Origin of the sequence: Streptomyces sp. NPDC093801, assembly GCF_040701585.1 — a bacterium.
Classification (GTDB): Bacteria; Actinomycetota; Actinomycetes; order Streptomycetales; family Streptomycetaceae; genus Streptomyces.
The window spans coordinates 171,922-227,949 of record NZ_JBFBDP010000012.1 but is presented as its reverse complement, the minus strand read 5'-3'; the positions used below and the strand labels follow the sequence as shown (position 1 = coordinate 227,949).

Below are 56,028 nucleotides of genomic sequence, written 5' to 3'. Positions count from 1 at the left end.
CAGGTGCGGGGTCCCGTGGACGGCGGCGAGCGCGGCGACGTTCAGCAGGGCACCCCCCACGGCCACGACGGTCGAGGCGGCGAACACGAAGAGACGACGGGTCCAGAACGGCTGGGCCATGGGAATCCTCCTCCACTCGGAACGAACGATCGGGTAGGCCCTCCGGCCCCTCCCGTCCCCACCACCAGTAGGCCCCGGCACCGTCCCGGCGTCATGGCCCGCGACCCCGTGTCTTGACGCGGCCCGGAATCCCGGATACCCCGCGGGGCCGTCTTGTGCGCGGCCGTGCCGCCTGCTGCCATGTGCGGTGGGGACGGATGCGGCTGAGGGGGGTCCGTGGGGGATCTGACGGTCAAGGCGTGGAAGAAGCACGGGCGGGACCGGCTGTACGTCAACGACGCCGGCGGCAGTCCGGTGGCCTGGTTCGACCAGGTCACCGGCCACCTGGAGCTGCTCCGGCCGGAGTCGCGGGCGGAGGTCCTGAAGGCGCTGGCGCGCTACGTGCCGCGAGGGACGACCGCGGAGCCCCCTCGTCCGTCCCTGCCGCCCTTGACGGACGCGGACGACCTGGCCCGCAACCGGCCCGGTGCGTCACTCAAGGAGAAGCTGGACGCGGAGGGCCCCGGCCCGGCCCGCCGGCTGCTCGACGCGGTGCTCCGGCGTCCCTCCGAGTGGGACAGCTGGCGCAAGGGCCTGGAGGGCGAGCGGAAGGTCGGCAAGGAGCTGCGGCGCTTCCTCGGCCACGGATGGCAGGTGCTGCACTCGGTCCCGCTGCCTCCCCGGCACGACATCGACCACCTGCTGATCGGGCCGGGCGGGGTGTTCACCCTGAACACGAAGAACTTCCGCGGACGCCGGATCTGGGTCGGCGACGACGTCGTGAAGGTCGACCACGGCCAGGGGCACCCGATCCCGCGGAAGGCCCGGCGGGAGTCCGAACGCGCGGCCGGGACCCTGTCCGCCCACTGCGGCTTCCCGGTCACCGTGACCCCGCTGCTCGTCTTCGTACGACCGGCGGCGCTCGAACGCGCCTCCCTCCAGCAGGGGGTCCGGGTCTACGACGACCGCAGCCTCGCGGCCCTCGCCCACGACGACGGAGTCCTGGACGCCCAACAGGTGGCACGCATCTACGCGGTGGCCCGGCACCGCCACACCTGGCGAACCGCCTGACCCCGGCCCGGCCCCCACCACCGGGCCCCAACACCACGTCCCGGCCCGGCACATGACCGCAGAAACGCGAAGACCCCGTCTCAGCGTTGCCGCTGATGGCGGGGTCTTTGGGCACTTCCTGCGAAGTGCCCCCGGCAGGATTCGAACCTGCGCACACGGCTCCGGAGGGCACGCCAGTGTCGTGCCGAGACGGCACTTGACCTGCTAGGACGCCAAGTGAGGGCGCTTGTGAGCGATGACTCACGCGCTCCTCAAGCAGGAGCAGGCGGCATGCCAGAGAGTCTCATCCCTACAGGCCGATGCTTGCTGTCGGACCGGTGTCGCTGTAGTGCTGCTCGGCCTCTCCGGCAGGCCGGCCTTGATGCGCACTTTCCTTCCCCCAACCCTGCTGATGTGGCTAAAATTCGACCCCAGTGAGACCGGGCTTGTGGAGCGCCTAGTGGGTCGCTTGGATTCGGGTGCTGGCCCGCTACGGCTGTGGGGGTAGAGCATGGGGCTCGAACGCTGGGAAAATCAGTACAAGGAGCATCCGGCGTGGTCGGTTGCTGCCGACCTGATCACCCTCCTGAACTCTAGCGAGAGTAGGGTGACGCTCGACGAGCGTGATTATTTTGATCGGCTGAAGAGCGGACTTTCATACATATCCGAGATGGCAAATGAGCCTGCTCTTGTGGTCACGGGTACAGCTCTGGGGAACCTTCATCAAAGCCTGGTCAACATTCAGTCGAACGTTCTCGGGTGGAGTAGTGGTGGCGGTTCGAATCCGTTGACTAACGCGGCAGGCCCGTATTTGGATGGGGCGTTTGATGCGATTCGCGGATGGCCTCCCTCCAAAGATAGGTATGCCCGCGGGACTCGCGCGGCCGCGAACGAGTTTGTCTCTGGCGCGCAGACGGCGCTTGATGTTCTCAGGGAAGAGGTGGCGTCGCTTCGGCGCGAGATTGAGAGTCAATCCGCTGGATTGCAAGCCGACTTCTCTGGCTTGCTCGAAGCAGCCAAGGAGAAAGTTGAGGCGGCCGAAGTTGAGGTTTCCTCTCTTAGGTCAGAGGTGGATGCGATGAGCGCTACCGTCGCGACGCAGAGCCAGCGCCTCGACCAGGCAATCAACGCCTATCAAACCAGCTACTCCGAAGCTGAAGCGGCTCGCGCAGAGGGTCACCAAAGGGCCCTTGAAAAGCTCTCCGAAGAGACTGTCGCAGCGGCGGAGCGATCGAAAGCTCAAGCTGAATCGGTCCTCGGCGAACAGCGAGATTCGGGGCAAGGGCTGCTAGACGAAGTTGAGATGCTGCGTGATCAGACAGTGCAGCTCGTCAATGCTGTCGGATTGACTGGTACGGCGACAGAATATGGGAAGTATGCCAGTCAAGAGCAGAAGGCCGCGAATAACTGGCGCCGTGGTGCGGTCGGAGCATTTGCATGCAGCTTCCTCCTCTTTCTTGTCACGCTTCTGGTGAGTCACGTTGACGGCAAGACTCCGTGGCAGGTAATCGTGATACGTTTCGGCGGTTCTCTTGTGCTCCTGGCCGGGGGCCTCTACATGTCGCGCGAATCTGCGCAGCATAGACAAGAAGAACGGAGAGCTAAATCAATCCAATTGGACTTGGCTGCTCTGGATCCATTCATTGTTAATTTGCCCGCTGAGCAGCGGCAATCTATCAAGGCGGCTGCCGCAAATCGCCTATTTGTTGAACCCGCAGTCGACTCGATGCGTAATGATCAGCAAGTCGGACAGAATGCTAACTCTGATGGTGAGGGGCTGACACCGGACACATTGCGTGTGCTGCAGGGGCTGGCTGAGATTTTCAACAAAAAGTAGCTCTTGCGCGGCCCCTGCTGTGACTGAGTTAGGCGTGGAGCAAGGGCCGACATGTGAAATGTGGCTGGTTCTCGTCGGACAGTCCGGACAGTCTGTGCGCCAGCTGTCCGGACTGTTGTCGCTGTTCAGGGCTTCAACCGGACAGACGGACAGCTAAGACACTCCACCCACCAGGCTCGGCGTGCGAAGCTGGAGCGCGATCCGGTTCAAGGAGGAGTGCGTGCCGAGCCCCAGCCCGCGTGGGACGTATCAGGTGATCTCTCAGGTGCTGCGTGAGCGGATCGCTGCCGGTGACTACGCCGATGGGCTGCCGTCTGAGGCGGAGATCGGGCGGGAGTTCGGTGTGGCGCGTACGACCGTGCGTAGGGCGCTGCGGGCCCTTGAAGAGGCGGGGGCCATCAAGGCCGTGGCCGGCGTCGGGCGTGCGGTGGCCGGTGGTGCCGAAGCTCCGCCGTACGAGCGGATCATGAATGACCTGCTAGGGCAGATTCGGCGTGGGGAACTTCCTGCTGGCGCCCGGCTGCCGAGTGAGGCGGCGCTTGCCGAGACCTACTCGGTTGCCCGTGGGACCGTGCGCCGTGCAGTGCGCGAGCTGGAGACCGCCGGGCATGTCGAGGCTCGGCATGGCGTGGGACGGTTCGTCCGTTCCTCCTGAAGCCCGACCCCTGAACTCCTGGCTCTGACTTCATCGGAGGCGCTGGACATGCAGTTGGCCAAGTGGGCCCACGATCTCGCCGAGTGCCTGCTCGCCGAGCCCCTTCCACGGCGTTGGGCTCACTCTCAGCGGGTCTACGCACAGGCCCTGGCGTTGGCGCCTGCGCTTGGTCCCGACGCCGAGCTGTTGGCCGCCGCCGCCATCGCACATGACGTCGGGTATGCCGAGCAGGCGGTGGACACCGGCCAGCACATGATCGACGGCGCTCGGTATCTACGGGACGTGGTGGGCGCCGATCCGCGGTTGTGCAGCATCGTCGCCTTCCACACGTCCTCGCCATGGGAAGCATCCGAACTCGGGCTGACCGATGCGCTCGCGGAGTTCGGGCCGGCAGAACCTGAGTTGGTCGATGCCATCACCTACTGCGACCTGACCAGCAGTCCGATCGGGGACTTGGTGGACCCGGCCCATCGCCTCGCCGAAGTGCTGGAGCGGTACGGACCGGACCACGTCGTCTTCCGGGCTGTGTCCGCGGCGCGGCCCGAGCTGCTGGAGCGCGTGGCCCGGGTGCGGGAGCGACAGGCTGAGGCCGTCGCCGCGCGGCTCAGCTGATCACCGGGGTCGCCGCGTCGCGGAAGCCCTCCTCCAAACGCCGGCGCGTGGTGGGGGAGACGTCCAGGGACTCTAGCTCCGCCCGCGGGACCCATCGCACCGCGAACGATTCCGAGCTCACCCTGATCTCCCCGCCGACCGGCCGGGCGCGGAAGCAGAGTGAGAACTCCTGGCGTACCTCTCCGTCCGCGAAAGCGATGACGTGGCCTGGGTCGGTGAAGATGCCGACCAGGCCCACCACCTCCACGTGAATGCCAGTTTCCTCCAAGACCTCGCGGACGACCGTCCCCGCGATGTTCTCGCCGACCTCTTGGACGCCCCCTGGCATGCCCCAACGGCCATTGTCGGAGCGCTGTTCGAGGAGGACGTCACCAGCGTCGTTCACCACGAAGGCAGTAACTGCCGGCACGATGCTGTTGGCCTTCGGGGCTGCGGGATCGTCGAAGTAGTCGGCACGGCGGCTCATGAGGGCCTTTCGAAGGGGACGGCTTCCTCCCACACCTTCTCGAAGCTCTGCTGGTACGTCGACACCAGCTCGGCCCCGGCCACGCGGCGAAGGTGCAGGACGGGGGCCATCGGCGCGCTGACGCCGTAGACCTGGGTGTTGACCAGCCACTCGTCATCCGAGCGGTACAGGGAGTTGTGGAGCGTGGACCTGTGCATCCGGAACTCGACTCCCGGCACCGAGTAGAGCGGGCGGTAGAGCTTCATGACCTCGCGAACCTTGTAGGCCACGCCTTCCCCGATCTCCTCCTCCTGGCCGCGGCGCTGAATCTCTGGGCTCTCGGGGTCGCCCAGCAGGATGCGTGCGCGGACACCAGAGGCCGCTTTCAGTCGGAGTAGCTGGGGCCACCGCGGATTCTCGGCGAGGAACACGCCGGCGTGGACGAGTACACCGATCTCGCGCTCTGCCCGGCCGAAGAGCTGCAACCACAGTTCCGGCGGGACGTACGAGCGGTGCGGATAGACCTTGAGGACCTCGGCGTCAGCCGCGTCCTTGCGCTGGCCGTCAGGTAGGCCGTTCGGCCAGAGGTACGCCTCGTCCTCACGCAGGTGAGCGGCTATCGAGAGGCGGTGGCGCCGGTATGGGGCGCGCCCCTGGGAGATCCACCGCTCCACCGTCTTGGGGTCCACGCCGACATGTTCGGCCATGGCTTCGACCGTGACGCCGTGCGTGAGCATCGCCGACCGTAACCGCTCGTTCGCCATGCCAGCTCCTAGGGACGTCCAGGGACGTACTGAACTCCCCGAACGCTATCCAGGACGTCCCAAGTCGTCCAGGGACGTGGTCACTTCGTCCCGGGCCTCGGCGGCAATCTGATGTCACGCCGAAGGGCGGCTCGAAACAGCGAAGGCCTTGACAGCCGTAGCTGGACGCATCATCGTGAGATACATGTTCAAGCATGTATCTCACGCTTGAACGGGGCGCTTCATGTGCCCTGACCTGCACTGCCTGCGTCGCGCGGCGGGACTCCCCAGCAAGGTCGCCCGCCGTCGTGGCCCTCCCTGCCCCTCCGATTTGTGGAGTGCACCTATGCGTACGTTCATCGGCGGCCAAGAGGCCGTCAGCGCGAACGACTTCGTGGAACTCGCCCTTGGCACCCCGGTTGAGCTGTGGCTCGGGGTGGAGGGCGAGAGCGAGGAGGAGCGTGCGGCCCGGCTCGACGCGGCCCGCGACATCCTCGCCGAGAACCCCACCCTGCCGGACGACGTCAGCCGGGTCGCCGCCGAGGTGATCGAGGCTTACGCGCCGGAGCTGTTCAACGTCATCCCGATCGGCCGGCCGCCGGTCGGCGCGCGTCGCCGCGCCCGCTCCCGCAAGGGGGCAGCGGCATGAGCCATCTGACCCCCGAGCCGGAGGACCTCCTCGACCACACCGGCCAGCAGCGCCCGACCCAGGGCATGGACCTGGCCGAGGGCGAGATTCGGTCCGCCATGGCTTTCCACGAGGCCGGACACGCCGTCCTCGGCATCGCGTACGGGATGCACGCCGAGCGGGTCACCCTCTTCACCTGGCAGGACCCGCACCAGGGCAGGCTAGTGACCGGCTCGACGAGCTGGAACGCGAGCGGCATCCGCCCGTGGCGCTTCGCCGCCCAGTGCGCCGCCGGCGAGGCCGCACAGGTTCACTTCCTGCGCGAGCAGGGGCTGTGGACGCCGAAGCGCGCTGCCGCGTTAGAGGCAGTGCACGACCGCGAGCTCGCCATCGACGTTCTCGCTCAGTGGGGCTTCCTCCTCGGTCGTGACCACACCCCGGCCGGCGGGAAGTCCTGGGCCGCGGTGCAGGCCATCGCCGCCCGGTCCGTTGCCCTGCTCTGGCCGGGCATCACCGCGGTGGCTCACGCCCTGGAAGCGCACGACGAGCTGATCGGCGACGACGCCGCCCGCCTGGCGGGGCTGGCGAACCCTCCGGCCGCCGGGGGTGCGCGATGACCACCCTGACCATGGCGGAACGGTCGGCGGTACCGCCGCTGACCCGTCCGGAGCTGGGCCTTGCCGGTACCGGGGCTCTGGCCGCGGCCGGTGTCGGGGCACTGGGGCTGATCTCCTCGTTCGACGCGGTCTCGGCCGCAGCCGGGCGGTGGGGATTCGGTGAGCCGTGGATGCTCCCGGTCGGCATCGACACCGCCATCCCGGTGTTCACGGTGGCCAACTTGCTGTTGATCCGGATGGACATGGCGTTGGTGTGGGTCCGGTTCGTGCCGTGGGCGCTCACGCTGATCACGTGTGGGCTGAACATCGCGGCCGGACAAGGGCTGTGGGCCAAGGTCGCGCACGGCACGATGCCTCTGCTGTGGGTGGTCTTCTCCGAGATCGGCGCCCACATCTATGCCGTCCGCATCGGCGCTGTCACTGGCCGCCGGATGGACAAGATCCGCGCTTCCCGCTGGCTGCTCGCCTTCCCCTCCACTTTCTCCCTGTGGCGCCGGATGACTTTGTGGGAGATCACCTCATACACCGATGCGCTTGAGCGCGAGAAGGAGCGCCAGCTCGCCCGTGCCGACCTGCGCGAGGAGTACGGGTGGCGGTGGCGATCGAAGACCCCGCGCCGCGAACGCGTGCTGCTCCGCCTGGGGGAGCTCGCCCCCGAGAGCGACGAGGCGGCGCACGAGCCGCTCGCGTCACCGGTGCCGTCGCCCGAGCCGGAGGAGCAGAGGGCGCCCCAAGCGCCGCGGAAGCGGCCCGCCCGCTCTCGGGCCAAGGCCAGGAAACCGCTTCGGACCGCTGAGGAGCTGTTGGCCGAGGCGCGCGAGATCACGGTGGCGTGGCCTGACAGTGCGATCAATGCCGAGGCGATCCGGACGCATCTTCACTGCTCGGCCGCCAGCTCCCGGGCCCTGCGGGACCAGCTCCTCACCGACCGCGCCGCGGCCGGTGCCCTGACCCTGCCCGAGAACGAGACGACCGCCGAGGTGGCCGAGGAGGTCGCAGCATGAACACCCTGCTCACCACCCTGGCGGGAGCCGTACCCGTCGCCGCCGGCTGGTCCGGACACGTTCTCTGGCTGCGCCGACGCCTGCACACCGCCCGCCGCGACCCACTCACCGGGCTGCTGACCCGGGACGGCTTCACCCGCCGCGCTTCCACCCTGCTCCGCGACGAGCGGGCGGTCGTGCTCCTGGCGGACGTGGACGACTTCAAGCAGATCAACGACCGGCACGGCCACGCCGCCGGTGACGCGCTGCTGAAGGCGACCGCGGACCGGCTGGCCCACTACGTCGGTGCGGCCGGGGTCGCCGGCCGCCTGGGTGGTGATGAGTTCGCTGCCGTCGTCCTCGACCCGCACGGCACCGCCGAAGACCTCTTCGCCGCCCTCCACGCCGTCCTTGCCCGCCCCGCCGACCCTCACCGCGCAGACGTCCGTACGACGGTCTCGCTCGGGTGGGTACGGGTAGCGGACTTCCCTGCCGATGGGCTCGCCGAACTCCTCGGCCGGGCTGATGAGGCGATGTACGCGGCCAAGCAGGCCCGCGCCGGCATCAAGCGCGCTGGCCTGGGGCGGCTGTTCGCCACGGTCGCCGGGCGCCGCTCCGGCCGACGCGGCGCCCGCACCGACACGACCGCGGCGGCGGCCTGATGGGCGCGCTCACGCTCTCCGAGTGTTTCGACCCGACCGGGGCGACGTACGGGATACCGACCTACCCATGGCGCTACGCCCCGGAGGGTCTGGCAACCCGGCGGCAACTGCGCGCCGAGGGGCTACGGCCGGGCGGCCAACCGGTCGCCGCACAGCTCCTGCGCCCGCGGTTCCGACGAGAGCCGCTGGTGGCCTACCTCTACCGAGTCGACCGGGCCAAGCCCGTCCGGCCGATGACGTCCCGCAAGTGGGGCGCCCTCGCCCTGGCGATGCTGGCTCGCCGCACCTGCCCGACATGCCGCACCGACGCCGGATACGTCATCCCGCCCTCGCTCGGCGCGTGCGTGACGTGCGCCTACCCCGACGAACCGCGCGCCGCATAACTCGCCACAGCGGGACCGGTCTCAACCGACCAAAGAAGCGGCCGGGTCCCGCAATTCCTCCCGAGAGAAGGACCCTCAGTGAAACACCCCGACGACGAGAACGAACTCTTCTCCCAACTCGAAGCCGACATGGCGGCCGACTTCGGCGCCGACGTGGTCGACCTCGACAAGGCGCGCACCGCCCGCGCCGAGTCGCCCGACTCCGCCACCGGACCGGTCGCCGACTCGACCTCGGTGGGGTCGGGCGACCCGTCGGCCCGACGGTTGGTCGACGGCCCGGACGTCGCTGCGCCCGGCTACCTCGGCCGACTTGCCGCGGCCAAGCGGCGGGCGATCGTCCCCGCATGGCTGCGGTCGACGGCCGAGCTGAAGACGGCGGCCAGCTGGGTGGCCCGGCACTACGCCCACCTCGCCGGCTACCACGCCTTGCGCGCCCCGGTCTACGCCGGGCGCTTCACGCTCCAAGCGCCGCGCGGGGCCGCCCGGTTCGCCGGCGGAACGCTGCGGTGGGTGGCCGACCGCGAGGGTGAGCCGGTCCGACTGGCCGCCGTCCGGCGCGAGGACGTCGGCGAGTACCTCAAGCTCTCCCGCCAGCGCGACGGCCGCGTACGCCTCCGTACTCTGGTCGCCGCCCTCGCCAGCCTGGTCGGGTTAGGGGCCGCGCTCGCCCTGTACGTGCTGGCTCCCGGCTGGCTCCAGGCCGTCTCCCTGGGTGCGCTGTTGCTCGCCCTCGGCGCGGCCGGCGGACAGGCCGACGCACCGGTCGTCCACAGGGCTGTGGAGATGACCAAGGCGCCGAAGCTCACCTCCGACATCGTCCTGCGCGCCCTCGGCGCCCTGGGCATCGCGCCGATCAGTCAGGCGCAGGCGAAGGGCCGGGACGGCTTCACCTTCACCGCTCCCATCACGCGCGACGGTCCCGGCTGGCGGGCCGAGGGGGACCTTCCGTACGGCGTGACCGTGACGGACGTGATCGAGCGCCGCGACAAGCTCGCCTCCGGCCTGCGCCGGCCGCTCGGGTGCGTCTGGCCCGAGGCCGTCCCCGACGAGCACACCGGCCACCTCGTTCTCTGGGTGGGCGACCAGGACATGACCAAGGCCACCAAGCCCAAGTGGCCCTTGCTCACCTCGGGCGTGGTGGACCTCTTCAAGCCCGTGGCCTACGGCACCGACCAGCGCGGTCGCTGGGTGGAAGTCACCTTGATGTTCATCGCCGGTGTGATCGGCGCGATCCCCCGCATGGGCAAGACCTTCCTCCTCCGTCTGCTCCTGCTGATCGCCGCGCTGGACCCGCGGGCGGAGCTGCACACCTACGACATGAAGGGCACCGGCGACCTTGACCCGGTCGGCAACGCCGTCTCCCACCGCCACGCCGCGGGCGACGACGACGAGTCCATCGCCTACACGCTCACGGACTTCCGCGCGCTGCGGGAGGAGCTGCGGCGGCGGGTGAAGGTGATCCGCTCCCTGCCGCGGGACATCTGCCCGGAGAACAAGGTCACCAGCGGCCTCGCCGACAAGCGGTCGCTGGGGCTGCACCCGATCGTGGTCGGGGTGGACGAGTGCCAGGTGCTGTTCGAGCACGCCGAGCACGGCAAGGAGTTCGAGGAGATCGCCACCGACCTGGTCAAGCGCGGACCGGCCACGGGGATCGTGCTGCTGCTGGCCACGCAGCGGCCGGACGCGAAGTCCCTGCCCACCGGCATCTCGGCGAACGCCTCGGCCCGCTGGTGCCTGAAGGTCATGGGCCAGACCGAGAACGACATGGTCCTGGGCACCTCCTCCTACAAGCGCGGAGTGCGGGCCACGATGTTCGCCTGGGGCGACAAGGGCATCCACTACTTCATGGGCGAGGGTGCCGACGCCCGGATCGTGGCCTCCACCTACATCGACGCTCCCGGCGCCGAAGTGATCGCGGCCCGCGCCCGAACCGTCCGCGACAAGGCGGGACTCCTCACCGGCCACGCCCTCGGCGAGGCTCCCGAGGCAGTGACGGGCCCTTCGTACGACCTGCTCGCCGACATCCTCGCCGTAGTCCCGGCGGCGGAGAAGCGGGTCTGGAACGAGCGGATCGCCGCCCGCCTCGCCGACCTGCGGCCCGAGGTCTACGGCGGTTGGAAGGGCGAGAACGTCACCAGCGCCCTCAAGCCCCACGGCATCAAGACCGTCGACGTCGCCGGCACCACCGACGAAGGACAGCGCACCACCCGCCGCGGCATCGTCCGCGCCGACCTCGCGAAGGCGATTGCGGAGCGTAGCGAAAATCCCGGTGCGGCGTAGCTCCGAACCGCTGCTACCGGTAGCAGGCCAACCTGCTACCGGTAGCACCCCCGCTAGCACCTCAAACCGCACCTGATCTGGTCGCTAGCGCATAGCAGCCCACCTGCGAAAACCCCTGAAACCAGCCTGGGAGGGCCCTTCATGACCCCTGCCCTGCTCGCTATCGCCTGCCTACTCGCCATCACTCTCGGTTATGGAGGCTTGTGTGCGGTCTCGCCGCTCGGGACCTGCCGCAAGTGCCGCGGCTTCGGCTTCGCCATGACCACCGACCGCAAGGGCCGCCTCAAGCGGGGCAAGCACTGCCGCCGCTGCGACGGCCACGGCAAGCGCATCCGACTCGGCCGCTGGCTCTACAACCGCGCCGTCCGCATCCACCACGCCGGCACCCGCTGACCCACCCACGGAGGTACTCGAATGATCTTCACCATCTCCGCCGTCCTGCTGTTCGGCACCGGGTCCTACTTCGCCGTCCGCACCAAAGCCGCCGGCGCCGGTGCCGCAATCGTCCTGTTCCTCTTCGGCTTCTTCGCCGCCGGCACCGGCGCGTACGAGCCCATCACGAACGTCGTGAAGTCCACCGCCCAGGCCCTCACCGACCTCGCCAACTAAGAAGGGGAACCCCGATGTACGAGCCGATCACCTACCAGCACTGGGCCGTCAAACTCGCCCCCAAGGCTGTCCCGGCACTGGTCACCAGCACGGTCCTGATCCTGGGCAGGATCTGGAACGCCAACGGCGCCGAGCACAGCACCGGGAACGCCGCGCTCATGACCGTGCTCGCCCTCGGGGCGGCAGTGGCCGGAGGGCTCGCATCCGCGGGCCGTGCCGGTGACGCGGCGCTCGCGGGGACCGGGTTCGCACTCTCCGGTGGCCTCGCCCTCGCTGGGGTCGCTGGGTACGCGGACGGTCTGTCCCTGCCGCTGTTGCTGTGGGCCCTGGCCACCACCGTCGCCTACAGCCTCGCCAACCGGTACTGGCGCACCGACCGCCGCGAATCCCTCGCCCACGACCGGCACACCGCCGCACGTCGTGAGGAGCACGCCCACGTCGAACGCGTCGAGATCCTGCGTGCGCGCACGCAGATCGAGGTGGCTCGCGAGGCCTCCACGTACGCCACGGCCCTGGCCGAGGCCATGACCACTCGCGCGATGTTGCCCGGCTTCGACCCTGAGGCGCTCACCCGCGCCGGGCTCCCCTCCGGCCCCACCAAGTAGGTACGCCGCGGAGGCGGGACTCCCCAGCAAGGTCGCCCGCCGCCGCGGCCCTCCCCGCCTATCCGAAGACAGACAGGAGACCCCAAGCATGACCTACCTCAAGCCCGTTGCGCACCGGGGCAAGCACCAGCCCTCGCGCCACGGCTGGCCGTGGAGCTGGCGGGTGGCCGCATGAGCGCCTACGTCGGATGCCTGCATGTCGCTCTCGACCTCGCCGCGCGTGGGGTTCCCGTGCTGCCGCTCAGCCGCGACAAGCGGCCCGTGGCCAACTGCCGCGCTTGCCGCGAGAACGCGTGCGGCGGCCGACCCGTCATGAAGACGCCCGGCCCCTGCCTGTGCGTGCGGCCCTGCCACGGGTGGGCCGCCGCCACCACCGACCCCGAGACCCTCACCTCCGGGGCGTGGGCTTCGGCGTGGCGACAGGCGGGATCGGTCGGCTACCACCCGGGCGCCGCCGGCCTGACCGTGGTGGACCTGGACAGCTCTGAGGCGGTCGCCTGGGCCCACAGCGCGCTCCCCTCCACGCGCGCAGTGCCCAGCACTCGCGGACAGCACTGGATCTACCTCGGTGCCATGGCCTCACACAACGCCGTGCGCCCCGGGGTGGACCTGAAGTCCTCCATGGCCTACGCCCGCTGGCTCGGGCCCGGCACCGGCACCATGGTCCGTCTGCCCGATGCCGTCCGCGCCTTACTCGCGAGGGAAGAGACCACCCCCGCCCGGGGGCGGGTGGCCTCTTCTACCCCCGGCCCGACAACCTTCAGCCGGGACGTCGCCGGTGGCTGCCGGCACAACGAGACCTTCATCAGCGAGGGCTTGGCCCGAGGGCTCGCCCTGATCGCTGCCAAGCGCGAATCCGGGGCCGGAGGTCAGACGTTCGGGGTCGCTCGATTCCTGGCAGCCCAGCACGCCAACTGCCCGGGACCGTGCGCGCTCGGTCCGGTACGGGAGCAGCTCGTGGCGGCCGCCGTCGCCGTGGGCGTACCCGAGCGCTACGCCGAGCGTGCCGTCGCCCGTGGCTTCGCCAACGTGGGGGCTGCTGCATGACCGCCAATCCGATCCCGCCGCTGCACCTCTACTCCGTACCGAGCGAGTCGCCCAGGGCAGATCAGGCGAGCCCGCCGAAGCGCGAGAGGCCGCGGACCGCGTGGACCGCCGATCAGCTCATGGCGACGGAGTTCCCCGAACCGAAGTGGGCCGTGCCCGGCATCCTCGCCGAGGGTGTCAGCCTCCTCGCCGGACCGCCCAAGGTCGGAAAGTCCTGGCTCTCCCTCGGGCTCGGCCTCTCCGTCGCCGCCGGCGGCCATGCCTTCGACACTGTGCCCGTACAGGGCGGACCGGTCCTATACCTCGCCCTGGAGGACACACCCCGCCGCCTGCAGACCCGCATGGGCAAGCTCCTGGGCGGGCGTGCCGCGCCCGCCGGGCTCACGCTCGTAACCGAGTGCCCGCCCTTCCCCCAGGGCGGCAGCGAGGCCATCGCCCAGTGGCTGGAGCGCAATCCGGATGCCCGGATGGTCGTCGTCGACGTCTTCGCCAAGATGCGGGGGCAGGCCCTTCAGGGTGTGTCCGCGTACGACGCCGATTACGTGGCCGTCGGCTACGCGAAGCGGCTCGCCGACCATTACGGCATCGCCGTCGTCCTGGTCCACCACGTCCGCAAGGCTGCCTCGGAGGACTTCCTCACCGAGGTCTCCGGGACCAATGGGATCGCCGGCGCCGCGGACGCGACGCTCGTACTCAAGCGGGCCCGCGGCCAAGCCGATGGCATCCTCCACGTCACCGGCCGCGACGTGAATGAAGCCGAGTACGCGCTCCAGTTCCAGGAGGCATCCGGGGCCTGGAAGCTCCTCGACGGGCCCGCTTCCGACCACACCGTCGGAGACACGCGGGCGGCGATCCTCCGGTACGTCCGGGCTCAGCCCGGGGCCAGACCGCGAGAGATCGCCGACGGGCTCCCCGGCCTGGATGCCGACACCGTCCGCCGCACCTGCTCCCGCATGGCCGCGGACGGCCAGCTCACCAAGGACGCCGGCGGCCGCTACTTCCCGGACACCGAGGCACGGACACACCACACGCCGGAGGTGTCCCAGCTGTCCGACTGTCCGGCCGAGCGATCTGACCTGCGGAAAACACCCGGACAGTCAAAGCGTGAGCTGTCCGAGGTGTCCGGTCCGACCGATACCGAAGGGGCATCTCAGTGAGCGCGCGTGCCGTGCACGACAAGATGACCGTCAAAGAGGTCATCGCCGATCTGAGGGTCGCACCCTCGACCTTCTACCGATGGCTGCAACTAGGGAAGGCTCCCCGCCCGATCAAGCTCCCCAACGGGGACCTGCGATTCCGTCGCTCCGAGTACGAGCGCTGGCTTTCCGCGCGGGAGGATGCCGCGTGATCCACCGCAGTTCCGGTGACGACTCGGGGGCCCACGGGAGTGGGCGCCCGGGTGGTCTCTTCACCGAAGAGCTCTCCACCAATGTGCGGCTCTGGAAAATCATGCAGATCAGGAGCAAAAGGGCTCCTTATCAGCTCCGATGGACAGTTGACGGCCGCGTGAAAACGGCCAGCTTCGCCACGTTCACTCTCGCGGACAGTCGCCGTTCCCAATTGCGTCATGCGATGACCTGCGGCGAGGCATTCGGTGTGGACTCTGGACTTCCCGTCTCGGAACTCAGGGCCCAGGCCGAGAAGAAATCGGAGAAGGGGGACCTGAACTGGTGGGCGTTCTCCCGCGAGTACATGGCCGTTCGGTGGCGTACCGCGGCGGCCAAGACCAGGGAAGGACTGGCGGACAGCCTCGCCACCGTCGCTATCGCCATGGCGGGGGAGGGCGCCAAGGCTCCGCGACCTGAAGATGTACGGCTTGCCGTCCGGTGGGCCGTCGTCCCGAGCCATGCGGAGCAGGACCCGCCACCAGAGCTCCGCGCCGCGGCCCGATGGCTCGCGGAGAAGTCCCTCCCACTGTCCGCGCTCCAGGACACCCGCGTGGTTCGTGACGTCCACTACCGGCTCGCCTTCAAGCTGGACGACTCCCCAGCGGCCGCGGAGACCTACAAACGCCGTCGCCGCGGCTTCAACACGGCCATGGAGTACGCCATCCAGGAGGGCTACCTCCAGCGGAATCCCCTCGCGGGCGTGAAGCGGCCTGCGACCGCCGGCAGTGGAGTCGTGGATCCACGCGTTCTCGTGAACGAGCTACAGGGGCGCCAACTGCTCACTGCTGTCTCATACGTCGGCTCGGTCCACCGGAACCGGGGGCGCAGGCTCATCGCATTCTTCGCCTGCATGCTCTATTCGGCGACCAGGCCAGCGGAAGCGGTGGGGCTCACTCTCCCGCAATGCCATCTCCCCGAATCAGGGTGGGGAATGTTGACCTTGAAAGAGACCCGCCCGGTCTCGGGTCGGAAATGGACGGATTCAGGAGAACGCCACGACCGGCGCGGCCTGAAGTCCCGCGAGGCGGACAAGGATCGGCCGGTGCCGATCCCGCCGGTCCTCGTGGCCTTCCTGCGCGCACACGTGGCGGAGTTCGGCACGGCGCCGGACGGGCGGCTCTTCTCCAACGAGCGAGGGGGAGTCCTCGGCAGCTCCAGCTACTGGCGCGTCTGGCAGGAGGCGAGGGAACTGGCCCTGCCGCCGGACAAGGCGGCTTCGCCCCTCGCACGCCGCCCGTACGACCTCCGGTCGACGTGCATCACCAACTGGCTCCGCGCCGGCCTGCCCGTGGCCGAGGTGGCCCGCCGAGCGGGCAACTCCCCAGAGGTCATCCACCGCAACTACGCCGGCTGCCTCGACGACAGCGAGGAGGACAACAACAGGAAGATCGAAGAGGCGATGGGGTGGGGGAGCGGCGAGTCCTGAGGGCGCCCGCCCTGGGCTCCGGCTCGTGCGGCTCACGCACCACTCACGCGAGAACAGTGAGAGACAACGAGAAAGCCCCGGACTCAGTGGGACTGAGTTCGGGGCTTCATCTTTTGGCACTTCAGCAGGTCAGCGACACTTACACACTGCCTAGCTGGAGTGCCCCCGGCAGGATTCGAACCTGCGCACACGGCTCCGGAGGCCGTTGCTCTATCCCCTGAGCTACGGGGGCGTGTCGTTCGCTTTGCGGCGACGGGTTGAACACTACCAGCTTCCACGGGGTGATCAGGAACCGTTTTGGGCGGGAGGGGGGAGGTCGGTCGCCCGGAGGGGGTGGAAGTGGCAAAAACCCGGACGCGGGGGCTTAGGGCGACCTACTCTCGAGTTGTGCCAGGCGCCTCGGGCCGGGTGCTTGTTGTCGACGACAACAAGGTCATCCGGCAGCTGATCAAGGTCAATCTCGAGCTGGAGGGCTTCGAGGTCGTGACCGCGAACGATGGTGCCGAGTGCCTGGACGTCGTCCACCGCGTGTGTCCCGACGCGATCACCCTTGATGTGGTCATGCCCCGACTTGACGGGTTCGGGGCCGCCGCGCAGCTGCGGGCCGACCCGCGGACGCGGCACGTGCCCGTCGCCATCGTCAGTGCCTGTACGCAGCACGAGGTGGAGGCCGGGATCGCCGCCGGCGTGGACGCCTTCCTCGCCAAGCCCTTCGAACCCGCCGAGCTGGTGCGGGTCGTGCGGCGGCTCGTCGAGCGGAAGGACCGGCGGGAGCGGAAGGGCGCCCCGGCCGGTAGGGGGGCGTAGGGCGAGGGTGTGAGGGTGTAAGGAGAGGGGGCCGGGGGCCGCCTCGTCCGGGGCCTGTTCCACATGGCGAAACCCGATGCATGGGGGAGGGGCTTCTCCCCTAGGCTGGGCTCCGTGATCCCCGCCGACCTCTCTCGTGCCGTCGTACACGCCGTGCGCCGTGCCGTCGAGGCCGGGGAGATGGACGGGCCCGTGCCCGCGCGGGTGGTCGTCGAGCGGACCCGGCCCGGAGGGGTGGGGGAGTACGCCAGCCCCGTCGCGCTGAGGATGGGCAGGGGGGCCGAGGGGGCCCTCGTGCTCGCCGGGGCGCTCGCCCGGGAGCCCGGGATCGCGACCGTCGACGTCACCGGGCCCGGGTTCCTGAACTTCACCCTCGCCCCCCTGTCCGCCGCCGAGCTGGTGCGGGACGTGAGGGAGAGGCCCGAGCGTTACGGGTGTGCCCCGGCGCTGAGCGAGGCGGTCGGAGGGGATCGCGAGCACGTCGTGCGCGCCGCCGTCGCGCGGATCCGCGCGGGCCAGGGGTTCCCCCGGGAGGACGCGGGGACGGCCGTCGCTCCCGTCGCCCGCCGGGACGGGGACGTGCGGGCGCGCTACGGGGCCGGCGCCGCGGTCTGGGCCATGCTCGCCGTGCCGGCCAAGGAGACGCCCTCCTTCACCGACGCGCTGCTCGTCCAGGGCGAGGAGAACGAGTTCTTCCTCGTACGGTACGCCGCCTCGCGCGCCCGCGCCCTGACCCGCGAGGCCGGCCGCCTCGGCTTCCGCGCCGAGCCCGGCGACGCCGACGCGCCCGCCCTCCTGCGCGCCCTCGCCGACCACCCCCTCGCCCTCGAGGCCGCCGCGCACCACGGGGCGCCCGAACGGCTCGCCCGGCACCTCGTCGCCGTCGCCGACGCGCTGCTCGACTTCCAGCACCAGGTCCTGCCCCTCGGGGACGAGAAACCCTCGGCCGCCCACCGTGCCCGGCTGGCTCTTGCCGAAGCCGCCGGGGCGGTGCTGGCCGGCGGCCTCGCCCTCCTCGGCATGGACGCCCCAGCCTTCTTGTGACTTCCGAAGAGAGATTCCGATGAGCCGTTCCGCGCACCCCGCCGGGCCCCGCCACGCCGACGTCCTGCCCGAGGGCCACTACGCCCCGCCGCCCGCCGACCTGAACGCGCTCGACGAGAAGGTCTGGTCGCGGACCGTCACGCGGAACGAGGACGGGGTCGTCTGCGTCGGCGGCATCGAAGTGACCCGGCTCGCGGAGGAGTTCGGGACGCCCGGCTACTTCCTCGACGAGGAGGACTTCCGGGCCCGCTGCCGGGCCTGGGCGCACGCCTTCGGCAAGGACGCCGACGTCTTCTACGCCGGCAAGGCGTTCCTGTCCAAGGCCGTCGTGCGGTGGCTGAAGGAAGAGGGGCTGAACCTCGACGTGTGTTCGGGCGGGGAGCTGGCCACCGCCCTCGCCGCCGAGATGCCCGCCGAGCGGATCGCCTTCCACGGCAACAACAAGTCGGAGGCGGAGATCCGGCGCGCGGTCGGCGCCGGTGTGGGGCGGATCGTGCTCGACTCGTTCCAGGAGATCGCGCGGGTCGCGCACATCGCTGCCGAGCTGGGGGTGCGCCAGCCCGTGCAGATCCGCGTCACCGTCGGCGTGGAGGCGCACACCCACGAGTTCATCGCCACCGCGCACGAGGACCAGAAGTTCGGGATCGCCGTCGCCGACGGCTCCGCCGCCGAGGCGGTGCGGCGGGCGCTCGGGCACGACAGCCTGGAGCTGCTCGGCGTCCACTCCCACATCGGCTCCCAGATCTTCGACATGGCCGGCTTCGAGGTGTCCGCCAAGCGGGTCGTCCGGCTGCTGGCCGCCGTCCGCGACGAGCACGGCGTCGAGCTCCCCGAGATCGACCTCGGCGGCGGCCTGGGCATCGCCTACACCTCCGCCGACGACCCGCGCGAGCCCCACGAGATCGCCAAGGCGCTCACCGAGATCGTCGCGCGGGAGTGCGAGAGCGCGGGGCTCAAGGCCCCCCGGATCTCCGTCGAGCCCGGCCGCGCCATCGTCGGCCCCACCGCCTTCACCCTCTACGAGGTCGGCACGATCAAGCCGCTGGAAGGCCTGCGCACGTACGTCTCCGTCGACGGCGGCATGTCCGACAACATCCGGACGGCCCTCTACGACGCCGAATACGCCGTCACCCTCGTCTCCCGCGTCTCCGACGCCGAGCCCATGCTCGTCCGCGTCGTCGGCAAGCACTGCGAGAGCGGCGACATCGTCGTCCGCGACGCCTTCCTGCCGGCCGACCTGGCCCCCGGCGACCTGATCGCCGTGCCCGCCACCGGGGCGTACTGCCGCTCCATGGCCAGCAACTACAACCACGCGCTCCGCCCGCCCGTCGTCGCCGTGCGCGACGGGGCCGCACGGGTGATCGTCCGGCGCGAGACGGAGGAAGATCTCCTGTCCCTCGACCTCGGATGATTCCCATATTTTCGGGACGGGGCGTCCGGTCCCGAAAATAGACGTCTCACTCAATGGACCGAAGATGGAAACTGCTGTCCATTGAGTGAGACTGGTTCATACCTGGCGCGTAACCCGCGCGCCGGGAGCGAAGAAAGATCGAAAGGCGTAGGTCGAATGATGCGTACGCGTCCGCTGAAGGTGGCGCTGCTGGGCTGTGGAGTGGTCGGCTCAGAGGTGGCGCGCATCATGACGACGCACGCCGACGATCTGGCGGCCAGGATCGGCGCGCCCGTCGAGCTCGCCGGCGTCGCCGTGCGCCGCCCCTCCAAGGTGCGCGAGGGCATCGACCCCGCGCTGGTCACCACCGATGCCACCGCCCTGCTCAAACGGGGCGACATCGACGTGGCCATCGAGGTCATCGGCGGCATCGAGCCCGCCCGCACCCTGATCACCACCGCCTTCGAGAACGGCATCTCCGTCGTCTCCGCCAACAAGGCGCTGCTCGCCCAGGACGGCGCCGCGCTGCACGCCGCGGCCGAGGCGCACGGGCTGGACCTCTACTACGAGGCGGCCGTCGCCGGCGCCATCCCGCTGGTCCGCCCGATGCGGGAGTCCCTCGCCGGCGACAAGATCAACCGGGTGATGGGCATCGTCAACGGCACGACGAACTTCATCCTCGACAAGATGGACTCCACCGGCGCCGGCTACCAGGAGGCGCTCGACGAGGCCACCGCCCTCGGCTACGCCGAGGCCGACCCGACCGCCGACGTCGAGGGCTACGACGCCGCCGCCAAGGCCGCGATCCTGGCGGGCATCGCCTTCCACACCCGCGTCCGCCTCGACGACGTGTACCGCGAGGGCATGACCGAGGTCAGCGCCGCGGACTTCGCCTCCGCCAAGCGGATGGGCTGCACCATCAAGCTCCTCGCCATCCTGGAGCGCGCCGCCGACGGCGAGTCCGTCACCGCCCGCGTCCACCCGGCGATGATCCCGCTCAGCCACCCGCTCGCCTCCGTCCGCGAGGCCTACAACGCGGTCTTCGTCGAGGCGGAGGCCGCCGGCCGGCTCATGTTCTACGGGCCCGGCGCGGGCGGTTCGCCGACCGCGTCCGCGGTCCTCGGCGACCTCGTCGCCGTCTGCCGCAACAAGCTCGCCGAGGCAACGGGGCCCGGCGAGTCGGCGTACACCCAGCTGCCCGTCAGCCCCATGGGGGACGTCGTCACCCGCTACCACATCAGCCTCGATGTGGCGGACAAGCCGGGCGTCCTCGCCCAGGTGGCGACCACCTTCGCGGAGCACGGCGTGTCGATCGACACCGTCAGGCAGCAGGGCAAGGACGGTGAGGCCTCCCTCGTCGTCGTCACCCACCGCGCACCCGACGCCGCCCTCTCCGGGACCGTCGAGGCGCTGCGGAAGCTGGACACCGTGCGCGGTGTCGCCAGCATCATGCGTGTTGAAGGGGAGTAAGGACCCATGAGCAGCAATCGCACCCACCAGTGGCGCGGCATCATCGAGGAGTACCGGGACCGCCTGCCGGTCACCGAGACGACCCCCGTGGTCACGCTCCGGGAGGGTGGCACTCCCCTCGTTCCCGCCCAGGTGCTCTCCGAGCGCACCGGCTGCGAGGTGCACCTCAAGGTCGAGGGCGCGAACCCCACCGGGTCCTTCAAGGACCGCGGCATGACCATGGCCATCACCAAGGCCAAGGAGGACGGCGCCAAGGCCGTGATCTGCGCCTCCACGGGCAACACCTCCGCCTCCGCCGCCGCGTACGCGGTGCGCGCCGGCATGGTGTCGGCGGTCCTCGTGCCGCGCGGCAAGATCGCGCTCGGCAAGATGGGCCAGGCCCTCGTGCACGGCGCCAAGATCCTGCAGGTTGACGGCAACTTCGACGACTGCCTGGACCTGGCCCGCGCGCTGTCCGACAACTACCCGGTCGCGCTGGTCAATTCCGTCAACCCGGTGCGCATCGAGGGCCAGAAGACGGCCGCGTTCGAGATCGTCGACGCGCTCGGCGACGCCCCCGACATCCACGTGCTGCCCGTCGGCAACGCCGGCAACATCACCGCGTACTGGAAGGGCTTCAAGGAGTACAAGGCCGACGGCCTGGCCTCCCGTACGCCCCGCGTCTGGGGTTTCCAGGCCTCCGGCTCGGCGCCCATCGTGCGCGGCGAGGTCGTCAAGGAGCCGCACACCATCGCCACCGCGATCCGCATCGGCAACCCGGCCTCCTGGGACCACGCGCTCGCCGCGAAGGAGGAGTCGGGCGGTTTCATCGACGAGGTGACGGACCGCCAGATCCTGGCCGCCTACCGTCTGTTGGCCTCCCAGGAGGGCGTCTTCGTCGAGCCCGCCTCGGCCGCCTCCGTGGCCGGCCTGCTCAAGGCCGCCGAGCTGGGCCTGGTAGACCCCGGCCAGAAGATCGTGTGCACCGTCACCGGCAACGGCCTGAAGGACCCCGACTGGGCGGTCGCCGGTGCGCCGCAGCCCGTCACCGTCCCGGTGGACGCCGAGGCCGCCGCCGTCCGCCTCGGCCTGGTCTGACCCCGGGCCCGTCCGGGCCCCCGGCCGCACCCGCGGCCCCTGACCCGATTGCCGGATTCCGGAAACCTTCCGGAATCCGGCGACCCGGGCCGTACGACACCGGAAGTCCACGGCAATTCAGCGGAATCGACCGGAAGACGCCGACACGCATCGTGCGCCTCCTGTGCGCCCTATGTCGCGGGAGAACCTTCCTTCGATACGCTGTACTTACATCCGCCACCGCGCATATGACCGCGGTGCTGCCCCGAGGGCCTTCGGGTGTCGTACGTTCTCCAGTACATTTCGCAGCGAAGATCCCGCACAGCCCGCCGGATCCCGCACAGTCACAAGGAGTGTCATCGACCGATGGCAGGTCCAGCGTTCCGCGCCGCCGCCGTACGAGTGCGCGTGCCCGCCAGCAGTGCCAACCTCGGCCCCGGCTTCGACGCCCTCGGCCTGGCCCTGGGGCTCTACGACGACGTGGTCGTCCGCGTCGCCGACTCCGGCCTGAACATCGACATCGCGGGTGAGGGTGCCGACACCCTCCCGCGCGACGAGAGCCACCTCCTCGTACGCTCCATGCGCACCGCCTTCGACCTGCTGGGCGGACAGCCGCGGGGCCTGGAGGTCGTCTGCGCCAACCGCATCCCGCACGGGCGGGGCCTCGGCTCCTCCTCGGCCGCGATCTGCGCCGGCATCGTCGCCGCGCGCGCCGTGACCATAGGCGGAGAGGCCAGGCTCGACGACACGGCGCTGCTGGAGCTCGCCACCGAGATCGAGGGCCACCCGGACAACGTCGCGGCCTGCCTGCTCGGCGGTTTCACCCTCGCCTGGATGGAGGGGGGCAGTGCGAAGGCGATCCGTATGGACCCCGCCGATTCCATCGTTCCGGTGGTCTTCGTGCCGTCGAAGCCGGTCCTGACCGAGACCGCGCGCGGCCTGCTGCCGCGCTCCGTCCCGCACGTGGACGCCGCCGTGAACGCGGGGCGCGCGGGCCTGCTCGTGGAGGCCATGACCAGGCGTCCCGAGTTCCTGCTGCCCGCCACCGAGGACCGGCTGCACCAGGAGTACCGCTCCCCGGCGATGCCGGAGAGCGTGGGACTCGTCAACCGGCTGCGGGCGGACGGCATCCCCGCGGTCATCTCCGGCGCGGGCCCCACGGTCCTCGCGCTGGTCGACAACGACGCGGCCGACAAGGTCGCGCAGCTCGCGGGCGAGGGGTGGGCCGCGAACCGGCTGGCCCTCGACGCCGCGGGAGCGAGCGTCCTTCCGCTGGGCGCCCAGGGCGGTCAGCCCGTGTCCTAGCACCCCGGGTGCTGGGAAGTGGGGCCCGCCGAGGCGGGCGGCCGGGCAGGCCGCCCGCCCGCGGAGGGCGATTGCCGGTGATTGAGAGGGGGAATGTCTGTTGGATCCGGTAGTGTTAATCTCAAGTACGCAACCGAAGCCGCCATGGCTCGGTGCTCAGTGTCCCCATCCGGGACCACCTTTCTTCCGGGAGCCTCCCCGACTGCTTTGATCGCTGCCAGCAGTTTCGGGCACGCTCCGGAATCGGCGTGACATTCCCACGCTTCCAGCTCGGGGGCTTCTCGCCGGAACCACGCACGTTTCTCTCTCCGCCGTTCTACCGGCGGACCACCGCCCCGGCACGGTCCACACACCTAGGACTGTTGTCGGACAGCACAACCGGTCGCCGAGCCAGACAGGCCGACGTCCGCTCCAGGGAAGGACCCTTCGTGAGCGACACCACCGATCTGATGGGCGCTGCCGACACCAACGTCGACACCAGTGCCCCCGCCGCGGGCGCCGCAGCTGCCACCGCCACCCGGCGCCGCCGCTCCGGCACCGGCCTCGAGGGCATGGTCCTGGCCGAGCTGCAGCAGGTCGCGTCGGGCCTCGGTATCAGGGGCACCGCGCGCATGCGCAAGAGCCAGCTGATCGAGGTCATCAAGGAGGCGCAGGGCGGCAGCGCCCCCAAGGCCGCGGCCCCCGCCGCCGACGCCGCCGAGGCCAAGCCGAAGCGCCGCGCCACCAGCAAGGCCCGTACGGGTGAGGCGGCCGCCGCGGCGCCCGCCGAGAAGCCCGCCGCACAGGCCCAGATCGAGATCCCGGGCCAGCCGATCAGCGAGGACGCCCCGGCCGGCGAGCGCCGCCGCCGCCGCGCCACCGCCCCCTCGGGCAGCCCCGAGTCCTCGGCCCCCGCCGTCGTGCAGGTCGAGCAGAAGACCGAGGCCCCCGCGGCCGCCCCGCAGGCCGAGGCCAAGGCGGAGCAGGCCGTGGCCGTGTCCGCCCAGGGCCAGGGCCAGGCCCCCGCCCAGGAGGCCGGCGAGGGCCGCAGCCGCCGTGACCGCCGCGACCGCGGCGAGCGCGGTGAGCGCGGTGAGCGCCAGGGCCGCCGCGACCGCGGTGCCAAGGCCGACGAGCAGGGCGGCCAGCAGCAGGGCGGCCAGGCCCAGCAGCAGGGCGGCCGCCAGGACCGCGCCGACCGCCAGGACCGCGCCGACCGCCAGCAGCAGGGCGGCGGCCGCGGCCAGCAGGGCCGCCAGGACAACGGTCCGCAGGACGACTTCGACGGCGAGGACGGCCGGCGCGGCCGGCGCGGCCGCTACCGCGACCGCCGTGGCCGCCGTGGCCGTGACGAGTTCGCCCCGGGCGAGCCGCAGGTCGCCGACGACGACGTCCTGATCCCCGTCGCGGGCATCCTCGACATCCTCGACAACTACGCGTTCATCCGGACCTCCGGCTACCTGCCCGGCCCGAACGACGTGTACGTCTCCCTCGCCCAGGTCCGCAAGGCCGGCCTGCGCAAGGGCGACCACACCACCGGCGCCGTGCGCCAGCCCAAGGACGGCGAGCGCCGCGAGAAGTTCAACGCGCTGGTGCGCCTGGACTCCGTCAACGGCATGTCGCCCGAATCGGGCCGCGGCCGCCCGGAGTTCCAGAAGCTGACCCCGCTCTACCCGCAGGACCGGCTCCGCCTGGAGACCGACCCGGGGGTGCTGACCACCCGCATCATCGACCTCGTGTCGCCGATCGGAAAGGGCCAGCGCGGCCTGATCGTGGCCCCGCCGAAGACCGGCAAGACCATGATCATGCAGGCGATCGCCAACGCGATCACCACCAACAACCCCGAGTGCCACCTGATGGTCGTCCTGGTCGACGAGCGTCCGGAAGAGGTCACCGACATGCAGCGGTCGGTCAAGGGCGAGGTCATCTCCTCGACCTTCGACCGCCCGGCCGAGGACCACACCACGGTCGCCGAGCTGGCCATCGAGCGCGCCAAGCGCCTCGTCGAGCTGGGTCACGACGTGGTCGTCCTGCTGGACTCCATCACCCGTCTGGGCCGCGCGTACAACCTCGCGGCGCCCGCCTCCGGCCGCATCCTGTCCGGTGGTGTCGACTCGACCGCGCTCTACCCGCCGAAGCGCTTCTTCGGTGCCGCGCGCAACATCGAGGACGGCGGCTCGCTGACCATCCTGGCCACCGCGCTCGTCGACACGGGCTCGCGCATGGACGAGGTGATCTTCGAGGAGTTCAAGGGCACCGGCAACATGGAGCTCAAGCTCGACCGCAAGCTCGCCGACAAGCGCATCTTCCCGGCCGTCGACGTCGACCCGTCGGGTACGCGCAAGGAGGAGATCCTCCTCAACAGCGAGGAGCTCGCCATCGTCTGGAAGCTGCGCCGGGTGCTGCACGCGCTCGACTCGCAGCAGGCGATCGAGCTGCTGCTCGACAAGATGAAGCAGACGAAGTCGAACGCCGAGTTCCTGATGCAGATCGCCAAGACGACCCCGGCCGGCAAGAACGACGACTGACCGGGCCGCCCGCACGACGCGACCGCCCCCGCCGCACCCGCGGCGGGGGCGGTCGCGCGTGGTGCGACCTTCGCCACAGGCGTGCGGCTCGCAGGGAAAGCCGTGGAACCCTGGAATGCGTTCGTCCGTCTGAGTGAGGGAAGACGGGCAACGGAGCCAGGACTGAGGAGAGCATGAGCGAGGACAGCAGGGGCGGCGGCCGCCGGGCCGCGCGCGGGGGACGGCGCAGGGGGCAGCCCCGGCGCCGCAAGGGGCTCAGAGTGGCCGCCTGGACCGCCGCCGGCGTGGTCCTGCTGGGCGGCGGCAGCCTCGGCTGGTTCTACTTCAAGCTCAACGGCAACCTGCACAGCGTCGACATCGACCAGGCCCTGGGCAAGGACCGCCCGCCGAACGTCGACAACGGCTCGATGGACATCCTGGTCCTCGGCTCCGACTCCCGCGACGGGGCGAACAGCGAGTACGGCGCGGACGACGGCGGCTCGGCCCGCTCCGACACGGCGATGATCATCCACCTCTACCAGGGCCACAAGCAGGCCAGCGTGGTGTCGATCCCGCGGGACACGATGCTCCCGCGGCCCGCCTGCCCCATGGCCAAGGGGAAGACCAGCGCCCCCCGGCAGCGCGCGCAGTTCAACGAGGCCTTCACCATCGGCGGGGCCGCCTGCGCCGTGAAGACCGTCGAGGCGATGTCGGGGATCCGCATGGACCACTACATCGAGGTCGACTTCACCGGCTTCAAGAACATCATCGACAACCTCGGCGGGGTCGAGCTCACGACCACCAAGCCGATCAAGGACTACGGCAGCCACCTCGACCTGCCGGCCGGCTCCCACAAGCTCAACGGCGAGCAGTCCCTCGGCCTCGTCCGCACGCGCAAGACCGTCGGCGACGGCGGCGACCTGGGCCGAATACAGCTGCAGCAGGCCTTCATCAAGGCGCTGATCAAGCAGGTCAAGGGCGTCGGCGTCTTCGACAGCCCGAAGAAGCTCTACGGCCTCGCCGACTCCGCCACCAAGGCGATCACCACCGACAAGGCCCTCGGCGACGTGAAGTCCCTCGCGAGCTTCGCCCAGGGGCTCCAGGGGATCAGTGCCGAGAACATGCACATGATCACCGTCCCGGTGACCCAGGACCCGCTCGACAAGGACCGCGTCGCGCTCCTGGCCAAGGACTCGAAGATGGTCTGGGACGCCCTGCTGGCCGACCAGCCCATCCCCGCCGCGGCCACCGAGCACTCCAACGGCGACAAGAGCACCGCCGGCTCGATCGTGCAGTAGCCGGCTCCTCCGGCGGGGGCGGAATAGATGCCGGCCCCACCCCGTTGAGGGGAGCGTTCCGAGAATTTTGACAGGCGGCCCGGTCCTGGCAGACTGGTCTGTCGGCCCCGGTTCACGCAGTGCGCAATTCGGCTCCTGCGACCCGGCGCCCTCCCGAATCTAGGAGACACCTTGAAGCGCGATGTTCACCCCGAGTACGTCGAGACCCAGGTCAGCTGCACCTGTGGCGCGTCGTTCACCACCCGTAGCACCCTGACCGAGGGCACCATCCGTGCCGAGGTCTGCTCCGAGTGCCACCCGTTCTACACGGGCAAGCAGAAGATCCTCGACACCGGTGGCCGTGTGGCCCGCTTCGAGGCCCGCTTCGGCAAGGGTGCGGCCAAGAAGTAGCGCGACCCAGGCGCCGGTCACCGGCCGCCCCCTGACCACGCGGGGGCGGCCGGACCGGCGCCTTTGTCGTCGTATCGACAGCCCAGCCCACTTTTGACTTTTTCACCCCAGGAGCATCCGATGTTCGAAGCGGTCGAGGAACTGGTCGGCGAGCACGCCGACCTCGAGACGAAGCTCGCCGACCCTTCGGTCCACTCCGATCAGGCGAACGCCCGCAAGCTGAACAAGCGCTACGCGGAGCTGACCCCGATCGTGGCGACCTTCCGTGCGTGGAAGCAGTCGGCCGAGGACATCGAGACGGCCAAGGAGCTGGCGGCCGACGACCCCGACTTCGCCGCCGAGGTCAAGGAGCTGAGCGCGCAGCGCGAGGAGCTCACCGAGAAGCTCCGCCTGCTGCTCGTCCCGCGCGACCCCAGCGACGACAAGGACGTGCTCCTGGAGATCAAGGCCGGCGCCGGCGGCGACGAGTCCGCCCTGTTCGCGGGCGACCTGCTGCGCATGTACCTGCGCTACGCCGAGCGCGTCGGCTGGAAGACCGAGATCATCGACTCCACCGAGTCCGAGCTCGGCGGCTACAAGGACGTCCAGGTCTCCGTCCGCACCAAGGGCGGCAACGGCGCCACCGAGCCCGGCCAGGGCGTGTGGGCCCGGATGAAGTACGAGGGCGGCGTCCACCGCGTCCAGCGCGTCCCGGCCACCGAGTCCCAGGGCCGCATCCACACCTCCGCCGCCGGCGTGCTCGTCACCCCGGAGGCCGAGGAGGTCGAGGTCGAGATCAACCCGAACGACCTGCGCATCGACGTCTACCGCTCCTCCGGCCCCGGCGGCCAGTCCGTCAACACCACCGACTCGGCCGTGCGCATCACGCACCTCCCGACCGGTGTGGTCGCCTCCTGCCAGAACGAGAAGAGCCAGCTCCAGAACAAGGAGCAGGCCATGCGCATCCTGCGTTCGCGCCTGCTGGCCGCCGCCCAGGAAGCCGCCGAGCAGGAGGCCTCCGACGTGCGCCGCAGCCAGGTGCGCACCGTGGACCGCTCCGAGAAGATCCGTACGTACAACTTCCCGGAGAACCGCATCTCGGACCACCGCACCGGTTTCAAGGCGTACAACCTGGACCAGGTGCTCGACGGCGACCTCGACTCGGTCATCCAGGCCTGCGTCGACACCGACTCCGCGGCGAAGCTCGCGGCCGCGCACTGACCCTCGCACCACCCCCCCCGTACGACAGCAGCCCGGAGGACCAGCGTGAACTTGCTGCTTGCCGAGGTGGCCCAGGCCACCCAGCGGCTGGCCGCCGCCGGCGTGCCCTCACCGCGTTTCGACGCGGAGGAGCTCGCGGCCTTCGTGCACGGCGTCAAGCGGGGGGAACTGCACCACGTCAAGGACGCGGACTTCGACGCCCGCTACTGGGAGGCCGTCGCCCGCCGCGAGGCGCGCGAGCCGCTCCAGCACATCACCGGCCGGGCCTTCTTCCGCTACCTGGAGCTCCAGGTCGGCCCCGGGGTGTTCGTGCCCCGGCCCGAGACCGAGTCGGTCGTGGACTGGGCCATACAGGCCGTCCGGGCCATGGACGTGGTCGAGCCGCTGATCGTGGACCTGTGCACCGGCTCCGGCGCCATCGCGCTCGCCATGGCCCAGGAGGTGCCGCGCTCGCGCGTGCACGCCGTGGAGCTGTCCGAGGACGCCCTGCGCTGGACCCGCAAGAACGCCGAGGGCTCCCGGGTCACCGTGCACCAGGGCGACGCCCTGACCGCGCTGCCCGAGCTGGACGGCCAGGTCGACCTCGTCATCTCCAACCCGCCGTACATCCCGCTCACCGAGTGGGAGTACGTGGCCCCCGAGGCCCGCGACCACGACCCCGAGATGGCCCTGTTCTCCGGCGAGGACGGCCTCGACACCATCCGCGGGATCGAGCGCACCGCCCACCGGCTGCTGCGGCCCGGCGGCATCGTCGTGATCGAGCACGCGGACACCCAGGGCGGCCAGGTGCCGTGGATCTTCGCCGACGAGCGGGGCTGGGCCGACGCCGCCGACCACCCCGACCTCAACAACCGCCCGCGCTTCGCGACCGCCCGCAAGGCCATGCCGTGACGCCCACGACCCCGATCGCCCACGACACCACCCCGCTGCACGAGGAGGCCCGCTGATGGCCCGGCGATACGACTGCAACGACGCGACGGACCGCAAGACGGGCCTGCGCGAAGCGGCCTCCGCCGTACGCCGCGGGGAGCTCGTCGTGCTGCCCACCGACACCCTGTACGGGATCGGCGCGGACGCCTTCAGCAGCGAGGCCGTCGGCGACCTGCTCGCCGCCAAGGGCCGCGGCCGCAGCATGCCCACCCCGGTGCTCATCGGCTCCCCGAACACCCTGCACGGCCTCGTCACGGACTTCTCCGAGCAGGCGTGGGAGCTCGTCGACGCCTTCTGGCCGGGCGGGCTCACGCTCGTCGCCAAGCACCAGCCGTCGCTGGCCTGGGACCTGGGGGAGACCCGCGGGACCGTGGCCGTGCGCATGCCCCTGCACCCCGTCGCGATCGAGCTGCTGACCGAGGTCGGCCCGATGGCGGTGTCCTCGGCGAACCTGTCCGGGCACCCGGCACCGGAGGACTGCGACGCGGCGCGCGCCATGCTGGGCGACTCCGTCTCCGTCTACCTGGACGGCGGGCCGACCCCGAGCACCCTGCCGTCGTCGATCGTCGACGTCACGGGGAAGGTTCCCGTGCTGCTGCGCGAGGGCGCGCTGACCGCCGAGCAGCTGCGGGAGGTCGTACCCGACCTCGAGGTGGCTCCGTGAGCCCTCAGGGGCGTGGCATAGCCAAGGGAGACACCTTCCGCATACTCCACGTCAGCACCGGGAACGTGTGCCGCTCGCCCATCACCGAGCGGCTGACGCGGCACGCGCTGGCGCACCGGCTGGGCGCGCTGGGGCTGGCCACCGGTGACCTGATCGTGGAGAGCGCGGGCACCTGGGGCCACGAGGGCGCGCCGATGGAGGCCAACGCGGCGGCCGTGCTGGAGGACTTCGGCGCGGACGCGTCGGGGTTCACCGGGCGCGAGCTGCTCGACGAGCACGTCATACGGGCCGACCTGGTGCTGACCGCCACCCGCGACCACCGGGCCCAGGTCATCTCCATGGGGCACTCGGCGGGGCTGCGGACCTTCACGCTGAAGGAGTTCACGCGGCTGGTGCGGGCCATAGACCCGGCGACGCTGCCGCCGCTCGACGACGGGATGGCCGAGCGGGCCCGGGCGCTGGTGCGGGCCGCCGCCGCGCTGCGCGGGTGGCTGCTGGCGCCCTCCGCCGACGCCGACGAGGTGTACGACCCGTACGGGTCGCCGATCACGTTCTTCCGCTCCGTCGGCGATGAGATCAACCAGGCGCTGGACCCCGTCGTCACCGCGCTGACGGGCGTGGCCGGGCCGCGCTGACCCTCCGGGCGGCGCTCAGGACCGCCGGGCCGGCGGGCGCCCCGCGCGGCGGCTGCGGCGGGGCGGCTCGCAGGGCGTGAACGCGGTGCCCGGCCTACAGTGGCTGGTACCGGTACCCCCACTGCGCGGGAGTCGCGCCATGAGCGTCACCACTGAGCGGGCCACGGACGTGCTGCGGGCCCAGGACCCGCAGATGGCCGACATCCTCGAAGGGGAGCGGCAGCGGCAGGCCACCACGCTGCAGATGAGCGCCGCCGAGAACTTCACCTCCGCCGCCGTGCTCGCCGCGCTGGGTTCCCCGCTCGCCAACAAGTACGCCGAGGGATACCCGGGCGCCCGCCACCACGGCGGCTGCGAGTACGCGGACCTGGCCGAACGGGTGGCGCAGGAGCGGGCCAGGGCGCTGTTCGGGGTCGAGCACGCGAACGTGCAGCCGCATTCGGGTTCCTCCGCCGTCCTCGCCGCGTACGCCGCGCTGCTGCGGCCCGGGGACACCGTCCTGGCGATGGGCCTCGCGTACGGCGGGCACCTCACGCACGGCTCGCCCGCCAACTTCTCCGGGCGGTGGTTCCACTTCGTGGGGTACGGGCTCGACGCCGGGACCGGACTCGTCGACTACGAGCAGGTGCAGCGGCTGGCCCGGACGCACCGGCCCAAGGCCATCGTGTGCGGGTCCATCTCCTACCCCCGGCACCTGGAGTACTCGGCCTTCCGGGAGATCGCCGACGAGGTCGGGGCCTACCTGATCGCCGACGCCGCCCATCCCATCGGGCTGGTGGCCGGAGGGGCGGCGCCCAGCCCCGTGCCCTACGCGGACCTGGTCTGCGCGACCACCCACAAGGTGCTCCGCGGCCCGCGCGGCGGAATGGTGCTGTGCGGGGCCGAGTTCGCCGAGCGCGTCGACCGGGCGGTGTTCCCCTTCACCCAGGGCGGCGCCCAGATGCACACCATCGCCGCCAAGGCGGTGGCCTTCGGGGAGGCGGCCGGCCCGGGCTTCACCCGGTACGCCCACAAGGTCGTGGCCAACGCCCGGGCGCTCGCCGGGGCCCTGCGGGCGCACGGCCTGGCCGTCACCACCGGCGGCACCGACACCCATCTGATCAGCGCCGACCCCGCCCCCCTCGGCACCGACGGCCCGGCCGCGCGCGGCCGGCTGGCCGCCGCCGGGATCGTCCTGGAGACCTGCGCCCTGCCGTACGGGGACCAGCGCGGGATCCGCCTGGGGACCGCGGCGGTGACCACGCAGGGGATGGGGGAGCCGGAGATGGCCCGGATCGCCGAGCTGTTCACGGCCGCACTGAGCGGCGGGGACGTGGCCGGAACACGTGCCGAGGTCGCCGAACTGGTCGGACGATTTCCCCCCTACGGGGAGTAACCGGGACGAGCGTCCCGTAGTGCAACCGGAACGGGGACTCCGCGCGTCCTCGTCCCCGTGTACATCGCGGCTAATGTGTGGGGCTGAGATGGCCGGCGATACATCTGGGGCAGCCAGTGCGTGAATATCTGCTGACGCTTTGCGTCACGGTCGCGGTGACCTACCTGCTGACCGGGCCCGTCCGGAAGTTCGCCATCGCCGCGGGTGCGATGCCGGAGATCCGCGCCCGCGACGTGCACCGCGAACCGACCCCCCGGCTGGGCGGCATCGCCATGTTCGGCGGCCTGTGCGCGGGCCTGCTGATCGCCGACCACCTGCAGAACCTCAACGGGGTCTTCGAACGCTCCAACGAACCCAGAGCGCTGCTCTCGGGCGCCGCCCTGATCTGGCTGGTCGGGGTCCTCGACGACAAGTTCGAGCTCGACGCGCTGATCAAGCTGGGCGCCCAGATGATCGCCGCGGGGGTCATGGTCATCCAGGGCCTGACCATCCTGTGGATTCCGGTTCCGGGCATCGGCACCGTCGCGCTGACCCAGTGGCAGGGCACCCTGCTCACCGTGGCGCTGGTGGTGATCACCATCAACGCGGTGAACTTCGTCGACGGGCTCGACGGCCTGGCGGCGGGCATGGTCTGCATCGCCACCTGCGCGTTCTTCCTCTACGCCTACCGGATCTGGTTCGGCTACGGCATCGAGGCGGCCGCCCCCGCGACGCTCTTCGCCGCCATCCTGATGGGCATGTGCCTGGGCTTCCTGCCGCACAACATGCACCCCGCGCGGATCTTCATGGGCGACTCCGGCTCGATGCTGATCGGCCTGGTCCTGGCCGCCTCGGCGATCTCGATCACCGGGCAGGTCGACCCCGACACGATGGCCCTCTTCGTCGGCGGCGAGCGCAACGCCACGCACGCGATGCTGCCGGTCTTCATCCCCCTGCTGCTGCCGCTGACCATCATCGCGATCCCGATGGCGGACCTGCTCCTGGCCATCGTGCGGCGCACCTGGAAGGGCCAGTCGCCCTTCGCCGCGGACCGCGGGCACCTGCACCACCGGCTCCTGGAACTCGGGCACTCGCACAGCCGCGCTGTACTCATCATGTATTTCTGGTCGGGGCTGATCGCCTTCGGGACGGTGGCCTATTCGGTGCACTCCGCCTCGATGTGGATCGTCCTCTCCATCGCCGCGCTGAGCGCCCTGGGGCTCGTCCTGCTGCTGCTGCCGCGGTTCACCCCGCGCGCCCCGCGCTGGGCCGAGGGACTGGTGCCGCCGCGCTACCGGCACGCCCGTCGGGCGGAGGCCGCGGCGGAGGCGGCGGTCCGGGAGGACGCCGGGACCGAGCCGGAGCCGGCGCGGCCGATCGCGGCCGGGGTGTCCGGCGTCAACGGCGCGACCGCGGTAGGCCCCCGTTCGCGCTTCCCCGACCGGCGTAAGGCGGGTTCGGCGCGCTGACGCGCCCGGCGCATGTCCGACATGGACGCCCTTTACCAGGCAAGCCGTCACCCTGTCCTGCACACACGGGCGGATTAGCCCTCATGTGTGACAGTCAGCACACCGCACAGGTAAAGCTCTCATCAAATAGTTTGTGATACCGTTCACTAAACCCGGCGACAGAGCCGAAGGACCGTAGTGCGACGGTCCATCGGCCCGAGGCGATCACTCGGACCGGGCTTACGCTCGTCCCCGTACGAGTTCCCGTACGAGTCCGTGCCCCCACCACCACGCGGAGCAAACCGCCATGCGGTCTAACGACGTCCGATCCCTCCTGCAAACCGCCGTACCCACCGCTGTCGCCGGCGTCATCGCCGCGGTCATCAGCGGTCTGGTCGTCGGCGGCAAGGGTGCGGTCGGGTCGCTCGTGGCCACCGCCGTGGTGATCGTCTTCATGGGTCTCGGATTCATCGTTCTCCAGCGCACGGCGAAATCCCTGCCGCACCTGTTCCAGGCGATGGGGCTCATGCTCTACGCCGCTCAGATCCTGCTGCTCTTCGTCTTTCTCGCCGTGTTCAAGAACACGACGCTGTTCCACCCCCGGGCCTTCGCGATCACGCTCGTCGTCACCACCCTCGTGTGGATCGGCGCGCAGACGCGTGCTCACATGAAAGCCAAGATCCTTTACGTCGAGCCGGACTCGACCAAGGGGGAAAAGCCCGAAAATCCGGGGTCCAAGCCGTGAGGGGTAGGGCCGGGATAAGTGTGCGTTCGAGATGCTGCTATCGTCCGGTTCCAACTGCGGCACTGCGGGCGCGGGCATCTGAGCTGACGCCTGTTCCATCGCGAGGCTCGATGCCTGACTGCCGCCCCCACACCCGTTACACCAGTCCAGTGCCGAACCGCGGCCGTGCGCCGCGCCGACACGATGAGGTTGCCGTACCTATGCGCCACGCTGAAGGAGCCCGCGGTGAGTGCTGACCCGACGCAGGTCCTCGCTTTCGAGACCGACTGTCACATCTTCTCCGGATGTGGCTTCCCCGGTCCGGGCCTGCACTCGTTCCTCTTCGAGCCGCTGTGGGGCGAACCCGGCCTGACGAGCACGTACTTCAACAAGCCGATGCTGCTGGCCCTCCTGGGCTCGGTCATCATCGTGGCCTTCTTCTGGGCCGCCTTCGCCAAGCCGAAGGTCGTCCCCGGCAAGCTCCAGATGGTCGCCGAGACCGGCTACGACTTCGTGCGCCGCGGCATCGTCTACGAGACGCTCGGCAAGAAGGAGGGCGAGAAGTACGTCCCCTTCATGGTCTCGCTGTTCTTCTTCGTGTGGATCCTCAACGTCTGGTCGATCGTCCCGGTCGCCCAGTTCCCGGTGACCGCGATCATCGCGTACCCGGCGATCCTCGCCGCGATCGTGTACTTCATCTGGATGTCGGTGACGTTCAAGCGCCACGGCTTCGTCGGCGGTCTGAAGAACCTGACCGGCTACGACAAGTCGCTCGGCGGGGTGCTGCCGCTGGTCATGGTCATCGAGTTCTTCTCGAACGTCCTGGTGCGCCCGTTCACCCACGCGGTCCGACTCTTCGCGAACATGTTCGCCGGTCACACCCTGCTGCTGCTCTTCACGATCGCCAGCTGGTACCTGCTGAACGGCATCGGCATCGCCTACGCGGGCGTCTCGTTCGTGATGGTGATCGTGATGACCGCCTTCGAGCTCTTCATCCAGGCCGTCCAGGCGTACGTCTTCGTCCTCCTGGCGTGCAGCTTCATCCAGGGCGCGCTCGCCGAGCACCACTGAGTCCGGCCCTCCCCAAACCCCCTTGTCGTCCGGTGGCCAACCCCCACCGGATCCGTGAAAGAGAAGGAAGAACTGGCATGTCCCAGATCCTCGCCGCCGCCGAAGGCGTCACCGGTTCCCTCAGCTCCGTCGGTTACGGTCTCGCGGCCATCGGCCCCGGCGTCGGCGTCGGCATCATCTTCGGTAACGGCACCCAGGCCCTCGCCCGCCAGCCCGAGGCCGCCGGTCTGATCCGCGCCAACCAGATCCTCGGCTTCGCCTTCTGTGAGGCGCTCGCCCTCATCGGTCTGGTCATGCCGTTCGTCTACAGCTGACGAACAGCTCCCACTAGTCCGATTAGACGAAAGGCACTGATGTGAACCTCCTGGTTCTCGCGGCCGAGACGGAAAACCCGCTCGTCCCGCCGATCCCCGAGCTCGTCATCGGTCTGATCGCCTTCGTCATCGTCTTCGGTTTCCTCGCGAAGAAGCTCCTTCCGAACATCAACAAGGTTCTGGAAGAGCGTCGCGAGGCCATCGAGGGCGGTATCGAGAAGGCTGAGGCCGCTCAGACCGAGGCTCAGAGCGTGCTGGAGCAGTACAAGGCCCAGCTCGCCGAGGCCCGGCACGAGGCCGCGCGCCTGCGCCAGGAAGCGCTGGAGCAGGGCACTGCGCTCAAGGAAGAACTGCGCGCAGAGGGCCAGCGGCAGCGTGAGGAGATCATCGCTGCCGGTCACGCCCAGATCGCCGCGGACCGCAAGGCCGCCTCTCAGGCGCTGCGTCAGGACGTGGGCAAGCTCGCCACCGACCTGGCCGGCAAGCTCGTCGGTGAGTCCCTCGAGGACGTCGCCCGGCAGAGCCGCACCATCGACCGCTTCCTCAGCGAGCTCGAGGAGAAGGCCGAGGCGGCCCGATGAACGGAGCGAGCCGCGAGGCGCTGGCCTCCGCGCGCGAGCGTCTCGACGCGCTGACGGACAACACGTCCGTCGACGCGGCGAAGCTCGCCGGTGAGCTGGCAGCCGTCACCGCGCTGCTCGACCGTGAGGTCTCGCTGCGTCGGGTCATCACGGACCCGGCGCAGTCCGGCGAGGCCAAGGCCGAGCTGGTCGGCCGGCTGCTGTCCGGCCAGGTGGGCGGGGAAACCCTCGACCTGGTGTCCGGCATGGCCCGGTCCCGCTGGTCGCAGTCCCGCGACCTGGTGGACGCGCTGGAGGAGCTGGCGGCCACCGCCGACCTCACGGCCGCCCAGCAGGCGGGCGCGCTCGACAACGTCGAGGACGAGCTGTTCCGGTTCGGCCGGATCGTCGCCTCGAACACCGAGCTGCGTGCCGCGCTGACCGACCGCGCCGCCACCGCCTCCGCCAAGAGCGAGCTGCTGCGCAGCCTGCTCGGCGGCAAGGTGAACGCCGTCACCGAGCGCCTGGTGATCCGTCTCGTCACGCACCCGCGTGGACGTAGCCTTGAGGGGGGACTCGAGTCCCTCTCGACGCTCGCCGCTGCGCGTCGTGACCGCATGGTCGCCACCGTGACCAGCGCGGTTCCGCTCAGCGACGTGCAGAAGCAGCGTCTCGGCGCGGTGCTGGCCAAGCTGTACGGCCGCCAGATGCACCTGAACCTCGACGTGGACCCCGCGGTCCTCGGCGGGATCTCGGTGCGGGTCGGCGACGAGGTCATCGACGGCACCATCGCGGAGCGCCTCTCCGAGGCGACCCGCCGCATGGCCGGCTGACCAGCCGCCACCACACAGATACAAAGCATTCCTAGCGGCCCGGTTGGGCCGTGCAGAACTTGCAGAAGATTCCTGGGGGTCGCCCCCAGACCCCTAAGAAGCTTCAGGCCCAACAAGGAGAGCAGGGAACCCAGATGGCGGAGCTCACGATCCGGCCGGAGGAGATCCGGGACGCACTGGAGACCTTTGTCCAGTCGTACCAGCCGGACGCGGCCTCGCGCGAGGAGGTCGGAACGGTCAGCGTTGCCGGCGACGGCATCGCGAAGGTGGAGGGCCTGCCCTCCGCCATGGCGAACGAGCTGCTGAAGTTCGAGGACGGCACCCTCGGTCTCGCCCTCAACCTCGAGGAGCGCGAGATCGGTGCGATCGTCCTCGGCGAGTTCAGCGGTATCGAGGAGGGCCAGCCGGTGCAGCGCACCGGTGAGGTTCTCTCCGTAGGTGTCGGCGAGGGCTACCTCGGCCGCGTTGTCGACCCGCTCGGCAACCCGATCGACGGCCTCGGCGAGATCGCGACCGAGGGCCGCCGCGCCCTCGAGCTGCAGGCCCCGGGCGTCATGGTCCGTAAGTCGGTGCACGAGCCCATGCAGACCGGCTACAAGGCCGTCGACGCGATGGTGCCGATCGGCCGCGGCCAGCGTCAGCTGATCATCGGCGACCGCCAGACCGGCAAGACCGCCCTGGCCGTCGACACGATCATCAACCAGCGCGACAACTGGCGCTCGGGCGACGTGAACAAGCAGGTCCGCTGCATCTACGTCGCCATCGGCCAGAAGGGCTCGACCATCGCGTCCGTGCGCGGCGCCCTGGAAGAGGCCGGCGCGCTCGAGTACACGACGATCGTCGCCGCCCCGGCGTCCGACCCGGCCGGCTTCAAGTACCTGGCGCCGTACACCGGTTCCGCCATCGGCCAGCACTGGATGTACGCCGGCAAGCACGTCCTGATCATCTTCGACGACCTGTCGAAGCAGGCCGACGCCTACCGCGCCGTGTCGCTGCTGCTGCGCCGCCCGCCGGGCCGTGAGGCCTACCCGGGTGACGTCTTCTACCTGCACTCCCGTCTGCTCGAGCGCTGCGCGAAGCTCTCCGACGACATGGGTGCCGGCTCGATGACCGGTCTGCCGATCGTCGAGACCAAGGCGAACGACGTCTCGGCGTTCATCCCGACCAACGTCATCTCCATCACCGACGGCCAGTGCTTCCTGGAGTCCGACCTGTTCAACGCCGGCCAGCGTCCGGCCCTGAACGTCGGTATCTCGGTCTCCCGCGTCGGTGGCTCCGCCCAGCACAAGGCGATGAAGCAGGTCTCCGGCCGTCTTCGCGTCGACCTGGCCCAGTACCGCGAGCTGGAGGCGTTCGCCGCCTTCGGTTCCGACCTGGACGCCGCGTCGAAGGCCTCGCTGGAGCGCGGCAAGCGCATGGTCGAGCTGCTGAAGCAGGGCCAGTACCAGCCGATGCCCGTCGAGGAGCAGGTCGTCTCCGTCTGGGCCGGCACCACCGGCAAGATGGACGACGTCCCGGTCGAGGACATCCGTCGCTTCGAGTCGGAGCTGCTGGAGCACCTGCGCCGCGAGCGCAAGGACCTCCTGACCTCCATCGCCGACGGCGGCAAGATGTCCGACGACACGCTGGGCTCGATCGCCGACGCGATCGCCGCCTTCAAGCGCCAGTTCGAGACCTCGGACGGAAAGCTCCTGGGCGAGGACGTCCCGGCCGTCAACGTCTCCAAGTGACGACGGAAGGGACCTGACTCATGGGAGCGCAGCTCCGGGTCTACAAGCGTCGCATCCGTGCCATCACGGCGACCAAGAAGATCACCAAGGCGATGGAGATGATCGCCGCCTCGCGCATCGTCAAGGCGCAGCGCAAGGTGGCGGCGTCGATGCCGTACGCGACCGAGCTCACCCGTGCGGTGACCGCGGTGGCGACCGGCTCGAACACCAAGCACGCCCTGACCACCGAGGTCGAGGCGCCGACCCGCGCCGCGGTCCTGCTCATCACGAGCGACCGCGGTCTGGCCGGCGGCTACTCCTCGAACGCCATCAAGCAGGCCGACCGGCTCACCGAGCGGCTGCGGGCTGAGGGCAAGGAGGTCGACAGCTACATCGTCGGCCGCAAGGGCGTCGCCTACTACGGCTTCCGTGAGCGCAAGGTCACGGACTCCTGGACCGGCTTCACCGACAGCCCGGCCTACGCCGACGCCAAGCGCGTCGCGGAGCCGCTGATCGAGGCCATCCAGAAGGAGACGGCCGACGGCGGCGTCGACGAACTGCACATCGTCTTCACGGAATTCGTGTCGATGATGACGCAGAACGCGGTGGACGGCCGGATGCTGCCGCTCAGCCTCGAGAAGGCTGTGGAGGAGGACGGCGCGAAGGGCGAGATCCTTCCGCTGTTCGAGTTCGAGCCGTCGGCGGAGGACGTCCTCGACGCCCTGCTGCCGCGCTACGTCGAGAGCCGCATCTACAACGCACTGCTGCAGTCGGCCGCTTCCGAGCACGCCGCCCGCCGCCGCGCGATGAAGTCGGCGACCGACAACGCCGGTGAGCTCATCAAGAGCCTCTCCCGGCTTGCCAACGCGGCCCGCCAGGCCGAAATCACCCAGGAAATCAGCGAGATCGTCGGTGGCGCGAGCGCCATGGCCGACGCGACCGCGGGGAGTGACAAGTAATGACGACCTCTGTTGAGACGGCCGCTGCCACGGGCCGCATCGCCCGGGTCATCGGCCCGGTCGTCGACGTGGAGTTCCCCGTCGACGCGATGCCCGACATCTACAACGCGCTGAAGGTCCAGGTCGCCGACCCGGCCGAGGAGGGCGCGCTCAAGACGCTGACCCTCGAGGTCGCCCAGCACCTGGGTGACGGCATGGTCCGCACGATCTCCATGCAGCCCACCGACGGCCTGGTCCGCCAGGCCCCGGTGACCGACACGGGCGAGGGCATCACCGTCCCCGTCGGTGACTTCACCAAGGGCAAGGTGTTCAACACCCTCGGTGAGGTGCTGAACTACCCGGAGGCCAACGCCGAGGTCACCGAGCGCTGGGCGATCCACCGCAAGGCGCCGAACTTCGACGAGCTCGAGTCGAAGACCGAGATGTTCGAGACCGGCGTCAAGGTCATCGACCTCCTCACCCCGTACGTCAAGGGTGGAAAGATCGGTCTGTTCGGTGGTGCCGGTGTCGGCAAGACCGTTCTGATCCAGGAAATGATCTACCGCGTCGCCAACAACCACGACGGTGTGTCGGTGTTCGCGGGTGTCGGTGAGCGTACCCGTGAGGGCAACGACCTCATCGAGGAGATGTCGGACTCCGGCGTTCTGGACAAGACCGCGCTGGTCTTCGGCCAGATGGACGAGCCCCCGGGCACCCGTCTGCGCGTCGCCCTGGCCGGTCTGACCATGGCGGAGTACTTCCGCGATGTGCAGAAGCAGGACGTCCTCTTCTTCATCGACAACATCTTCCGGTACACCCAGGCCGGTTCCGAGGTGTCGACCCTGCTCGGCCGTATGCCCTCCGCGGTGGGTTACCAGCCGAACCTGGCCGACGAGATGGGTCTCCTCCAGGAGCGCATCACCTCGACCCGTGGTCACTCGATCACCTCCATGCAGGCGATCTACGTCCCCGCCGACGACCTCACCGACCCGGCGCCGGCGACCACCTTCGCCCACCTCGACGCGACGACGGTTCTCTCCCGTCCGATCTCCGAGAAGGGCATCTACCCGGCCGTGGACCCGCTGGACTCCACGTCCCGGATCCTGGACCCCCGCTACATCGCGGCGGACCACTACAACGCGGCCATGCGCGTCAAGGGGATCCTGCAGAAGTACAAGGACCTCCAGGACATCATCGCGATCCTCGGTATCGACGAGCTGGGCGAGGAGGACAAGCTCGTTGTCCACCGTGCCCGTCGCGTCGAGCGCTTCCTGTCGCAGAACACCCACGTCGCCAAGCAGTTCACCGGCGTGGACGGTTCGGACGTTCCGCTCGACGAGTCGATCGCCGCGTTCAACGCGATCTGCGACGGTGAGTACGACCACTTCCCCGAGCAGGCGTTCTTCATGTGCGGTGGCATCGAGGACCTGAAGGCCAACGCCAAGGAGCTGGGCGTCTCCTGATGCCCCCAGGAGAGGGGCGGGTGTGTCCCGCCCCTCTCTCCACGCCCATTAGAATTTGACCCAACACCCGGCGGACCCGCCGGGTGGTGACCCGAGGAGCCACCTTGGCTGCTGAGCTGCACGTCGAGATGGTCGCGGCGGACCGCAATGTCTGGTCCGGCGAGGCCACCCTGGTCGTCGCCCGCACCACGTCCGGCGACATCGGCGTCATGCCCGGTCACCAGCCGCTTCTCGGTGTGCTGGAATCGGGCCCGGTGACCATCCGTACCAGCGAGGGCGGCACGGTCGTCGCCGCGGTGCACGGCGGTTTCATCTCGTTCGCGGACAACAAGCTGTCCCTGCTGGCCGAGATCGCCGAGCTCGCGGACGAGATCGACGTCCAGCGGGCGGAGCGGGCACTGGAGCGCGCGAAGGCGGACGCTGACGCGGCCGCCGAACGTCGCGCCGATGTCCGGCTGCGCGCGGTCGCGGGGCACTGAGCCCCGTACCGAAGAGTTTGAAACCTCAGCCGCGGTCCGTTCCGGAATTTTCCGGAGCGGGTCGCGGCTGAGGCGATGTACGTACTTTTTGTTTGTGCGGTTTTCGATGAGCGAGGAGGTCGGTGAAGATGCTCCTCGCTCTGCTTGTGAGCGGCCTGGTCGTAGCCCTGGTGGTGATCGGGCTGTTCGTGTTCGGGCTGCGCCGCAGACTGATCCAGCGCTCCGGCGGCACCTTCGACTGCAGCCTGCGCTGGGGCGTGGCCGAGGAGCCCGACGTCTCCGGCAAGGGGTGGGTCTACGGGGTCGCCCGCTACAGCGGTGACCGCATCGAGTGGTTCCGCGTGTTCAGCTATTCGCCGCGGCCGCGCCGGCTGCTGGAGCGCTCGTCCATCGAGGTGCTCGCACGCCGCGCCCCGGAGGGCGAGGAGGAGCTGGCCCTGCTGTCCGACTCCGTCGTGCTCGGCTGTTCCCACCAGGGGACGCGCCTGGAGCTGGCGATGAGCGAGGACGCCCTGACCGGTTTCCTGGCCTGGCTGGAGGCGGCGCCTCCCGGCCAGCGGGTGAATGTCGCTTGAGGACTCCTTGCCCGTTGGACGGGGGTCCCCCGGGACGAAGTCCGGGGGAGGGTGAACGTCGCCCGGACCGTGAGGAAGCCGGGGAGACGGGGGCGGACCCGTCTCCCCGGCTTCGTTCATCTCTTTACTGCAGGCCGGTGTGGATGGCGTTCGCGAGCTCGCCGCCCGCGGTGTCGCCGCTGAACTCCCAGAAGAAGGCTCCCTTGAGCCCCTGGTTCTTCAGCCAGGTCATCTTCCCGGCGATGGTGGCGGGGGTGTCGTAGCTCCACCAGTTGCTTCCGCACTTGGCGTAGGCGGTGCCGGCGACGGTGCCGGTGGCCGGGCAGCTGCTCTTGAGGACCTTGTAGTCCTCGATGCCCTGCTCGTAGGTGCCGGGGGCGGGCCCGCTCGCGGTGCCGCCGGGGGCGTCCTGGGTGACTCCGGTCCAGCCGCGGCCGTAGAAGCCGATGCCGAGGTTGAGCTTGGAGCCGGGGATGCCCTTGCCCTTGAGCTTGGTGATCGCCGCCTCGGAGTTGAATCCGGCGATCGGGATGCCCGCGTAGGAGGTCAGCGGGGAGTGCGGGGCGGTCGGGCCCTTGGCGTCCCACGCGCCGAAGAAGTCGTACGTCATCACGTTGTAGAAGTCGACGTAGGGGGCGGCGCCCGCGTAGTCCGCGAGGTCGAGCTTGCCGCCGTTGGAGCCGTCGGCGGAGATGGCGGCGGTGACCAGGTTGGAGGAGCCGAACTTGGCGCGCAGGGCCGACATCAGGTTCTTGAAGGCGGCGGCGCCGCTGGTGTCGCAGGACAGGCCGCAGGCGTTCGGGTACTCCCAGTCGATGTCGATGCCGTCGAAGACGTCCGCCCAGCGGGGGTCCTCGACCAGGTCGTAGCAGGACTGGGCGAAGGCGGCCGGGTTCTGCGCGGCCTGGCCGAAGCCGCCGGACCAGGTCCAGCCGCCGAAGGAGTAGACGACCTTGATGTTCGGGTACTTGGCCTTCAGCTTGCGCAGCTGGTTGAAGTTGCCGCGCAGGGGCTGGTCCCAGGTGTCGGCGACGCCGTCGACGCTCTGGTCGGCGGTGTAGGCCTTGTCGTAGTCGGCGTAGGAGTCGCCGATGGTGCACTTGCCGTTCTGGACGTTGCCGAAGGCGTAGTTGATGTGGGTGATCTTCGCGGCGGTGCCGGAGGTCACCAGGTTCTTCACGTGGTAGTTGCGCTGGTAGACGCCCCAGTCGGTGAAGTAGCCGAGCTTGACCCTGGCGCCCGGGTCGGGGCCGGGGCCCGGTCCGGGATCGGTGCCGCCGCCCGGGGTGGTGACGGAGAGGGGGGCGGAGGAGGGGCCGGTCTGGTCGGCGGTGTCGCGGGCGGTGACCGTGTAGGTGTAGGTGGTGGCCTTGGTCAGGCCGCTGTCACCGTAGGTGGTGCCGGTGACGGTGGTGAGCTTGGTGCCGTTGCGGTAGACGTCGTAGTTCTTGACGCCCTTGTCGTCGGTGGCCGCCGCCCAGGACAGGGTCAGGGCGTTCTCCGTGAGCCCGGAGGCCGTGGGGGTGCCGGGGGCGGAGGGAGGCGTGTCGGTGGGGGTGGTGCCGCCCTCGCAGGAGCCGCCGTTGACCTTGCAGCCGGAGGGGGCGCCGGGGCCGCTGCCGTTGAAGCCGAAGCTGGCGGTGGCGCCGGGGGCGAGGGCGCCGTTCCAGCCGACGTTCTTGGCGGTCCAGTGGGTGCCGGAGCCGGTGACGGTGGCGTCCCACGCCGAGGTCACCTGGGTGCCGGCCGGGAAGTCCCACTCCACGGTCCAGCTGCTGAGGGCGGTGGTGCCGGTGTTCTTCACCGTCCACTTGCCCTCGAAGCCGGTGCCCCAGTCGGAGACCTTGGTGTAGGTGGCGGTCGCGGAGGCGGCGGCCTGCGCGGGCCCGGCCAGGCCGACCAGGCCGGCGACGGGCAGGGCGAGGGCGGCCGCGGTGGCGGCCAGCCTCCTGAAGAGGGGGATGCGTCGTGGGGGTGCTGTGCTCAAGGGTGCTCCTCCGGAGGTCCGTGCCGGTCGGGGGCCGACCGGCACTGGGGATGGGACCTGCGCCGCCCGTGAGCACGCCGGAAGCGATCTTTGTCATGGCACGCTCACCACAGTGATGCGGTGAGACTAGAAAGGTCTGTACCAACCGTCAAGAGGTCCAGACCTCACCCCCGGGCGGCCTACGGGATGCCCAACTCCCGCGCCAGTACGGCCGCTTGGACCCGGCTGCGCAGCTCCAGCTTCGCCAGCAACCTGCTGACGTGCGTCTTCACCGTGGCCTCCGCCATCTCCAGCCGTACGGCGATCTCCGCGTTCGACAGCCCCTCGCCCAGCGCCCCCAGCACCTCCCGCTCGCGCCGGGTCAGCGACTCCACCGCGGCGGCCGCCTCCGGCCGCGCGGCCGGGCGGACCGGCCGCGGCGCGGCGAACTCGGCGATCAGCCGACGGGTCACCGCGGGCGCGATCAGGCCCTCGCCGCGCGCCACCGTCCGCACCGCCGCGATCAGCTCGGCCGCGTCCGCGTCCTTGAGCAGGAAGCCCGCGGCCCCCGCCCGCAGGGCCCCGAACACGTACTCGTCGAGGTCGAAGGTGGTCAGCACCAGCACGTCGGCCAGGCCCTCCGCGGCCACCCGGCGGGTGGCCTCCACCCCGTCGAGGACCGGCATCTGCACGTCCATGAGGACCAGGTCCGGCCGCAGCTCCCGGGCCAGCCGCACCGCCTCCTCGCCGTCGGCGGCCTCGCCCACCACCTCGACGTCGCCCGCACTGCGCAGGATCAGCACCAGCCCGGCCCGTACCGCCCGCTGGTCCTCCGCCACCACGACCCTGATGCTCATTCCGGTACCGCCCCGTCCTCCGCGGGCAGTTCCGCCCGCACCTGCCAGACGGGCCCCCGCGGGCCCGCCGTGAACCTTCCGCCGAGCAGGTCCGCCCGCTCGTGCATGCCGACCAGCCCCGCCCCGGAGCCCGGCGCGCGCGGCCCCGGCCGGTCCCCGTACGGGGAGTCCACCGCCACCGTCAGCAGGCCGTCCTCCCGCGCGACCCGGACGGCGACCGTGCCGGCGGCGGCGTGCTTGAGGGCGTTGGTCAGCGACTCCTGGACGATCCGGTACGCCGCCAGCTCCACCGGGGCCGGCAGCGGCGCCGCCCGCCGGCGCGCGTCGTGCAGCACGAAGTCCAGCCCGCTCGCGGTGCCGTTCGCCCGGGCCCGCTCCAACAGGGCCTCCAGCCCGTCGAGGGAGGGGACGGGCGCGGCCTCCTGCCCGGCCCCCGCCTCGCGCAGCAGCCCGATCAGCCGGCGCATCTCGGCGAGCCCCTGGACGCTGTTCTCGCGGATCACCCCGAGGGCCTCGCGGCTGGTGGCGGGGGAGTCGATGGACAGCGCGGCGGTGGAGTGGATGGCGATGGCGGAGAGGTGGTTGGCGACCATGTCGTGCAGCTCGCGGGCCATCCGGGCGCGCTCGGCCGCCACGGCCTGCGTACGGTCCATCTCGGCCAGCAGCGCCGTCTGCTCGGCGCGCAGCCGGGCGGCCTCGGCGGCCTCGCGGTGGTTGCGCAGGGTGGCGCCGGTCAGGGCCGGGGCGAAGCTGACGATCCCCGTGAGCACGCCGATCATCAGGGCCTGCGGGGAGCGCAGCCAGGCCAGGGTCGCGATGGTGACGACGACGGTGATCAGGCCGGTGGTGACCGGCAGGCGCCGGGCCATGGAGGGCTTCCCGTAGACCACGGCCGCGTACATCAGGTCGGTGAACATCACGACGGTGGCGATGCTGCCCACCGTGAACTGGTCGGCGACCACCGCGAGGGTGCCGACCACCAGGGTGACGTTGGGCGCGGTGCGGCGCAGGAGCTCCATGCCGCCGGTCGCGAGCATCGGGACCAGTGCGGCCCAGACGGGCAGGTGGTGCCGGTAGCCGGTGCCCCCGGTGCCGGTGCTGTGGACCCCGAGCGACCACAGCAGGAGACCGACCAGGGTGCTGGTCGCCGCGATCAGGACGTCGTCGCGGTGGGGGCGGGGGATCTCGGGGGTCACGGTCCCATCCAACACGGTGCCGGGCGGCGCGGCCTCGGTACGGGGGCGGAGAGGGCGCTACATCGAAGGGTGCAGTCGGGGTTCGTCGGCCGGGGAACGGCGGCGACCCGGCCGCGGGCCGGGACGCCGGACCCTCCCGGGCGAAGCTCTAGCGCTCGCCGCCCGGTACCCAGAGCACGTCCCCGACCTCCTTGTTGGCCGTGCGGGCCAGGATGAACAGGAGGTCGGAGAGCCGGTTGAGGTAAGTGGCCGTCAGCGGGTTCATCACCTCGCCGTGCGCCTCCAGTGCCGCCCAGGTCGAGCGCTCCGCCCGGCGCACCACCGTGCAGGCCTGGTGCAGCAGGGCCGCGCCGGGGGTGCCGCCCGGGAGGATGAAGCTGCGCAGCTTCTCCAGGCGCTCGTTGAAGACGTCGCAGTCCGCCTCCAGCCGGTCGACGTAGAACTGCTCCACCCGCAGCGGCGGGTACTGGGGGTCCTCGACGACCGGGGTGCACAGGTCGGCGCCCACGTCGAACAGGTCGTTCTGCACGCGGACCAGGACCTTGACGACCTCCTCCGGCAGCGAGCCCAGCGCGATCGCGGTCCCGATGGCGGCGTTGGCCTCGTTGGCGTCGGCGTACGCGGAGATCCGCAGGTCCGTCTTCCGCGTGCGGCTCATGTCGCCCAGGGCGGTCGTGCCCTGGTCGCCGGTGCGGGTGTAGATGCGCGTGAGGTTCACCATGGCGCCAGGGTAGTGCGGGCCAACTGCGGGCGGCCCGCGCACTGCTGGACCGTGTCGGTGTGATGTCCGTCATCTGAGACGTGACGCGTGTTACTTCGCGGTCACTGGGCCCCTCACGGACGCTAGTCTCCGCCGGAGAGGCTACGAGGCCGGGTCGTACTGAGAACAACGAGGGGTGTGCAGTGGCTGGGAAGCTCGCCGTCATCGGCGCGGGACTGATGGGTTCCGGGATCGCTCAGGTCTCCGCTCAGGCGGGGTGGGACGTCGTCCTGCGGGACGTCACCGACGCCGCGCTGACCCGGGGCACGGACGGGATCAAGGCCTCGTACGACAAGTTCGTCTCCAAGGGCAGGATGACGGCCGAGGACGCCGAGGCGGCCCTCGCGCGCATCACCACGACCACCGACTTCGACGCGGTCGCCGACGTGGACATCGTCGTCGAGGCCGTCTTCGAGAAGATCGAGGTCAAGCACGAGATCTTCCGCACCCTGGACGACCTGGTCCGCGAGGACACCGTCCTCGCCTCCAACACCTCCGCCATCCCGATCACCAAGATCGCGGCGGTCACCAAGCGCCCGGAGCGGGTCGTCGGCGCGCACTTCTTCTCGCCCGTCCCGATGATGCAGCTCTGCGAGCTGGTCCGCGGCTACAAGACGAGCGACGAGACCCTCGCCACCACCCGCGCGTTCGCCGAGTCCGTGGGCAAGACCTGCATCGTCGTCAACCGCGACGTCGCCGGCTTCGTCACCACCCGCCTGATCTCCGCCCTCGTCGTCGAGGCAGCGAAGCTCTACGAATCGGGCGTGGCCTCCGCCGAGGACATCGACATCGCCTGCAAGCTGGGCTTCGGGCACGCGATGGGCCCGCTGGCCACCGCCGACCTCACCGGCGTGGACATCCTGCTGCACGCCACCAGCAACATCTACACCGAGTCCCAGGACGAGAAGTTCGCGCCGCCGGAGCTCATGCGCCGCATGGTCGACGCGGGCGACATCGGCCGCAAGAGCGGGCAGGGCTTCTACAAGCACTGAGCACGGCCGTTCGAATCCCCGCACCCTACGGGGTGAATTAGGTATCGGTTCGCTCACGGTCGGCAACTTCAGCGCCCGCCGGGCAGTCAGTTGCGGTGAGAGTTGCCGACCACGAGCCGATCACGAGCCGACCACGGATCCGTCGGACCACACGCACGCAGGTACAGCCGGGGAGCACACATGCACATCAGGGGCGACCACGCCGAACTCGCTGTCGGGGGCCGCCTCGACGTGCGCAGCGCGGCGGACGCCCGTACCGCCCTCCACACCGCCCTCGACGACGGCCACGGCGACCTCGTGCTCGACCTGACCGGGCTCGACTCCTGGGACGCGACCGGACTCGGCGTGATCATGGGAGCGCACCGGCGGGCCGGCCGGACCGGCCGCCGGCTGGTCCTGCGCGGGGTGCCCGACCGGATGCAGCGGCTGCTCGTCGCCACCCGGCTGCACCGCATCCTCGCGATCGAGGGCGGGCTGGAGGCGGAGTCCCTGCCCCGGGTCTGATCCGGGGCCGACGGGCCGCCGGGCGGGCGGGCGTTCGGACGGCCGGGCGTGCGGCGGCCCGCGGAAAAGGGGCTGCGCGGGCGGGCCGGGCTCGGCTTTCATGGGCTCATGGTGTCCACCGACAGACTGCTGGCCTTCGCGGCCATGTCGTTCCTGCTGATCGTGATCCCCGGTCCGAGCGTGCTCTTCGTGATCGGCCGGGCGCTGGCGCAGGGCCGCAGGGCCGCCCTGACCACGGTGGCCGGGAACACGCTCGGGGCGTACGTGCTGGTCGTGGCCGTGGCCCTCGGGGTGGGGACCGTCGTCGAGCGCTCGGTCCTCGTCTTCACGGCGCTGAAGCTGATCGGCGCCGCCTACCTGGTGTACCTGGGCGTCAAGGCCGTGCGCCGGCGCGGATCCCTGCGGGCGGCCCTCGCCGAGGCGGCCCCCGCCGCGCACGGCGGGCTGCGGACCCTGGGGGAGGGGTTCGTGGTGGGCGTGGCCAACCCCAAGACCATCGTCTTCTTCGCCGCCGTGCTGCCCCAGTTCGTCGACCGTGACCGGGGCCACGTCGTCCTCCAGATGCTCCTGCTCGGCCTGGTCTTCAACCTCATCGCGGTCGTCTCCGACAGCGTCTGGGGGCTCGTCGCCGCCACCACCCGGGGCTGGTTCGCCGGATCCCCGCGCCGGCTCGACGTCGTCGGCGGGATCGGCGGGCTCACCATGATCGGCCTGGGCGTCGCCGTCGCCGCGACCGGCCGCAAGGACTGAGCCCGGATACCGTCCGGTAGCAGCGGAGTTCCGGCTTCCGCGGGTACGGGCGGGGAACGTAACGGTCCTATGGTGGAGGTACCCCCGTGGTTCCGGCGCGACCCGGCAGCGTTTAGGGTCGGGCGGAAACCGGACCAGTGGCGACGAGCGGCGCGAGCGAGGCCGGGCGGTAGGGAAGACGGCGACGGAGCGCGCGACGCGAGGCGGGGGGACGGGGTCATGGACCGTACAGAGGGGAAGCCCGGGGAGGGCCGGCGGCCCGAGGACCAGAGGCCCGAGGACCAGAGGCCCGAGGAGCGGCCGGACGACCGGACGCAACGGCCCGGGGACCGCAACGCCGGCCCGGCCGGGGAGCGGGCCGAGGGCCGACCGCCCGCCGGACCGGCGGCCGGGGCTCCGGGCGCCGGGGGAGCGGTGCTGGGCGGGCCCGGAGTCGGCACGCCCGCTGCCGGTACCCCTGCCGCCGGTACCGCTGCCGGTACCCCCGGCGCCGGGGTGCCGCCGCTGCCCGCCGCGCCCGCGCGGATCGTGACCCTGACCGCCGGGGAGTTCACCCTCACCGTCAATCCCGTCGACGGCAGCGAGATCGAACCCCACCGGCCCGGCGCCGGCCCGGACGCCGACCGCCGCCCCGCCAAGCGGGAGGCGTCCTCCCGCGCCGCCCGGGACGCCGCCGCACGGCCGCCCGCACTGCCCGGGCCGCCCGCTCCCGCCCGCCCGCTCCTGGAGCGCACCGAGGAGCGGGAGCGGCTCGTACGGCTGCTCCAGCGCGGCCGCTCCGTCCGGCTGACCGGCCCCGCCGGATCCGGCCGCACCGCCCTGCTCGACGCGGTCGCCCGGGACTGCGCCGACCTGGCGCCCGACGGCGTCGTCCGGCTCAGCGGCCACGGCCAGCAGCAGCCAGCCGAGCTGCTCCACGCCCTCTACGCCACCGTGTACGACACCGCCGGCCGGCGCCCCGACCGCACGGCCCTCCTCGCGCGGGTCCGCGAGATCGGCGCCATCGTGCTCCTCGACGACCTGGAGCTGGGCGGTCCCGCGCTGGACGAACTGCTGCGCGCCACCCCCGAGTGCGCCTACCTCCTGGCCGCCACCCCCGACGCCAAGGCCCCCTCCGACGACTCCCACCTGGAGGAGGTCTTCCTCGGCGGCCTCGGCCGCGCCGGCTGCACCGAGCTCCTGGAGGCGCTCACCGGCCGGCCCCTGACCGAGGCGGAGACGGCCTGGGCCGGGGACCTGCGGTTCGCCTCCGAGGGCCTGCCGCTGCGCTTCGTTCAGGCGGCCGCCCTGCTGCGCCAGCGCGACGAGCTGAACGGCACGGCCGCCGGGGACGAGGACGAGGAGCCCGGGGTCTTCGAGGAGCGCCCCCGCGACCCCGCCCCCGTGCCGCTGCCCACCCTGGCCCAGGCCGCGGCCCCCGCCGAACTGCTGGCCTCCCGGGTGAGCGAGTCGGCCCGCGCCGCCCTGCGGATCGCCTGCGCGCTGGGCGGGGAACTCCCGCACCCGGCGCACCTGCCCGCGCTGGTCGGCGACACCCACGCGGACGCGGCCGTCGCCGAACTGCTCGGCTGCGGGCTGGTCACCCCCGTCGGACCGCGCTTCCGGCTCGCCGAGGGCGTCGCGCGGCAGCTGGAGGAGGCCGGGTACGGAGGCGCCGGCGCCGAGGAGGCCCGTACCGCCGCCCGGCACTACGCCTGGTGGACCGGGCACGCCTCGGTCACCCCGGAGCGGGTCGCGGCCGAGGCCGACGCGGTGCTCGCCGCGCTGGCCGGGGCCGACGTGGTGGCCGCCGTGCTCCTGGCCCGGACCGCGGCGCCCGCCTTCGCGGCCTCGCTGCACTGGGACGCGTGGGAGCGGGTGCTGCGTGCGGGGTCGGAGGCCGCGCGGAAGGCCGGGGAGGTCGCCGAGCAGGCGTACTTCCACCACGAGCTGGGTGTCCTCGCCCTGTGCGAGGGGCGCCTGGACCGGGCGCGCGCCGAGCTGGAGGCCTCGATCGGACTGCGCGGCGCGCTCGCGGACAAGCGCGGGACGGTCGCCGGACGGCGGGCGCTGGCCCTGGTCACCGACCGCGAGGTACTGGGTGCGGCGGCCTCCCCGCCGCTGCGGCTGGAGGCCCCGCCGCACCCCGTTCCGACGCCCCCCGCAGAGGCCGGCCCGAAGGCGGCGGAGACGCCCCCGGCGACGGCCCCCGCCCCGGTGTCGGCGACGGCCCCGACCACCTCCCTGAAGAAGACCCCGGCCGCCTCCGCCCCGACCGCCCGCACGGAGAAGCTCGTCAAGCAGTCCCCGGCCCCCGCGGCCGCCGCCGGGACGACGGCCGCCACCGCCCGGCTCGGGCAGACCGCCGCCCCCGCACGGGGTTCGGAGGCCGTCACCCAGGTCAACCCGGTGATCCGCCGGGCCCAGCTGCCGCCCGCGGAGACCCCCGCGAACCTCTCGGCGGTCTTCGGGAACGCCTTCCCGCCGCCCGCGCCCGCCCGTCCCGCACCGCCCCGCCCGGCCGGCCCGCACCCGGCGGCGGCCGCCGCCCGGGCCCGGCGGCGCCGGACGGCCCTGCTCGGGGCGGCCGGGGTGCTCACCGTGGCGGCGCTCGGCACGGTCATCGGCCTCGCGCTGGCCTCGGACGGCGCGGAGGACCCGCAGTCCCCCTCGGTGTCGTCCAGCCCCTCGGCGCAGGTGTCCCCGCACGTCCCGCAGGTGCCCGGCACCGGCGGCGACGACCCGGCGGGCGAGCCGGCCCGCCCGGCCGGGCCCGGTCGGTCGTCCCCGGCCCCCCAGCCGGGCGGCAGCGGGGCGGCCTCCGCCTCCCCGACGCCGACCGGGACGGCCACCTCGCAGCCCCCGGCATCGCCGACGCCCACGCCGACGCCGACCCCCACGCCCACGCCGACCCCCACGCCGACGCCGACACCGACGCCCACCCCGACCCCCACGCCGACGCCGACCGCCACGTCCACGTCCACGTCGACCGCGACGGCCTCCGGCCCGACGACGGGCTCCTCCGCGAGCTCCTCGACGACCCGCGGCTGAGCCCGGCGGCCCGCGCACGCACGACGGCCCCCCGAGCCGGAGCTCGGGGGGCCGTCCGGTCCGCGTGCGTCAGAACAGGCGGAGCTTGTCGTCCTCGATGCCGCGCAGGGCGTCGTAGTCCAGGACCACGCAGTCCATGCCCCGGTCATTGGCCAGAACCCGCGCCTGCGGCTTGATCTCCTGCGCCGCGAAGACACCGCGCACCGGCGCCAGGTGCGGGTCGCGGTTCAGCAGCTCCAGGTACCGGGTCAGCTGCTCGACGCCGTCGATCTCGCCGCGCCGCTTGATCTCCACGGCCACCGTCGCGCCCGCCGCGTCCCGGCACAGGATGTCCACGGGGCCGATCGCCGTCATGTACTCGCGCCGGATCAGGGTGTAGCCCTCGCCCAGCGTCTCGATGCGGTCGGCCAGCAGCTCCTGGAGGTGCGCCTCGACGCCGTCCTTGATGAGGCCCGGGTCGGTGCCCAGCTCGTGGGACGAGTCGTGGAGGACCTCCTCCATGGTGATGATGAGCTTCTCGCCCGCCTTGTTGACGACGGTCCAGACGTTCGCGTCGTCCCCGCTCCCCTCCTTGAGGGTGCACGGAGGCGACATCCAGTTGAGCGGTTTGTACGCCCGGTCGTCCGCATGGATCGAGACACTGCCGTCGGCCTTCACGAGGATCAGACGGGGTGCCGAGGGCAGATGGGCGGTGAGCCGGCCCGCGTAGTCGACGGAGCAGCGGGCAATGACGAGACGCATGGTCGGCAACGCTACTCGACCGACGGGCCTTCACGCGATTCGCCCCTGAAAGCCCCGTTCGCCGATGGCGCGTTGTATGCGCATTCTCCTGGTGCGCCACCCGGTGGGCGCCTACCGTGGTGAGCGGGAGGTTGCCGAGCGTGCACACTGCGTCGCGGCCTCCCTCCCTGCCCGCAGGACTCCGGCGACCCAGACGCCGGGGTCACGAGAGGAGAACCCATGTCGCTCGACGTCTCACCGGCCCTACTCGAACAGGCCGAGCGAGGCGAGGTCGACGAAGCCGCCTTCGTCGACTGCGTCCGGACCTCCCTGCCCTACGCGTGGGAGATGATCAGCTCGTTGGTGGCCCAGCTGGAGGTTGAGGGCGGAGAGTTCGCCGACAACCAGACGCCGCCGCCGGACGAGCAGGCGCGCGGCCAGCTGCTGCGCGCGCTCGCGAGTGACGCGATCAGGGGTGCGCTGCAGCGGCACTTCGGGGTGCGCCTGGCCTTCCAGAACTGCCACCGCGTCGCGGTGTTCCCGCTGGACCCCTCGGTGGACGGCCGGCTGGCCAAGTTCACCTCGATCCGCGGCCAGCTGCTCAACCAGTCGCCCGAACTGCGCGACTGCTAGCGGGACCGGTACTCCGCTGCCGCTCCGTGTCGCCGCAGGGCGACGGACACCGGGGCGGCAGCCCAGGCCGTACGCGCCGGGGCCGCTGCGGGTCACGCCAGCAGCGGCAGGACCTCCGTGCCCAGACGCCGGACGTTCTCCTCCGTCGCGGCGAGGTCGCCGGAGCCCTCCGCCAGCAGGGCGAAGCGCGTGATGCCCGTCCGCTCCGCGGTGGCCGCCAGCCGGTCCGCCGCGAGCCGCGGCGTGCCGACCGGGTGCAGGTCGCACAGCAGCTCCGTGTAGGCGTGCGGGTCGCGCATCGAGCGGGCCCGGCCGTCCACCGTCACGTGCGCGTCGAGGCCCTGCCGGAGCCAGCCCGGCATCGCCTTCAGCAGGGTCTCGCGGGCGTCGCCCGTACGGTCCGCCAGCTGGCACACCCCGGCCGACACGTGCCCGGCGCCCCGGACGGCCTCCGGCGCGTGCCCGGCGGCCAGCGCCGTCTCCCGCCAGAGCGCGACCATCCCCGCCTTCTCCTCGTCCCCGCAGTGCATGCCCAGCAGCATCGGCAGCCCGCGCCGCGCGGCCGTCCGCACCGACGCGGGGGAGGTGCACGCGACGATCACTTCCGGCCCCGTCCCGTCCCCGTCCAGCGCCTGGTCCGGGCGGGGCACGACGGCCACCTCGCGGAAGCCGTACCGCTCGCCGGCCGCCCCCACCCGCGGCTCGGCCAGCCAGCGCCGCAGCAGGTCGAGGTCCTCCGGGAACCCGGACTCGTACGCCTCCAGGCCGCCCCCGAACACCTCCAGGTCCACCCACGGCCCGCCCCGCCCCACCCCGAGGGTGAACCGGCCGCCGGAGGTGACGTGGAGCAGGGCCGCCTGCTCCCCGAGCGCCACCGGGTGCGTGTTGGGCAGCACGCTCACGGCCGTGCCCACCCGCAGCCGCCGGGTCCGCCCCAGCAGCAGCGCGGCCAGCGTGACCGCCGACGGGCAGACCCCGTACGGGACGAAGTGGTGCTCGGCGAGCCAGACCGAGTCGAGCCCGGACCCCTCCGCCACCTCGGCGGTCCGCACCGCCCGGTGCAGCGCCTCCCCCTGTCCCTGGCCCGGGAACTGGGCCGCCACTACAAACGCTCCTACGCGCATCGCCCTTGGCCTCCTCGCGGCTGGCGCGGCCTCCCCCAGGTGGACCGGCACTTTGCTCGTTCATGGCATCGATGTCCGATGGCAACAACGTCTGACACGTGCCAAAGGCACGGCCTGACACGAAAGTTATTGAGATAGTCGGGCCAGTTCCGTTCGGAGGAGGGCCTTCACCGGACACCCTGGGGGCGGCGCGGTCCGCTGCGCGTAGTCTGGGGGAAAGTCACCGTCCGCAGCCCCTCCGTGAGGTATACGTGTCACCGCGCCACAACCGCCCCCGGGGCGGCGAGACCCCGGACGAACGGCCCGGCTCCGGCTACGACCGGTACGGGCTGGAGCGCACCGAGGAGTACCTGGGCGAGGAGTGGAAGGTCCGGCACGTCTCGGGCGCCGGAGCGGCGGGCAAGCGCTACCGCTGCCCGGGCTGCGACCAGGAGATCCCCGCGGGCACCCCGCACGTGGTGGCCTGGCCCGAGTACGGCGGCGTGGACGACCGTCGGCACTGGCACAAGGCCTGCTGGAACGCGAAGGACCGCCGCACCTCCAAGGTGCAGCGGTCCCGCAACGCGCCGCGGTACTGAGCGGCGCGGCCGCCGCGGCTCAGACGTCCCGGCGGCGGACGACGGCGTAGGAGGCGGCGATCGCGCCCGCCGTCACCAGGACGAGCAGGGTCATCTGGGCCACGTCGCTGGGCATCGTCGAACCGGCCACCCCGCCGTCCTGCACGCCGAAGAGCTGGAAGAGGCCGACGGGCGCGTTGTAGCGCAGGACCACCGACCCCACCCCGCTCGTGACCGGCCAGGCCATCAGTATCGAACCGAGCACCGGCGGCATGGTGACCAGGCCGAGCATCACCGCGATGGCGCCCGCCGAGTGCCGCACGAGCGCCCCGACGGCCAGGGCGAGCAGGCCCAGCAGGGTCACGTAGGCACAGCCGGCCAGCGCGCCCGCCCACTCGGCGAGGCCGTGCGGCCCGGCGGCGGGCCCGCTGTGCAGGATCGCCGCCCACAGGCCGACGAACCCCACCGAGCAGGTGGTGGTGAGGAACGCGACCGAGCCGAAGACCAGGTACTTCGCGGTGAGCACCCGCAGCCGGTCGGGGGCGGCGGTCAAGGTGGTGCGGATCAGGCCCGTGCCGTACTCGGAGGAGATCGTCAGCACGCCGAGCACGATCACGGCGAGCTGGCCGACCATCAGCCCGAAGAGGGCCGGCGCGGGGTAGGGCAGGCTCTCGTAGTCCCGGGACGCGGTCTGGACCACGGCCAGCATGCCGACGCCGACGACCAG

General features: G+C 71.1%; 58 protein-coding genes and 1 tRNA gene (2 of these 59 cut by a window edge). 48 read left to right on the top strand and 11 right to left on the bottom strand.

The features are described from left to right. Positions 1–120: the start of a hypothetical protein gene (locus AB0469_RS16515; protein ID WP_366452069.1), read on the bottom strand. It extends 297 nt beyond the left edge of the window; 120 of the gene's 417 nt are visible here — the first part of the coding sequence; it begins with the start codon at positions 118–120; the stop codon falls past the left edge of the window. Between the two features lie 216 nt (positions 121–336). On the opposite strand from AB0469_RS16515, the gene AB0469_RS16510 reads away from it, so the two are divergent. The 4 genes from AB0469_RS16510 (at position 337) to AB0469_RS16495 (ending at position 4,253) form a co-directional block, all read left to right on the top strand. After that, complete coding sequence (locus tag AB0469_RS16510) at positions 337–1,170, top strand: nuclease-related domain-containing protein (protein WP_366452068.1); 834 nt, start codon at positions 337–339, stop codon at positions 1,168–1,170. 490 nt (positions 1,171–1,660) lie between these two features. Beyond that, a complete protein-coding gene (locus tag AB0469_RS16505) occupies positions 1,661–2,986 on the top strand; it encodes a hypothetical protein (RefSeq protein WP_366452067.1) in 1,326 nt (441 codons plus the stop codon). Between the two features lie 220 nt (positions 2,987–3,206). After that, on the top strand, positions 3,207–3,641 hold the full coding sequence (locus tag AB0469_RS16500; RefSeq protein WP_366452066.1) for a GntR family transcriptional regulator: 435 nt from the start codon (positions 3,207–3,209) through the stop codon (positions 3,639–3,641). A 48-nt stretch (positions 3,642–3,689) separates the two neighbouring features. Beyond that, positions 3,690–4,253, top strand: a complete 564-nt coding sequence (locus AB0469_RS16495; protein ID WP_366452064.1) for an HD domain-containing protein — start codon at positions 3,690–3,692, stop codon at positions 4,251–4,253. Here AB0469_RS16495 and AB0469_RS16490 read toward each other — a convergent pair. After that, entirely contained in the window at positions 4,246–4,719 is a 474-nt protein-coding gene (locus AB0469_RS16490; protein WP_366452063.1) for an NUDIX domain-containing protein, read from the bottom strand. The two genes, AB0469_RS16495 and AB0469_RS16490, sit on opposite strands and share 8 nt — an antisense overlap. Beyond that, positions 4,716–5,462: a helix-turn-helix transcriptional regulator gene (locus tag AB0469_RS16485; RefSeq protein WP_366452062.1), complete on the bottom strand. Its 747-nt coding sequence runs from the start codon at positions 5,460–5,462 to the stop codon at positions 4,716–4,718. Before AB0469_RS16485 ends, AB0469_RS16490 begins: the two co-directional genes overlap by 4 nt. A 325-nt stretch (positions 5,463–5,787) precedes the next feature. Between AB0469_RS16485 and AB0469_RS16480 the strand changes: the two genes are divergently transcribed. The 13 genes from AB0469_RS16480 (at position 5,788) to AB0469_RS16420 (ending at position 16,069) form a co-directional block, all read left to right on the top strand. Next, positions 5,788–6,090: a hypothetical protein gene (locus AB0469_RS16480; protein ID WP_366452061.1), complete on the top strand. Its 303-nt coding sequence runs from the start codon at positions 5,788–5,790 to the stop codon at positions 6,088–6,090. Then, a complete protein-coding gene (locus AB0469_RS16475; protein ID WP_366452060.1) occupies positions 6,087–6,686 on the top strand; it encodes a hypothetical protein in 600 nt (199 codons plus the stop codon). Before AB0469_RS16480 ends, AB0469_RS16475 begins: the two co-directional genes overlap by 4 nt. Continuing rightward, positions 6,683–7,690: a DUF2637 domain-containing protein gene (locus AB0469_RS16470; protein WP_366452059.1), complete on the top strand. Its 1,008-nt coding sequence runs from the start codon at positions 6,683–6,685 to the stop codon at positions 7,688–7,690. Before AB0469_RS16475 ends, AB0469_RS16470 begins: the two co-directional genes overlap by 4 nt. Then, positions 7,687–8,331, top strand: coding sequence for a GGDEF domain-containing protein (locus tag AB0469_RS16465; protein WP_366452058.1), 645 nt, complete (start codon positions 7,687–7,689; stop codon positions 8,329–8,331). Before AB0469_RS16470 ends, AB0469_RS16465 begins: the two co-directional genes overlap by 4 nt. Further along, the gene (locus AB0469_RS16460; protein WP_266949065.1) at positions 8,331–8,714 is read left to right on the top strand and encodes an RRQRL motif-containing zinc-binding protein; all 384 of its coding nucleotides are present in this window, start codon (positions 8,331–8,333) and stop codon (positions 8,712–8,714) included. Before AB0469_RS16465 ends, AB0469_RS16460 begins: the two co-directional genes overlap by 1 nt. Before the next feature lie 78 nt (positions 8,715–8,792). Then, positions 8,793–10,994 (top strand): cell division protein FtsK, encoded by a 2,202-nt coding sequence (locus tag AB0469_RS16455; RefSeq protein ID WP_366452057.1) that lies wholly within the window; start codon positions 8,793–8,795, stop codon positions 10,992–10,994. 141 nt (positions 10,995–11,135) lie between these two features. Beyond that, the gene (locus tag AB0469_RS16450) at positions 11,136–11,387 is read left to right on the top strand and encodes a hypothetical protein (RefSeq protein ID WP_366452056.1); all 252 of its coding nucleotides are present in this window, start codon (positions 11,136–11,138) and stop codon (positions 11,385–11,387) included. A 21-nt stretch (positions 11,388–11,408) separates the two neighbouring features. After that, positions 11,409–11,603, top strand: coding sequence for a hypothetical protein (locus tag AB0469_RS16445; RefSeq protein ID WP_366452055.1), 195 nt, complete (start codon positions 11,409–11,411; stop codon positions 11,601–11,603). Positions 11,604–11,617: 14 nt separating this feature from the next. After that, positions 11,618–12,208 (top strand): hypothetical protein, encoded by a 591-nt coding sequence (locus tag AB0469_RS16440; RefSeq protein WP_366452054.1) that lies wholly within the window; start codon positions 11,618–11,620, stop codon positions 12,206–12,208. A 171-nt stretch (positions 12,209–12,379) separates the two neighbouring features. After that, complete coding sequence (locus AB0469_RS16435; protein ID WP_366452053.1) at positions 12,380–13,255, top strand: bifunctional DNA primase/polymerase; 876 nt, start codon at positions 12,380–12,382, stop codon at positions 13,253–13,255. After that, positions 13,252–14,412, top strand: a complete 1,161-nt coding sequence (locus AB0469_RS16430; protein WP_366452052.1) for an AAA family ATPase — start codon at positions 13,252–13,254, stop codon at positions 14,410–14,412. Before AB0469_RS16435 ends, AB0469_RS16430 begins: the two co-directional genes overlap by 4 nt. Next, positions 14,409–14,603 (top strand): helix-turn-helix domain-containing protein, encoded by a 195-nt coding sequence (locus AB0469_RS16425; RefSeq protein WP_366452051.1) that lies wholly within the window; start codon positions 14,409–14,411, stop codon positions 14,601–14,603. Before AB0469_RS16430 ends, AB0469_RS16425 begins: the two co-directional genes overlap by 4 nt. Next, positions 14,600–16,069, top strand: a complete 1,470-nt coding sequence (locus AB0469_RS16420; RefSeq protein ID WP_366452050.1) for a site-specific integrase — start codon at positions 14,600–14,602, stop codon at positions 16,067–16,069. Before AB0469_RS16425 ends, AB0469_RS16420 begins: the two co-directional genes overlap by 4 nt. Positions 16,070–16,229: 160 nt before the next feature. Here the strand turns inward: AB0469_RS16420 and AB0469_RS16415 are convergent. After that, positions 16,230–16,301: transfer RNA gene (locus AB0469_RS16415), tRNA-Arg, on the bottom strand. A gap of 107 nt (positions 16,302–16,408) precedes the next feature. On the opposite strand from AB0469_RS16415, the gene AB0469_RS16410 reads away from it, so the two are divergent. The 25 genes from AB0469_RS16410 (at position 16,409) to AB0469_RS16290 (ending at position 42,212) form a co-directional block, all read left to right on the top strand. Next, positions 16,409–16,876 (top strand): response regulator, encoded by a 468-nt coding sequence (locus AB0469_RS16410; RefSeq protein WP_362056445.1) that lies wholly within the window; start codon positions 16,409–16,411, stop codon positions 16,874–16,876. 114 nt (positions 16,877–16,990) lie between these two features. Next, the gene (gene nrtL / locus AB0469_RS16405) at positions 16,991–17,920 is read left to right on the top strand and encodes an ArgS-related anticodon-binding protein NrtL (protein ID WP_366452049.1); all 930 of its coding nucleotides are present in this window, start codon (positions 16,991–16,993) and stop codon (positions 17,918–17,920) included. Between the two features lie 19 nt (positions 17,921–17,939). Further along, positions 17,940–19,331, top strand: coding sequence for a diaminopimelate decarboxylase (gene lysA, locus AB0469_RS16400; protein WP_366452048.1), 1,392 nt, complete (start codon positions 17,940–17,942; stop codon positions 19,329–19,331). A gap of 159 nt (positions 19,332–19,490) precedes the next feature. Continuing rightward, a complete protein-coding gene (locus tag AB0469_RS16395; protein ID WP_042820321.1) occupies positions 19,491–20,780 on the top strand; it encodes a homoserine dehydrogenase in 1,290 nt (429 codons plus the stop codon). 6 nt (positions 20,781–20,786) lie between these two features. Continuing rightward, positions 20,787–21,857 carry a threonine synthase gene (gene thrC, locus AB0469_RS16390; protein WP_366452047.1) on the top strand — a complete coding sequence of 357 codons (1,071 nt, stop codon included), beginning with the start codon at positions 20,787–20,789 and terminating at the stop codon, positions 21,855–21,857. Between the two features lie 345 nt (positions 21,858–22,202). Continuing rightward, positions 22,203–23,141 (top strand): homoserine kinase, encoded by a 939-nt coding sequence (gene thrB / locus AB0469_RS16385; RefSeq protein ID WP_366452046.1) that lies wholly within the window; start codon positions 22,203–22,205, stop codon positions 23,139–23,141. A gap of 428 nt (positions 23,142–23,569) precedes the next feature. Next, on the top strand, positions 23,570–25,648 hold the full coding sequence (gene rho, locus AB0469_RS16380; RefSeq protein WP_366452045.1) for a transcription termination factor Rho: 2,079 nt from the start codon (positions 23,570–23,572) through the stop codon (positions 25,646–25,648). Between the two features lie 173 nt (positions 25,649–25,821). Then, positions 25,822–26,925, top strand: coding sequence for an LCP family protein (locus AB0469_RS16375; RefSeq protein WP_366452044.1), 1,104 nt, complete (start codon positions 25,822–25,824; stop codon positions 26,923–26,925). Between the two features lie 171 nt (positions 26,926–27,096). Further along, entirely contained in the window at positions 27,097–27,315 is a 219-nt protein-coding gene (rpmE, locus tag AB0469_RS16370) for a 50S ribosomal protein L31 (protein ID WP_007266580.1), read from the top strand. Positions 27,316–27,435: 120 nt separating this feature from the next. Beyond that, entirely contained in the window at positions 27,436–28,515 is a 1,080-nt protein-coding gene (gene prfA, locus AB0469_RS16365; protein WP_366452043.1) for a peptide chain release factor 1, read from the top strand. Between the two features lie 45 nt (positions 28,516–28,560). Beyond that, the gene (gene prmC / locus AB0469_RS16360) at positions 28,561–29,406 is read left to right on the top strand and encodes a peptide chain release factor N(5)-glutamine methyltransferase (RefSeq protein ID WP_042813202.1); all 846 of its coding nucleotides are present in this window, start codon (positions 28,561–28,563) and stop codon (positions 29,404–29,406) included. Between the two features lie 55 nt (positions 29,407–29,461). Further along, positions 29,462–30,109, top strand: a complete 648-nt coding sequence (locus AB0469_RS16355; protein WP_366452042.1) for an L-threonylcarbamoyladenylate synthase — start codon at positions 29,462–29,464, stop codon at positions 30,107–30,109. Beyond that, positions 30,106–30,744: a protein-tyrosine-phosphatase gene (locus AB0469_RS16350; protein WP_366452041.1), complete on the top strand. Its 639-nt coding sequence runs from the start codon at positions 30,106–30,108 to the stop codon at positions 30,742–30,744. The genes AB0469_RS16355 and AB0469_RS16350 overlap by 4 nt, the downstream gene beginning before the upstream one ends. 139 nt (positions 30,745–30,883) lie before the next feature. After that, on the top strand, positions 30,884–32,119 hold the full coding sequence (gene glyA, locus AB0469_RS16345; protein ID WP_366452040.1) for a serine hydroxymethyltransferase: 1,236 nt from the start codon (positions 30,884–30,886) through the stop codon (positions 32,117–32,119). Between the two features lie 104 nt (positions 32,120–32,223). After that, positions 32,224–33,567 (top strand): MraY family glycosyltransferase, encoded by a 1,344-nt coding sequence (locus AB0469_RS16340; protein WP_366452102.1) that lies wholly within the window; start codon positions 32,224–32,226, stop codon positions 33,565–33,567. Between the two features lie 286 nt (positions 33,568–33,853). After that, the gene (locus AB0469_RS16335; RefSeq protein ID WP_366452039.1) at positions 33,854–34,291 is read left to right on the top strand and encodes a hypothetical protein; all 438 of its coding nucleotides are present in this window, start codon (positions 33,854–33,856) and stop codon (positions 34,289–34,291) included. Between the two features lie 225 nt (positions 34,292–34,516). Further along, a complete protein-coding gene (gene atpB / locus AB0469_RS16330; protein WP_366452038.1) occupies positions 34,517–35,341 on the top strand; it encodes a F0F1 ATP synthase subunit A in 825 nt (274 codons plus the stop codon). Between the two features lie 77 nt (positions 35,342–35,418). Beyond that, positions 35,419–35,655 carry an ATP synthase subunit C gene (locus AB0469_RS16325; RefSeq protein ID WP_030295275.1) on the top strand — a complete coding sequence of 79 codons (237 nt, stop codon included), beginning with the start codon at positions 35,419–35,421 and terminating at the stop codon, positions 35,653–35,655. A 41-nt stretch (positions 35,656–35,696) separates the two neighbouring features. Then, complete coding sequence (locus tag AB0469_RS16320; RefSeq protein WP_366452037.1) at positions 35,697–36,236, top strand: F0F1 ATP synthase subunit B; 540 nt, start codon at positions 35,697–35,699, stop codon at positions 36,234–36,236. Beyond that, positions 36,233–37,048 carry a F0F1 ATP synthase subunit delta gene (locus AB0469_RS16315; protein ID WP_042818478.1) on the top strand — a complete coding sequence of 272 codons (816 nt, stop codon included), beginning with the start codon at positions 36,233–36,235 and terminating at the stop codon, positions 37,046–37,048. The genes AB0469_RS16320 and AB0469_RS16315 overlap by 4 nt, the downstream gene beginning before the upstream one ends. Before the next feature lie 134 nt (positions 37,049–37,182). Beyond that, positions 37,183–38,778 (top strand): F0F1 ATP synthase subunit alpha, encoded by a 1,596-nt coding sequence (gene atpA / locus AB0469_RS16310; protein WP_079429789.1) that lies wholly within the window; start codon positions 37,183–37,185, stop codon positions 38,776–38,778. A gap of 20 nt (positions 38,779–38,798) precedes the next feature. Next, positions 38,799–39,716 (top strand): F0F1 ATP synthase subunit gamma, encoded by a 918-nt coding sequence (locus AB0469_RS16305; protein ID WP_042818474.1) that lies wholly within the window; start codon positions 38,799–38,801, stop codon positions 39,714–39,716. Continuing rightward, positions 39,716–41,158, top strand: coding sequence for a F0F1 ATP synthase subunit beta (gene atpD / locus AB0469_RS16300; RefSeq protein ID WP_366452036.1), 1,443 nt, complete (start codon positions 39,716–39,718; stop codon positions 41,156–41,158). Before AB0469_RS16305 ends, atpD begins: the two co-directional genes overlap by 1 nt. Positions 41,159–41,262: 104 nt before the next feature. Beyond that, positions 41,263–41,637, top strand: a complete 375-nt coding sequence (locus AB0469_RS16295) for a F0F1 ATP synthase subunit epsilon (protein ID WP_042818471.1) — start codon at positions 41,263–41,265, stop codon at positions 41,635–41,637. Between the two features lie 128 nt (positions 41,638–41,765). After that, positions 41,766–42,212, top strand: coding sequence for a DUF2550 domain-containing protein (locus tag AB0469_RS16290; protein WP_211275098.1), 447 nt, complete (start codon positions 41,766–41,768; stop codon positions 42,210–42,212). A 124-nt stretch (positions 42,213–42,336) separates the two neighbouring features. On the opposite strand, the gene AB0469_RS16285 is transcribed toward AB0469_RS16290, so the two are convergent. From AB0469_RS16285 to AB0469_RS16270, 4 genes are all read right to left on the bottom strand, one after another. Beyond that, complete coding sequence (locus tag AB0469_RS16285) at positions 42,337–44,175, bottom strand: glycosyl hydrolase family 18 protein (RefSeq protein ID WP_366452101.1); 1,839 nt, start codon at positions 44,173–44,175, stop codon at positions 42,337–42,339. 203 nt (positions 44,176–44,378) lie between these two features. Further along, on the bottom strand, positions 44,379–45,035 hold the full coding sequence (locus AB0469_RS16280) for a response regulator transcription factor (protein WP_366452035.1): 657 nt from the start codon (positions 45,033–45,035) through the stop codon (positions 44,379–44,381). Beyond that, the gene (locus AB0469_RS16275) at positions 45,032–46,231 is read right to left on the bottom strand and encodes a histidine kinase (RefSeq protein WP_366452034.1); all 1,200 of its coding nucleotides are present in this window, start codon (positions 46,229–46,231) and stop codon (positions 45,032–45,034) included. The genes AB0469_RS16280 and AB0469_RS16275 overlap by 4 nt, the downstream gene beginning before the upstream one ends. A gap of 148 nt (positions 46,232–46,379) precedes the next feature. Beyond that, entirely contained in the window at positions 46,380–46,952 is a 573-nt protein-coding gene (locus AB0469_RS16270; protein WP_366452033.1) for a cob(I)yrinic acid a,c-diamide adenosyltransferase, read from the bottom strand. A gap of 182 nt (positions 46,953–47,134) precedes the next feature. Between AB0469_RS16270 and AB0469_RS16265 the strand changes: the two genes are divergently transcribed. From AB0469_RS16265 to AB0469_RS16250, 4 genes are all read left to right on the top strand, one after another. Then, complete coding sequence (locus AB0469_RS16265; RefSeq protein ID WP_366452032.1) at positions 47,135–47,983, top strand: 3-hydroxyacyl-CoA dehydrogenase family protein; 849 nt, start codon at positions 47,135–47,137, stop codon at positions 47,981–47,983. 180 nt (positions 47,984–48,163) lie between these two features. Further along, positions 48,164–48,487 carry an STAS domain-containing protein gene (locus tag AB0469_RS16260; RefSeq protein WP_344165298.1) on the top strand — a complete coding sequence of 108 codons (324 nt, stop codon included), beginning with the start codon at positions 48,164–48,166 and terminating at the stop codon, positions 48,485–48,487. Between the two features lie 108 nt (positions 48,488–48,595). Continuing rightward, a complete protein-coding gene (locus AB0469_RS16255; RefSeq protein ID WP_366452031.1) occupies positions 48,596–49,237 on the top strand; it encodes a LysE family translocator in 642 nt (213 codons plus the stop codon). A 219-nt stretch (positions 49,238–49,456) separates the two neighbouring features. Next, positions 49,457–52,267: an ATP-binding protein gene (locus AB0469_RS16250; RefSeq protein ID WP_366452030.1), complete on the top strand. Its 2,811-nt coding sequence runs from the start codon at positions 49,457–49,459 to the stop codon at positions 52,265–52,267. A gap of 69 nt (positions 52,268–52,336) precedes the next feature. Here AB0469_RS16250 and nucS read toward each other — a convergent pair whose 3' ends face one another. Continuing rightward, positions 52,337–53,008: an endonuclease NucS gene (gene nucS / locus AB0469_RS16245; protein ID WP_366452029.1), complete on the bottom strand. Its 672-nt coding sequence runs from the start codon at positions 53,006–53,008 to the stop codon at positions 52,337–52,339. A 219-nt stretch (positions 53,009–53,227) separates the two neighbouring features. Between nucS and AB0469_RS16240 the strand changes: the two genes are divergently transcribed. Then, complete coding sequence (locus tag AB0469_RS16240) at positions 53,228–53,620, top strand: SCO5389 family protein (protein ID WP_042811577.1); 393 nt, start codon at positions 53,228–53,230, stop codon at positions 53,618–53,620. Between the two features lie 92 nt (positions 53,621–53,712). Here AB0469_RS16240 and AB0469_RS16235 read toward each other — a convergent pair whose 3' ends face one another. Continuing rightward, positions 53,713–54,744 carry an LLM class flavin-dependent oxidoreductase gene (locus AB0469_RS16235; RefSeq protein ID WP_366452028.1) on the bottom strand — a complete coding sequence of 344 codons (1,032 nt, stop codon included), beginning with the start codon at positions 54,742–54,744 and terminating at the stop codon, positions 53,713–53,715. A gap of 251 nt (positions 54,745–54,995) precedes the next feature. Between AB0469_RS16235 and AB0469_RS16230 the strand changes: the two genes are divergently transcribed. Then, the gene (locus AB0469_RS16230) at positions 54,996–55,322 is read left to right on the top strand and encodes an ATP/GTP-binding protein (RefSeq protein WP_366452027.1); all 327 of its coding nucleotides are present in this window, start codon (positions 54,996–54,998) and stop codon (positions 55,320–55,322) included. A gap of 19 nt (positions 55,323–55,341) precedes the next feature. On the opposite strand, the gene AB0469_RS16225 is transcribed toward AB0469_RS16230, so the two are convergent. Next, positions 55,342–56,028: the 3' portion of an ABC transporter permease gene (locus AB0469_RS16225; protein ID WP_366452026.1), read on the bottom strand. Its footprint extends 192 nt past the window's final position; 687 of the gene's 879 nt are visible here — the last part of the coding sequence; the start codon falls outside the window, past its right edge; its stop codon occupies positions 55,342–55,344.

Excerpts from the sequence above, each read along its gene's own strand:
- AB0469_RS16505 (WP_366452067.1), top strand. The coding sequence starts at position 1,661 with ATGGGGCTCGAACGCTGGGAAAATCAGTACAAGGAGCATCCGGCGTGG.
- AB0469_RS16495 (WP_366452064.1), top strand. The coding sequence starts at position 3,690 with ATGCAGTTGGCCAAGTGGGCCCACGATCTCGCCGAGTGCCTGCTCGCC.
- AB0469_RS16490 (WP_366452063.1), bottom strand. The coding sequence starts at position 4,719 with ATGAGCCGCCGTGCCGACTACTTCGACGATCCCGCAGCCCCGAAGGCC.
- AB0469_RS16485 (WP_366452062.1), bottom strand. The coding sequence starts at position 5,462 with ATGGCGAACGAGCGGTTACGGTCGGCGATGCTCACGCACGGCGTCACG.
- AB0469_RS16480 (WP_366452061.1), top strand. The coding sequence starts at position 5,788 with ATGCGTACGTTCATCGGCGGCCAAGAGGCCGTCAGCGCGAACGACTTC.
- AB0469_RS16475 (WP_366452060.1), top strand. The coding sequence starts at position 6,087 with ATGAGCCATCTGACCCCCGAGCCGGAGGACCTCCTCGACCACACCGGC.
- AB0469_RS16470 (WP_366452059.1), top strand. The coding sequence starts at position 6,683 with ATGACCACCCTGACCATGGCGGAACGGTCGGCGGTACCGCCGCTGACC.
- AB0469_RS16465 (WP_366452058.1), top strand. The coding sequence starts at position 7,687 with ATGAACACCCTGCTCACCACCCTGGCGGGAGCCGTACCCGTCGCCGCC.
- AB0469_RS16460 (WP_266949065.1), top strand. The coding sequence starts at position 8,331 with ATGGGCGCGCTCACGCTCTCCGAGTGTTTCGACCCGACCGGGGCGACG.
- AB0469_RS16450 (WP_366452056.1), top strand. The coding sequence starts at position 11,136 with ATGACCCCTGCCCTGCTCGCTATCGCCTGCCTACTCGCCATCACTCTC.
- AB0469_RS16445 (WP_366452055.1), top strand. The coding sequence starts at position 11,409 with ATGATCTTCACCATCTCCGCCGTCCTGCTGTTCGGCACCGGGTCCTAC.
- AB0469_RS16440 (WP_366452054.1), top strand. The coding sequence starts at position 11,618 with ATGTACGAGCCGATCACCTACCAGCACTGGGCCGTCAAACTCGCCCCC.
- AB0469_RS16435 (WP_366452053.1), top strand. The coding sequence starts at position 12,380 with ATGAGCGCCTACGTCGGATGCCTGCATGTCGCTCTCGACCTCGCCGCG.
- AB0469_RS16430 (WP_366452052.1), top strand. The coding sequence starts at position 13,252 with ATGACCGCCAATCCGATCCCGCCGCTGCACCTCTACTCCGTACCGAGC.
- lysA (WP_366452048.1), top strand. The coding sequence starts at position 17,940 with ATGAGCCGTTCCGCGCACCCCGCCGGGCCCCGCCACGCCGACGTCCTG.
- AB0469_RS16395 (WP_042820321.1), top strand. The coding sequence starts at position 19,491 with ATGCGTACGCGTCCGCTGAAGGTGGCGCTGCTGGGCTGTGGAGTGGTC.
- thrC (WP_366452047.1), top strand. The coding sequence starts at position 20,787 with ATGAGCAGCAATCGCACCCACCAGTGGCGCGGCATCATCGAGGAGTAC.
- thrB (WP_366452046.1), top strand. The coding sequence starts at position 22,203 with ATGGCAGGTCCAGCGTTCCGCGCCGCCGCCGTACGAGTGCGCGTGCCC.
- AB0469_RS16375 (WP_366452044.1), top strand. The coding sequence starts at position 25,822 with ATGAGCGAGGACAGCAGGGGCGGCGGCCGCCGGGCCGCGCGCGGGGGA.
- prfA (WP_366452043.1), top strand. The coding sequence starts at position 27,436 with ATGTTCGAAGCGGTCGAGGAACTGGTCGGCGAGCACGCCGACCTCGAG.
- AB0469_RS16355 (WP_366452042.1), top strand. The coding sequence starts at position 29,462 with ATGGCCCGGCGATACGACTGCAACGACGCGACGGACCGCAAGACGGGC.
- glyA (WP_366452040.1), top strand. The coding sequence starts at position 30,884 with ATGAGCGTCACCACTGAGCGGGCCACGGACGTGCTGCGGGCCCAGGAC.
- AB0469_RS16335 (WP_366452039.1), top strand. The coding sequence starts at position 33,854 with ATGCGGTCTAACGACGTCCGATCCCTCCTGCAAACCGCCGTACCCACC.
- AB0469_RS16325 (WP_030295275.1), top strand. The coding sequence starts at position 35,419 with ATGTCCCAGATCCTCGCCGCCGCCGAAGGCGTCACCGGTTCCCTCAGC.
- AB0469_RS16315 (WP_042818478.1), top strand. The coding sequence starts at position 36,233 with ATGAACGGAGCGAGCCGCGAGGCGCTGGCCTCCGCGCGCGAGCGTCTC.
- atpA (WP_079429789.1), top strand. The coding sequence starts at position 37,183 with ATGGCGGAGCTCACGATCCGGCCGGAGGAGATCCGGGACGCACTGGAG.
- AB0469_RS16305 (WP_042818474.1), top strand. The coding sequence starts at position 38,799 with ATGGGAGCGCAGCTCCGGGTCTACAAGCGTCGCATCCGTGCCATCACG.
- atpD (WP_366452036.1), top strand. The coding sequence starts at position 39,716 with ATGACGACCTCTGTTGAGACGGCCGCTGCCACGGGCCGCATCGCCCGG.
- AB0469_RS16290 (WP_211275098.1), top strand. The coding sequence starts at position 41,766 with ATGCTCCTCGCTCTGCTTGTGAGCGGCCTGGTCGTAGCCCTGGTGGTG.
- AB0469_RS16280 (WP_366452035.1), bottom strand. The coding sequence starts at position 45,035 with ATGAGCATCAGGGTCGTGGTGGCGGAGGACCAGCGGGCGGTACGGGCC.
- AB0469_RS16270 (WP_366452033.1), bottom strand. The coding sequence starts at position 46,952 with ATGGTGAACCTCACGCGCATCTACACCCGCACCGGCGACCAGGGCACG.
- AB0469_RS16260 (WP_344165298.1), top strand. The coding sequence starts at position 48,164 with ATGCACATCAGGGGCGACCACGCCGAACTCGCTGTCGGGGGCCGCCTC.
- AB0469_RS16255 (WP_366452031.1), top strand. The coding sequence starts at position 48,596 with ATGGTGTCCACCGACAGACTGCTGGCCTTCGCGGCCATGTCGTTCCTG.
- AB0469_RS16250 (WP_366452030.1), top strand. The coding sequence starts at position 49,457 with ATGGACCGTACAGAGGGGAAGCCCGGGGAGGGCCGGCGGCCCGAGGAC.
- nucS (WP_366452029.1), bottom strand. The coding sequence starts at position 53,008 with ATGCGTCTCGTCATTGCCCGCTGCTCCGTCGACTACGCGGGCCGGCTC.
- AB0469_RS16240 (WP_042811577.1), top strand. The coding sequence starts at position 53,228 with ATGTCGCTCGACGTCTCACCGGCCCTACTCGAACAGGCCGAGCGAGGC.
- AB0469_RS16235 (WP_366452028.1), bottom strand. The coding sequence starts at position 54,744 with ATGCGCGTAGGAGCGTTTGTAGTGGCGGCCCAGTTCCCGGGCCAGGGA.